Genomic DNA, 57,671 nt, shown 5'->3' with positions numbered 1-57,671 from the left:
TTATCAAGGACGTCGCTTCAAAGTATATCGTGGTATGGGCTCTATGGCTGCGATGAAGCAAGGTAGTAAAGATCGTTATTTCCAAGATGACGACAAGAAATTGGTGCCAGAAGGTATTGAAGGACGCGTTGCTTATAAAGGGCCACTTTCCGACACTGTTCACCAGCTGTTGGGCGGTCTTCGCTCCGGTATGGGATATTGTGGTACTGCTAATATTGAGGAGCTTCGAAACGATACAAGCTTTATCCGTATTACAGGTGCAGGTCTGCGCGAAAGCCATCCGCATGATGTGCAGATTACGAAAGAAGCACCAAACTACTCTCTATAAAGTTCGGCTGTAATAGACTTGACGACAGGCAGAGCGCATTTCGCTCTGCCTGTCTTTTTTTAGAGATACCCCTGTGATAGAATAGACAAGTATCCGCCTTCTCATGAGGTTATTGATGAATTAGGACGCTTAGGTATTTTGGACGATTCCTACCAGTTAGGAAGATTCGGGCACAGAATGCTCATGACAAGCTATATCTTAGGAAACGAAATGACACTAAATTGTATAATACTAAAACATTAATTCTTTGGCCAAGTAAAGGCTGTAACCACCGTCTCGTTATACATAGCATAGCGGTTCGGGTTGAGGTACGAGAGGAGTTTGTATTCATTTGAAAGCGAACAATTTTAAGAAAAATAATAAACGCAGCATGATTAAAAAGAGTGTGACTGCAGTCATGGTGCTTAATATGATGTATATGTCGGCCTTGCCTGTTGTAGGCAATTTCGATTCAAGCGTGGCTACTTTTGCTGCTGGAGCGGCAACAGAAGCAACGAATATCACGGGAACAGGTTCTATTAACCCCCCTAGTCTGGCACTTCGTTCAGCTATTTTGATTGAGCCTTCCACTGGGCAGGTTTTGCTCTCTATGAATCCAGATGAGCCGCTCCCGCCAGCCAGTATGACCAAAATGATGACAGAGTACATCGTAGCGGAGCAGGTTAAGCAAGGCAAACTTAAGTGGACGGATAAGGTTACAGTGAACGAGAATGCTTCTAAGAGTATCGGATCACGTATTTTTTTGGCTCAAGGGGATCAACATACGGTAGAAGAGCTTTATATTGCCATGGCAGTAGGTTCTGCCAATGATGCAACAGTAGCTCTTGCTGAACGCGTATCTGGAACCGAGCAGGATTTTGTGAAACTAATGAATGAAACAGCTCAGAAAATGGGTATGAAAAATACGTATTTTATCAACTCGACTGGCTTGGATCGCAAGGATATGCCTGCAGGGTTTCAACCGGACACAGACCGGGAAACTGTGATGACAGCGAGAGACGCAGCTATTCTAGCAGGTTACATCATTAAGGACCATCCAGATTATACACGGTTTACCACAATTCAATCGTACAAATTCCGTCCAACCGATAAAGCACCGATTATTAACTATAACTGGATGCTGGAAGCGAACAAAAATATTACTAACTTTAGAAAATTCGCTTATCCAGGTTTAGACGGAATGAAAACAGGTCATACGGCTAATGCTGGAAACTGTTTTACAGGTACGGCTGAACGTAATGGAATGCGTCTCATCAGTGTAGTTATGGGCGCTGACTCTGATGCACACCGTTTTACAGAGACGGCTAAAGTGCTGAACTATGGCTTTGATAACTTTGAAGTGAAGCAGGTTGTTGCTCCAAAAACGGTGGTTAAAGGTGTTGAGAATGTGCCTGTGACCAAAGGTACGGAAACAGAAGTGCCGATCGTCACAAAAGATGCAGTAAGTTTTATCGTGGCTAAGGGTGCGAGCAATCCTAAGGTAACCTTTACAACGAATATAACACCAGCAAGCTCTCTCGTGGCACCTTTGAAGCAAGGGGCAAAAGTCGGAACGATTACGTACACATACAAAACGGATGGCGTGGATAAAGGCCAGACGAAAACTGTTGATTTGGTTACAACTACAGCAGTAGAAGAGGGCGGTTGGTTCCGAATGCTTTTCCGGGCAATTGGTGATTTCTTCGGCGATTTGTTCCAGGGAATTAAAAATCTCTTCTAAAGATGAACGCTAACCGGTCTAACCTGTTCTGCATTACTTATTTTGCAACTTGAAATGATTGTGTATTTGGCGTTCGTACGGTAAAATCTTAAGTTAGAAATCTAAACGTAACCCTTACAGGAGGCAACGACATGGAAACGGGAACTTCGCGTGTAAAAAGAGGTATGGCAGAGATGCAAAAAGGCGGCGTAATCATGGATGTCATGAACGCTGAACAGGCTAAAATTGCTGAGGCAGCAGGCGCTACAGCCGTAATGGCTCTTGAACGAGTGCCTTCGGATATCCGTGCAGCGGGTGGGGTTGCTCGCATGGCTGACCCTACGATTGTGGAAGAGGTAATGAAGGTTGTTTCTATTCCTGTTATGGCTAAGGCTCGTATTGGTCACTTTGTTGAGGCAAAGGTACTGGAATCTCTAGGTGTTGACTACCTCGATGAGAGCGAAGTATTGACACCTGCGGATGAGGTATTCCATATCGATAAGCGGGAGTTCACCGTTCCATTTGTTTGTGGAGCCAAGGATCTAGGGGAAGCATTGCGTCGTATCGGTGAAGGCGCATCTATGATCCGTACAAAGGGTGAACCGGGAACTGGAAATATTGTTGAGGCTGTTCGTCACATGCGTTTTATCAATGGTCAAATTCGCAAGGTGCAAAACCTGTCAAAGGACGAGCTGTATGCAGAAGCGAAAAACCTCGGAGTTGCTTATGAGCTGCTGTTGGAAGTGCATGAGCTTGGTAAGCTTCCAGTGGTTAACTTCGCAGCGGGCGGTGTAGCAACACCTGCAGATGCTGCGTTGATGATGCATTTAGGCGCTGATGGTGTATTTGTAGGTTCTGGTATCTTCAAGTCGGATAGTCCTGAGAAATTTGCGCGGGCCATTGTGGAAGCGACCACTCATTATACGGATTACAAGCTGATTGCAGAAGTGTCCAAGAATTTGGGGACTCCTATGAAAGGCATTGAAATTTCCAAACTGGCATCGCATGAGCGCATGCAAGATCGTGGTTGGTAAGAAAGAAGGGACCGGCATGAAAATAGGTGTATTGTCGCTGCAAGGCGCTGTAGCTGAGCATATACGAAGTGTTGAACGTGCGGGTGCTGAAGGTATAGCAGTGAAGAAGATCGAACAGCTCGATGAGCTGTCCGGTCTTATCATTCCCGGTGGTGAAAGCACCACTATCGGTAAGCTAATGCGCAAGTATGATTTTATAGAGGCTATACGCCAATTTTCCAATCAAGGGAAGCCTGTATTTGGCACTTGCGCGGGATTGATTGTACTGGCCAAGACGATTCAAGGTCAGGAAGAAGCACATTTGGGACTCATGGATATTACAGTATCGCGTAATGCCTTTGGTCGCCAACGAGAAAGCTTTGAAACTGACTTGAACATTAAAGGGATTGAGGAGCCGGTTCGTGCGGTGTTTATACGCGCGCCTTTAATACAATCTGTCGGAATGGGAGTAGATGTGCTATCTGAGTATAACGGCGAGATTGTAGCAGCCCGTCAGGGTCATCTGCTGGCTTCATCCTTCCATCCGGAATTAACAGACGATTACCGGTTACATCAGTATTTTGTGGATATGGTCCGCGGATAGCGGAAAGTCAGGTTTGTAGTGTAGGAGGGATCACCTGTGTTAGATATAAAGATTTTGCGTAATGAGCTTGGTCGGGTTGAGAAAGCTTTACAGAACAGAGGTAAATCTCTGGATCTGATTAATGGTTTTACAGATCTGGATGTAAGCCGTCGTGAGTTGCTTCAGGAAAGTGAAGGACTCAAAAATCGTCGGAATGTCGTATCTGGTGAAGTAGCCAAGTTGAAGAAGAATAAGGAAAATGCGGATGATCTTATTGCTGAAATGCGCCAGGTCTCCGATCGTATTAAAGAATTGGATGAGCAAGTGCGGGAACTGGAAGTTCAGATCGACGAACTGGTGATGTCGATTCCTAATATCCCTAATGAGACTGTGCCTGTAGGCGCTTCGGAAGAGGATAATGTGGAAATTCGTCGCTGGTCGGAGCCGCGCGAGTTTTCTTTTACACCCAAAGCGCATTGGGAGTTGGCTCAGGATCTAGATATTCTTGATTTTGAGGCTGCAGCTAAGGTGACGGGTTCTCGTTTTACGTTCTATAAGGGACTGGGAGCGCGATTGGAACGTGCGCTAATTAACTTTATGATGGATCTGCACAGCAGTGAGCATGGTTATGAAGAAATGCTACCTCCATACATTGTAAATCGGGACAGTCTGTACGGAACGGGTCAGCTTCCGAAGTTTGAAGAGGATTTGTTTAAACTGCGTGATACCGAGTATTATCTTATTCCTACGGCCGAAGTTCCGGTAACGAACTACCACCGTGAAGAGATTATGAATGCAGATCAGCTTCCTAAATATTATGTGGCATACAGCTCTTGCTTTCGCTCAGAGGCAGGATCAGCAGGGCGTGATACACGTGGCTTGATTCGTCAGCATCAATTCAATAAGGTGGAAATGCTCAAGCTGGTTCACCCAGATACCTCTTATGAAGAATTAGAGAAAATGACGAATAACGCTGAGCGTGTTTTGCAGCTGCTCGGACTTCCATATCGGGTGCTGGCACTTTGCACAGGAGATATGGGTTTTACGTCTGCCAAAACGTACGATCTGGAAGTATGGTTGCCGGAGAGCGGCATGTACCGTGAGATTTCTTCCTGTTCCAACACTGAAGACTTCCAAGCGCGTCGTGCAAACATCCGGTTTCGTCCAGATGCGAAGGCAAAGCCTGAATTTGTACATACACTGAACGGTTCAGGATTGGCTGTAGGACGGACTGTAGCTGCTATTTTGGAGAACTATCAGCAAGAGGACGGAAGCATTGTGATTCCCGAAGTGCTACGTTCATACATGCGAGGCATTGAGGTTATAACTCATAAACAGTAAGCCTTGCATTCTTAAAAATTCTGTGGTAAAATAATTTTGTTGCGCCTGAGTTGTTTAATAGAGGGAAGCAGCTTTATCCATTTACCACCTGGAGAGGTACCGAAGCGGTCATAACGGGGCGGTCTTGAAAACCGTTAGAGTGCAAGCTCACATGGGTTCGAATCCCATCCTCTCCGCCATATTCTAAATAAAACCAAGCCATTCGAATCTGATAGCTGGTACATTAGGCTCTATATGCTAATGATCAGGAATCGTGAAGAATGGCTTTTTTGTTGTATAAAAAACCTGTTTTTTTCACACGTTATCAGATGTGGAGGTGCTGGCATGAATCGAGAAATGACAGTAGATCAGCAAAAGCTGGTAGAGGCCTGGCAGGAACAACTGCCGATTCTTTTGAATTCAGGGGATAAATCACAGGTACAGGCAGATGAAGCTGATAACCGGGCTATACGAATCCATATCGAGGTAGAAGGCCGACAAATGTACTCCTTTAACTTTGCATGTACGTATGTAGATTCTCGGGAGGTACAGGTTAGCTTAGTCGATGTAGAGCGTGACGGACGGTCTGTGGATGAACGAACAGATATCATTCAGCAGCTGGTGTCCGATTATACGCGGCACATTCACCAATGCGCCCAAACGTTACAGTCATTAACGCACTCGTAGTCATGAAGGAATGAGGAGGAAGGTTACATGACCAAGGCCAAAAACGGATTGGATAAAAACCTGTCCAACATTGTCGATGATTTGGAACAACGTCCAGTCAATAGTCATCAGGCACAGCAAGTGCAGCAGGATCGTAATGATCGTCGTCATCAGGATTCACTGAATCACGATAAAACGGAAGATCTGAACCATCTATAGTCCTATTTTAAATGGTAATAAACGGATTCGTTGATGTGCCAATAATTTAGACTGAGAATGGAGGATGCGTAAATGGGCAAACCTAGAGCTGTTCCTGTTCCCGAGGCTCAGGATTCTGGTGGAAGTAACGAAAAGCGTGAGCGTAGTCATCAACAAGAGCCGTTATCCGGTTCCAAGAAGGTGAAACAGCGCAATCACGTGGATCACCATAACAGACAAGGTTCATAAGCAGTCAGACTTTTCTCCTAAAAATATTAAGAAGTATAGTACACCCTGGTTAGAGAGCCAGGGTGTCTTTGTGCTTATTGCAAGAAAATTTTCCAATAAGTGTTTCGCCGTTTATGAATATGAGTTAAAATAGAGGGTGTGTATTTTTTTGTTAGCATAAAAAAAGGGGTTAATTATGAGAGGAGAGAATCTACACAATGAGTAAAAAATTATCCGTCTTGGTCCTCACTATGGTGTTGCTAATGACGGTAGCGCTGGTAGGTTGTAGCAAGAAGTTAGAACCGAAGGAAGCTGTTACGACTGGTACAGCAAATGCGATGAAGTTGAATTCCTATGAATCCAAAAGTCAATTTACCGTTAAGGAACTGACAATTACCTCCGCTTCTGTGCCAGCTGAGCAAAGTGCAATGGTAACTAGCATGCTGAAAAATGCTGATATTACACTGGATGGCGTATACCAAAAGGAGCCTTTCCAATCTGAAATGACGCTTGGCATTCATTTGAAGGGTGATCTTTCTACTAGCTTTACGATTCCAATGGTAATGACTAAAGATAAATTGTACGTTAAAATTCCTAATATTCCATTTTACCCGCTTCCACAGGATGTTGTAGGTAAATTCCTGCTCATTGATCCACAAGAACTGGCTAAACAAACGGGACAAGAATTTAACCCTGCAACCATGGATCAGGAAAAATCTCAGAAATTTGCGAACGAAGTGATTGCTGCGATCATGGGCGAGTATGATCAAGCTACGTATTTCTTTGATATTGATCCTAAAGATGCTAAATTGCCGCAAGGCGTTGAAGCTAAACAAGTGGTTCAGTTTAAAATCACGAACGATAACGTGAAGCAAGCGACCAATACATTTATCACTAAGGCGCTTCCTAAGGTCTTGGATATAATGTCTAAAGACGAATATGCTGGCATGCTTCAAGTGAAGAAGGAAGAACTGGCTGAAGCGAAAAAAGAACTGCAATCCAACACCAGCGAAGTTAGCAAAAAGCTGGATGAGTTGAAGAACTATTTGACAGTGAAACAGTTTGACATTAACACTGCTTTGAACAAGGATAACGTTCCTGTGTATCAAGATCTGAATGCGAACGTGGAAGTGAATGATCCTTCTACGAAAGATAATGTGAAGTTGTCTGTAACAGGCTACTCGCAATACAGCAAAATCAATGAAAAAGCATCATTTAAAGTGGGGATTCCAACAGCTGACCAAGTCCTCACTATCGAACAACTACAACAAAAAATGCAAACTGTATCTCCTTAAACAGAGGATGACAGGATTACAAACATCATTTCTTCGAATGTGATGTAAGAAAACCGCTCGGCATAGGCCGGGCGGTTTTTTTGTTCATGATTAAGTTGTCCTCCGTGCAGTTGTTCAGATTCGTCACACGTCATCTTCAGCTAGAATCCCGAACATCTGATGATCCTGCCATTCGCCCTGAATCTGTACCAGCTTGCGAGCAATACCTTCCGGTTGAAAGCCACACTTCTGTAATACACGTTGTGAGCGATCATTATGCAGAAGGGTACCTGCTTGGAGACGATGTAGAGATAAGGCACGGAAGGCATACTGTATGATCAACTTTAAAGCGGCCGTCATATGTCCCTTACCCTGCTCATGTTGATCCATCATATAGCCGACGTCGGCGAATTGTCCAACTCCACGCACCAGATTGGAAATGGAGATGTAACCTATCAGCCGTTCTTGTTTTAAGAGAAAGATACCAAACAAGTACCCTCGATCTTCTTCCGCTTGATGCAATCTCTCACGGATGTAATCCTGTTGTTTTTTTAAAGTGAAAAATGAATCCTCATACAGTGGCTCATAGGGCGCATGAGAGTCCCTATTTCGAAGTCTAAGGGCGAGAAGGGCTTCGCCATCCTCCAAGCTTAGGGGACGTAAAAAGATACCTTGAGGCGTATTATACAAGCTCATAGGCATAAGAGATCTCCTTTCACGCGGAATTAGCAGTGAGATGAAGAGCTTTGGACTTTTCCTCCTCAGGATGGAGATGAAGGAGGAGACAATTTGGCAGCCGCTCTTTTTTGCCGGAGCTGCCGAAAAAAGTTTGTTAGCATGGAGGCACATTCCTCCTGAAGTACACCGTGGGTTACTTCTGTACAATGATTGAACCGAGGCTCCTGCAATAAATTCATTAGCGTGCCTGCACAACCCGCCTTGGGATCTGTGGTGCCGTATATTAGATGGGGGACGCGTGATTGCACAATGGCTCCAGCGCACATCGGACACGGCTCCAAAGTGACATACAGCCTGCAATCCAGCAGGCGCCAAGCGCCCAAATGCTCACTGGCCTGCCGGATGGCAACCATCTCTGCATGTGCAGTTGGGTCGGTGTCGGTCTCGCGCAAATTGTAGCCGCGACCGATGATTTCATTATCTTTTACAATGACAGCTCCGATGGGGACTTCACCCAACGCTTCTGCCTTGTACGCTTCCTGAATGGCTTCTCTCATCCAATAGGCGTGATCCATAATGGTCACTGGGAAAATGCTCCTTTCAAACGCGGAATTATCCAACGAACAAGTATTCCGTTGTTAACATGATGTGAATAAAATTGTGGATAACACCATACTTGTCCACAGATTTATCCACAGTTTATAATAACATCTGTGTATTTGTGGACTATATGTGGATGATTATCTTAATACATTGTAGGTAAATGCTCGCCTATTGACAACATTGTTCACAGGATGTGTATTTATGTATATCCGGTAAATGTAAATGCTGGTATCCCAGGCACTATTACGGTATCATTGAGTTAGCAATTGCCAGTAATCGCCAGCATACGGCAAGAGGTGAGAAATCAGTGTGTCGATAAAAATCAGAATAACGATCATTTTGTCGGGGTCGGTCCTGTTTATCCTATTGTTAAACATCGCACTCAATTACTACACGACCCACGAAAATCTAAGAAGTGACAGTGAAACCAAAATGGTTCTGACGGCTAAAATCATCGGAGGAGCTATCGAACAAACCCGACATAGCTGGGAGGCCGTTGACAAGCAGCTCGGATATAATCTGTGGCTTTCTGCTACGTTGGCTGCCAATCAGCTCGATCCCGATATTCGTAATATCCAGCAGGAACAGCTACAACAGATAGCTACACTCCACAGGGATATTAATATCTCGTTGATGATCCGAGATGGACAGGGATATAAGGTTGTCAAATCTTCGAATCCTAAAGAGCTAACGTCATCCGATCCATTAATGGGGTATTGGAAAAATGCAGTTGACCAATTATATAAACATGGACAGGTGGCCATGGCGCATGGTCAGAACCTAGATCATTTTTGGACCAGTTCTTTTGATTACACAGATTCAGGTTCCTCACATATTAATAAATGGGGATTTTATTATGACCAAAAACGTAACTACTTAATTCGAATATCCTTCCAGGATACTTCAGTCCAGGATTTTATACCTATCCTGAGCCCAGCTGAGATTGTGAAGCAGACTCAGCAAGTGGATTATCGCATTTTGGAGATAACAGGAATCAACCCTGCAACCTTTGGTGGCGCTACGATGGACAAGAACGGTAACGATCGAAAGCACTACTACATGTACAACGAACCGATCCAATTCGGCACGTATCAACTAACAAGAGTGCCTGAGGATCGTTTGGCCGTGTCCAGGGCGATCCTTTCGGGAGAGAGTATCGTACAAGATTGTTATATTAAAGGCGAACGGGTGCTTGTCAGCTACATACCTTTTTATCCGACAAACCGTGATTCCTATGTCATTCGTATTGTCATGAATTATGATACAATCGCTTCTGTTATATCCAAGCAATTAATCAGTTTAGTTGCTATTTCCATTGTTCTATTGGAGGTTGTGATCATTGGAAGCTATGTGCTCGCCAGCCTATTTGTCCGTCCGATTCAGTCGATATTGGGAAAAGTGAACGAGATGGCTGACGGCCATTTTGATACACGGCTAGAAATTAAGGGCGGCCATGAGCTTGCACAGCTGGGTGAGCGCATCAATGCGATGGCCTACAACTTGGGGATGTATACGAGAAGACTTGAACAAATGTATGAAGAAAACCGTTCTGTAAAGGAGCATCTAGAATCGGTTATTAATCAGACGGCAGATGCGATTCATGTAACCGATCAGGAGGATCGTGTTGTTCGGGTCAACCATGCCTTCGAAGCTTTGTACGGGTGGACCAAGAAAGAATTGGTTGGCCGTAAGCTGGAGTTTGTGCCTCCGCAGCAACAGGAGGAGTATGAATTTCAGAAGGAGAGCCTGCTTCAGGGAGAAAGCATCGTATCAAGCGAGACCCTACGAATGCGTAAGGATGGAAGTACAGTAGAGATTAGTATGAGTACTTCACCTATTCTGGATGAACAAGGCGAAATCTTAGGCTTTATCTGTGTCTCGCGTGATATCACAGGGCGTAACCGGATGGAGGAACTGCTACGTAGATCAGAGAAGCTGACAACCGTAGGACAACTGGCGGCAGGCGTAGCGCATGAGATTCGTAATCCATTAACCACGCTACGTGGCTTCCTACAACTACAGCAGCAAAATCAAGTGTTGAATATGAAACACAACGATATTATGATGTCTGAGCTGGATCGCATCAATTTGATCGTTAGCGAGTTTTTAATATTGGCAAAGCCACAGGCAGTACATTTTCAGAAAAAAGATGTTCGTTATATTGTGAGTGATGTTATTTCTTTGCTAGATAGCCAGGCGCATCTGTTGGGTATTGTATTCAACCTTCAGGTTACGGACGAGCCTGCCTTGGTATATGCTGAAGAAAATCAGTTAAAACAGGTATTCATTAATTTACTTAAAAATAGCATGGAGGCTATGAGTAAAGGCGGCATCATCACAATTCATTTGTTCTTAGAGGGAGAAAGCGTTAAAATCTTCATACGGGACCAGGGAACGGGTATTCCCGCAGAAATGCTATCCAAGCTGGGAGAACCTTTTTTCACAAATAAAGAAACAGGTACAGGACTAGGGCTTATGGTCAGCCAGCGTATTATACAGAGCCATAAAGGCACACTGGATATTGAAAGCATAGAGGGAGAGGGAACAACCGCCCTCGTGCAGCTTCCGATTGCCAAGCCCGAGTAACGGGCTGGGGGCAGGAGGAAGTGTGTTCGTAGAAATGGAGGGTACACAGGTTGCGCATTAACAAATTTATCAGCGAAACTGGCTTTTGCTCGCGCCGGGAGGCGGACAAGCTGGTAGAGAGCGGCCGCGTGACGATTAACGGCGAAGTGGCCGTGCTGGGCAGTCAAGCGGAAGAAGGCGATGATGTCCGTGTGAACGGCAGGCCACTGCGCGATAAGTCCGATCACGTCTATATTGCATTGAACAAGCCAGTCGGCATTACTAGCACGACAGAGAGTCACATTAGAGGCAATATTGTCGATTTTGTGGGGCACCCGCAACGGATATTTCCAATTGGACGCTTGGATAAGGATTCGGAAGGTCTCATTTTATTGACCAATGATGGGGACATTGTGAATAAGATTTTACGGGCAGAAGGCAAGCATGAGAAAGAATATATCGTAACAGTGGATCGTCCGGTCACGCCATCCTTTGTGCAGGGGATGTCCAGCGGTGTGAAGATACTCGGTCATCGGACGCTGCCCTGTGAGGTAACACGTGTATCTGAGTATGTATTCCGTATTATTCTGACAGAAGGGAAAAATCGTCAGATCCGACGTATGTGTGCTGCCTTCGGTTATGAAGTTAAAAAACTGCAGCGCCTGCGAATCATGAATATTCGATTGGCGTCCCTTCAGAAAGGCGCCTGGCGCGATTTAACAGAGGCTGAAAAGCTGGAACTGGGCCAGATGCTTGATTATACGCTTAACTAAGGCCAGAGGCCTTCTTATAGCCTTCAGCGCTGGGTTCTCCTATATGGCAGGGCTAGACAACAGGAATCACTAAATCAAAAGGCACCAGCTGCATAAAAAATGCGGCGGTGCCTTTGTTCATATAACATATTCATGATCAACCTTCATTCGAGCTTGAGGTGGGACTAATAACTTGTGTACCGTTCTGATATTTGCGAAGAACGGAAATTTCGACACGACGGTTTTTGGCGCGTCCTTCTCCAGTCTGATTGCTTGCCAATGGTCGATACTCGCCATATCCGATGGATACAAACTTGGTAGGATCGAGCTGCGGATTGAGCAGCAAAATACGCAAGAAATTGAGCGAGCGCTTGGCACTCAAATCAAAGTTGGACGGGAACTGACTATTGGAAATAGGTACATTGTCGGTATGACCGGATACGATAACATCATAACCAGGAAACTGCTGGAGCATGCTTGAAATGGATTTGGCTAGCTTTCTCGCTTCTGGCTTTACTTCGGCCTGCCCGGATGAAAACAGGGCATTATCACTAATGGTGATCATCAGCTGGGATTGGTTCAGCTTGGTGTTCAGTAGAGTGGACAGGCCGTTATTTTGAATATACTGATCCATTTGTTTTTTAAGCTTCTTTAAATCTTCTTCTTCCCGCTGGGCGAGTTGCTTCTGCAGATCAGAGGTAGAAGTGGCTTTCGATTTTAAAGGTTGCGATACCTCTTCTTTATTTTTGCCCATATCCATGGATTGTGACGACGGATTCGCGGCCGAGTGATCCAGCACGCCAGTACCGCCACTAAAAGCTGAACTCAAGGATTGAGCCATAGTTTCAAATTTTTTGGCATCGAGCGAGCTCATACCGAATAAGACAATGAAAAGAGCCAACAGAAGGGTCATTAAGTCGGAATATGGCAACAGCCAGCTTTCGTCAGCATGCTCTTCATGCGGTTCATGTCTCTTTTTACTCACTGGAATCGCCATCCTTCTGGGTCATCGAAGCCCGTTCGGTTGGAGTTAGGAAGATTGCTAGCTTTTGGCTGATGGCAATCGTCGAGATACCGGATTGAATCGAAAGCAGACCTTCGACCATCATTAACTTAAGTTCCACTTCTTTTTTGGATAGCCGTTTCAGCTTGTTGGACATTGGATGCCATAGGACATAACCTGTAAAAATACCGAGCAACGTTGCAATAAAGGCGGCCGCAATGGCATGGGACAGTTTTTCCATGTCACTAAGGTCGGCTAGAGCGGCAATCAGACCTACAACCGCACCGAGTACCCCGAGTGTTGGAGCGTACATACCGGCTTGGGAAAAAATTAGTGCGCCTGCGCGGTGTCTATCTTCGGTAGCGTTAATGTCTTCCATCAGAACATCGCGTACGAACTCCTGATCATTACCATCGATAATCATACGCATACCGCCGCGCATAAAGGGATCGTCGATCTCTTCGACCTTGGATTCCAGCGCGAGCAGACCTTCACGACGGGTAATGGATGCCCATTCGGTAAATGTACCGATAAGCTCCTTGCGATCCAGCAATTTCTGCTGGGTGAAAATAATTTTAAACAGCTTTGGCACCCGTTTCATGTCATCCATCGGAAACGCCATGAATATACTTGCTGCTGTTCCGACGAAAATAATCATGTAAGCAGCGGGATTATTGACCAGATTGACGACTGGCGCGCCCTTCAGGATCATCCCGACGACCAGTGACAAAAGCCCGAGCACAAGTCCAATAATGGTTGTAATTTGCATGATACACCTCATCCATGAGAATAGATTTTGAATCCTTTCATGCCGCATGGGTCGTCCTTGCCCCAAGCGCGTCATTATGAGACGGATTATAGTATTTATCGACAAAACTCTCTTTTTTGTTAAGGGCGAATTTCCGGTATAATAAAGTGATTATGTATTGAATCGCTGAACCACTGGAGGAAATAGCATGGGAGTAAAGCATGGGCGAGAGTATGAACAAATTTTGAACGATTTGACAGAGGCTGTGGGACGTATTCCGGATAGCTATGAATTTTTTGAAATGGAAGCAGAAGATTGGGACAGGCTGGACCCAGCAGGGCGCCAGGAAGTCAATGAAGCTTTGGCAGAAGACTTATTTTATGCGCTGGGTACAGAGCCCATAATCACTGTAGGCAGCGGTGTTGTGATTTATGAGCCGGAGCAACACCGGATCTATGTACTCATCGGGGACGAGGAGCTGACGTCGGTCCCATTGATTTGATGGCCGTCTTTATGGATTTATCAACGGGGCCGTGGTAATATGTACACCAATATATCGTAGTTTTGGCCGTATTTAAGCGGCTAAAAGGCTTCCGTATAAACGGGGAGGAGTTCGTAACATGCCTTTTACACAAGAAGAGATTGAAGCACATCTGGAGAAGCTGGAGGGCTGGGAACTGGAGGAAGGACGTTGGATCGTTCGGAAATATAATTTTTCCAGTTTTATGAAAGGAATTGCCTTCGTGGATGAAGTTGCCGCTATATCTGAGGCATTTAATCATCATCCATTTATTACGATTGATTACAAGACCGTGACTCTGCGTTTGACCTCCTGGGACGATGGCGGTATTATGGCCGTAGATATTAAGGAAGCCCAACAATATAATGAAGCTTTCGAAAAAATGCGCAGCAGTCATTGAGTTTGTAATGATCTGTCGTATATATGAAGAGCGCCTTCGTTATACAACATCGCGGTTGTATAGTGAAGGCGCTCTTATTTATAGAACCCGATTCTGTTGTTCAGGACGATATACCATACAATGGAACGGCTTTCTGCCATCTGGAGTCTGGCGTTCATAGGTATCCGTTAGCTCAAATCCAGCTGCCTTGTAGGCTCGGATAGCCCGCTGATTCCAAGTGAGAACCTCTAGGTCAATTTCATTCTGCGGATGCCGCCGTCTGGCTTCCTCGGCAATGGCCCGGACAAAGTCGGAGCCTGTGCCATGTCCGCATCTTTCGGGATGCATTCCAAGACCCAGCCGGGTCACACCGACCATAGGGAAATATTGAGCAAATCCCGTCAGCTCATTCTCTTCGTCCAGGACCGCAACATATTGCTCTTGGCGAAGCGTGGGACTTCCAAATTCGACTTCAAGCGCCTTCATTTGTTCCCAGGGAAGCCAGCCGTATATGTTGTAGGGGGGATCATAGCGCCACTCACAGATTTCAGCCGCTTGATGCTCGTCCATCGGTACGATCCGGTAGTTGGATATTGAGGCCGGCACTTTTCCATTCCTCCTTATGCAGGTACTTCAATCATTAACCACAGATTGTAGACAAGTTGTAGGAGAATGGCAAGCGTGTTTATTTCGTACCTAAGTCGGGTATACATTCAATAAGAAGGATTTACTGCTCATATGCTCCCCCAGCGGTGACGGTAAAACCGACGATGTTCGCTAAAATTGAAACCTTTTGAGGTGTCAGTTCGTCAGTAATGATAATCATTGCTGATGTAGTGGACATAAAAAACCGCAATTCGATTCCGGCCAGAATCAAATTGCGGCTAGGGTTAGCTTGCTGTGCGGTAGTTATTCTACGTTGTCGTCATCAGGAATATCTGAAGCTACAGAATGGTAAGCGTCTGTGCTCATAATTCTTTTTGCACCGACATAACGGTTAGCGTAATAATTTTCGTTCAGTGAGCTAACTACTACACCACGTGAAGTCGAGGAGTGGGCGAATTTACCTTCACCTACGAAGATACCTACATGGGAAACGCCTCTTCCTGTGGTGTTGAAGAACACCAGGTCGCCTGGTCTCATTTCATCGCGGGATACAGAAGAACCCATTTTGAATTGTGATCCAGATTGATGCGGCAGTTTAATTCCCAGTTTGTTGAATACATACATTGTGAAGCCGGAGCAATCGAATCCCTCGAGTGTAGTGCCTCCGCTTCTGTAGTTCGTTCCTTTGGCATCTTGGATGACCTGGTCCATCTTAGAGTCTGCAAATGCACTGCTGCCACCGAATGTAAAAGATGTAAAGGCAATGGCGAGACCCATGGCTGCGATCGTTAGCTTCTTCTTCAAAAAAAATATACCCCTTCCAATGCCTGCGAGGTTAGCTTAAGGATTCGGTAGAAGGTTCCCCTATGACCACTCTGTTGCGAGATCAATTCACCCAAACTGGTTCCCCCGCTTCCTAGGTGCCAGGAATTAGGCTTAACTTAAGATGTGCACCTTGGAGAGCAGTATTCACGACAACGATGTTTTTAAGATAAAGGTTACAATAAAGATTACAAAGTTGTTACTATCAGTTCACTGCGATTATTGTAACAAAGACAGCAGGCTTTGGCAAATGTTTCATCGCAAAAAGTTACAAAAAAAATCTGTTCCTAACGCTCCAGGAACAGATTCTGTTAACAGTATTCAGTTATGTGCCGTTTGCACGGGAAAGAAAAAAGTTTTTTCGACAGCTGAAAATACAGAAGAGAGGATATTGTGAGGGGTTAGCCTCTGCTGGAGATATCGATGTGCCATAGCCGATACTGTGAACTGATATGCCACAGCCTGACCAGACTGGTAACAAAATGATACGATTGTTGGAGAATCAGTGCCAACATACCCGTCCAAATCATCGCCACGGTGCCAAATAGACCGAAAACTAGCAACACACAAGTACCGAGCAACAGGGATACACCAACAGCCGGAAGAAGCTGGCGAAAGAAGGCGAGCAGGGAGGATAGTATGGTGTGACCACTGACAGTGCCCAGCTGCATATACAGGATGCACTGCCGAATGACCCAACCGTAAGCTATCCACCCCATGGCATAGGGCAACAAATGTAGCAGGTAAGAGGAAGATTGCAACGTTCCTACTACAATAGGATAGAGTCTCGGTACCACCCAAAAGGCGGGAAGCAGCAGCAAACCCAACTCGATGATGTAATACAATAGCGATGACATACCGTGGCGTTTCATCCCCTTGAAGAAGGACAGGCTTTGCGGTTCAGACGCATCGGTATGCAGGCTTTGATATATGCCAGCTCTAATGAAGGGAGTGATTAGTATGCGCAATACGGTCGCCCCTAGTAATATCCACAAGTACACATGTACTTCCCGGCTGTCCATCAAGGCGATCTGGCCCTCCATCCAAAACAAGGTCTTTCCCAGTTCGTTTTGGCTCTGATCAGGATAACGTAGCAGCAGCGGGATAACGGCAGACTGTACCAGCCTATAGAGAAATACTCCCCACAGCAAACGATACAGAAATAAAATGATCACGATATAAAAGCGTATGCGTACCAGCGCCCAGCCTTCTTTTATAACAGTCCGCATCTATAGACACCTCACCATGACAGACTTCCAAGCAGTGTCTCCAACAGCTTGGTTACACTTACACTCCAACGGGTTTGTTGTTTTTCATCCAATTCAGCCTTCAGGCTATTATTAATATGCTTGTTCTCCAGTGCAATAGTGTATAGAGGATCTACAGTCACATAGGACAAGGGGGAAGCGCTTTTGAGTCGGAAAGTTGTACTTTTGCCCGCACCATCCCATGCCTTGAATATCGTTGTGCCATCCTTGAAGGTAAATTGAACAGGGATTTTGGGATAATCTGCTCCTTTTTTGCTGAGCGTCACGACTGCTTCGTATCCATTCTCCAGCTTGTGGTTCATGATGCGATCGACTGAAAAGTCCGCCATCTGGCCGTCATATACATATTGTTCAAAATAGTGGCTCCATGATCGTCCGGTCACTCTCTCCACGACATGTTGAAAATCCTGTGAGGTCGGATGCTTGAATCGATAAGTCTGGACATAGGTCCGCATAATCCGGTCCATTTTTTTCATACCCACCTGACGCTCAATACCTCGTAGTACTAATTTACCTCGAGAGTAGGCATTTTGTGCATATTCAGCTGCCGATCCATACTTCCAGGACTCACGGTTTAGCGGCTGTGGGGAAGCTACCTGTCCCGATTGTAATGGCAAGTTGGGGGTAAGCCCATATTCTTGTTCCATGAGCCGTTCCTCTGCATAGGAGGTGAAGCCTTCATCCAGCCAAGGCTCCTCAAATTCATTGTTGGCTACCATTCCGTAGAAATATTGATGCCCAATTTCATGAACCAGCGTCCGTTCCAGATTATAGCCAGGATTCAGTTGGTCCGCAGCTGCGGCCGTGATGAGTGTCGGATATTCCATGCCGCCGGCTCCACTGCCTGTTTTGGGTGGAACGACGATGGATAGAGTGGAATATGGATAAGGCCCGTACCATTTGCTGTAGTACGAAAGGGCAGCCTTGGCTGCGCTCATGTAACGTCCTTTGAGTTCCTTATGGGACGGGTCCAGATAGAGCTTGATTTTGACACCAGGAACCTCAGTAGAAGAGAAGGGTTCTTCTACGGCTACGAAGTTGGGTGAAGCAGACCAGGCAAAATCGTGTACATCATCGGCATAAAATTGATATATTTTCTGGCCGTTCTGTCGTACTGCACCACGGGTGGGAAAACCGGTCGCTGCTACGATGTGTGTTTCAGGCACCCGAATCCGTATACTGTAAATTCCAAAGTCGGCATAGAACTCGGAGTTGCCATGGTACTGATGGAGGTTCCAGCCCTCTTCGGCGCGTCCACGTTGTCCTGCAGTCTCATAGACGCTGAGCTTTGGAAACCACTGTCCAGCCATTACAAAATCATCTGTCGCACCCATACGAGCAAAAATGCCAGGCAGTTTGACTTCAAACTTCATATATAGTGTGATTTCTTCGCCACCTCGTACCGGCTTGGGTAGACGCACCTTTATGAGAGAACGGTCGCTTGCGTTACCGTCATCTGGTTGTACATATTGAGTGCGGTGCATGAGAGATAAACCGTCTTCTGTTTTTAGTTCGGTCAGCGTCATGGAGCCAAAGCCGTCCTTAGGCATGGTGTCTCCGCGCAGCTTTCCGCCGGATTCTTTCATAAAGGTGGTTTCCATGGAAGAGAAGGCATTCGGGTATAGATGAAGATACAGATCATTCACAGTTTTCTTACCCGGATGCTTCCAGGTCAGTGTCTCAGTGCCTCGCAAAACCCGTCCTTTTTCCAGAGATACATCAATGTGATATTCCACCACCCGTTTGCTGAGAATTTCTGAAGCGGGCTGTGGAGGGTTCTTGGGCAGATCGGGCATGATGTTGGCCCCTAGAGGCTTGCCCATATTTGGCGCAAGCGCAGACTCAGACTCGGAGCCGTATAGTGGTTTGCCTGCGGACTGAGAGACGGATTGCGATTGGGGTTGCCAGGCAAACCATAACGTCCCTGCGAGGAGTCCGAGGGCTAGTGTGGACAATAAAACGATTTTGGTGCGTGCTGGGGTCATACAATGGATACCTCCCGTTGACAAGCATCTACAGCATGTATATGTTTGCTTTCGGGAGATTATTAGTTAAAATATTTATAGTGTAGAATGAGTGTGAAGACGGAAATTGGAGGTCTAGTGACGCATGAGTGAAAATCAACCGGACGGCAAAAAGCAGATTGCACTGAATATTGTCAGTGGCAAGAGTAAACATAAGGGCTTCGGCGCAGGCTCAATCGACCTGAACAGCATGTCCCCGGTCATCATTGACCGCGGAGAGGCGAAAATTGATGTCGGTGCCATGCATGCCAAAAGTAAAGTAGAACGTGGAATCAAGTTCTCTACGAATAAAGAGGACGTACCGAACGGACGCCAGGTATGGCTGGTATGGGTAGCTGTGGACCGTACGCCCGAAGGACGTATGTATGGTGGCGCGACGGCCTGCGAGATGCTGATTGACGACGAAGCCAAACGCGGCTGGAAAATTCTTGCCGATCATGTTAATCGTATGGATTATGCACTCAAGCGCCGTTTTATGCTGGATGATCTCGGCAGCGAAGATAAAGCAGCGCTCAGAAGCCTGCTGATTTCGCATAATCAGGAATGGTGGGACGCTTCGCCTGAGGAATTGAAGCAGGCGCTGGAAGGGTAAGCCTAGCGTTAACGAAGTAACAGTATTGTAGAAAAGCAGCCACTGTAGGCTGCTTTTTCCTATAAGAAGAACCGAATTGGAATCTCTATATAAGCTCTATGATGCCTTCAATTGTTAGTTTTCTGACCTCATAAAATATGTACCGGACAATAAAATAGTAGTCTACTTCCTTTTCATGTAAGTAATGAACATCATCGCCTTGACATCATGGAAAGGCATTCACTATAATTCAAATAGAAATCGGTTTCAATCCGGTTTTTATTTAATTCGTGGAACCGGTTCCTAAAAAGGTGAAGTTTTTTCCTATCGCTGTTTATGAATGTAATCTCTAAATAAGGTGGCATCGTTATGTTTAAATGGTTGAAAAAGAAGGCGGCTCCCCGTATTGAACAATTCGACATGGTAGCGCCGGTTAAAGGAAAAGTGGTTTCCCTGGAAGAGGTTCCAGATCCTGCATTCTCGACAAAAGCTATGGGGGATGGCATCGCTATTCATCCGTCTGAGGGTAGGGTCACCGCTCCTTTCGCGGGAAAAGTTGCTCATGTTATGGAGAAAAGCAAACACGCTCTCATTATTGAGCATGAATCCGGAGTACAAGTTTTGATACATGTCGGAATTAATACCGTTTCCCTCAAAGGACAAGGATTTAATCCTAAAGTCCAAGTAGGAGATAGCATTAAAGCAGGGCAATTATTGATGGAATTTGATCTGGATGCAATTCAACAGGGTGGATTACCTGTAATCACTCCAGTAATCGTTCCAGACGGGCAAGATATGATCAGCCATGTCGAAATACTGGATAATCCATCTGCTTCTCCAGATGTACCTGTATTAAGAGTTCACTTGAAAGCATAGTTAGCATTTTTGTTTCCTACTATCATGCTCATAGAAAAAATTCTTTGAATGTAAAGGTAAAATATGTAGAAGAAGACTAACCAGGAGATCTTGGTTGGTCTTTTCTTTTAATAAGTAAGTCCAGTTTAGGATAATGTAGAATGGTTTTGAAAGGGGAAATGTATATTGAATGCAAACCGTATTTTAAAATTAGAAAAGGCGTTGTTTCAGGCTTGGTCTTTGGAGTCTAGCTCAAAATGGACAGCCAAGAATCCTGCCGCCGGACAATGTGGTGTCACAGCGCTTGTCGTTCAGGACAGGCTTGGTGGTGATATTTTGAAGACATGGCTGGACAGCGGCTGGCATTATTACAACCGAATCGGTGAGGATATTATAGATTTTACGGAGTCACAATTTTCAAGCCTTCCACAGTATCAGCATGTACAATCCAACCGGGAAGAAGCATTTTCAGACACCAACGCAGAGCAGTATGCAGCTTTAAGCCGGAGACTAGGGGAATCGTATATGGGTACATAATTAAAGCAACAAATTCGGAGGGCCAAAGCTGGATATTGACTGCATACGAGGGGCCGGGTGGTCCAGCTATAGGGGGAGATACTGAGAAAGACTCTATAGCAGAAGTCGCGCAGGATTTGCTAAATCTTATTGAAGCCACAAAGCCAGCGAATTTCGAAGATATGGGCTATTATGAGGATACTGGATCTACTATTCGTTATGGATGCAAGGATCAAGTCTGTTTTTATCAGGAAAGCACCACAGAGCAATATGCACCGGATGAGTGAAGTTACGGGGTGAACATTAAAATATCAGAAGTAGATCGGTACCTTGTCGAGGGCGGTCTACTTCTTTTTCGTTTAGGTAAGTATTGTTGCTCACGAATAAAACTAATGCAGCCAATGGCTGGGAACGCTTAGAGACGAGGGCAGTCTGGTTTTGCAATTGCCTTTAGCCGAATTTAATTGCGCTTGGGTAAGAAAGATACTTCCCTCCAGATTAGCCCCACTTAAATCAGCATCTCTAAAGTCTGCCCCGATGAGGTCAGTCATGCTCAAATCAGCTTCTCGCAGGTCAGCAGCAATCAGTAGAACGCCTCTCAGGTTGGCACCTCTCAGATTAGCGCCTCTTAAATTGGCACCGATCAGGTCTCTACTTTTGATTTTTTTACTCAGTTTATGGTTCTCCATGTTTTTCTTACATTTTTCTCGCACTAACTCACTTGTTTGTACAAGTAAATCATTGACTAGCGCCCTATGGGTGGGTACATGAAGATCTATGAGGGATTTTGGATCTTGATCCGTAAGCTGCTCGGTTTTCACCATTGCTTCCTGTAACTCGGTATAGATGGAGTGAGTTTCTTGCAAGCTACGGGCTTCATTTAGGTAATAGAGCATTTCATAAAGCTGCTGCATGATGGGAAATAGATTGAACATTTCATCAGCTATTGCCGGGTCGTCTCGCCAGCTTTTTCCGTTGTATGTAACTTGGGAAATTCTTTGACCTGCCCCAAAGCAATCATATACTGTACAGCCTCGCAAGCCTTTATTCCTTAGGTTCTTATGAATGTCACAGCGATAATCCGCATTTAGGTGTTGACAGGGAGTTCCTCCATCCTTGTTAAAGGCAAAATCAGCAGATTTGGCATAAGGCAAGGCGACACAGCATAAACCAAAACATTTTTCACAATCGGCAGTATACAATAAATACACATCCTTTTATTAGCACCTACTACATGTAATAGTACCAAAAAAAGATGCAGGATGGTGTATTGCTAAGTAAAATAGGTCGATTATCCTTTTGCTAAATTCAATTGCCATGAAACACCGTATTTATCTTCGACCCAGCCAAACTGTTGGCTTACGGGCGAGGCTTCAAGGGGCATTAAAACTCGGCCTTCCTGAGATAGCTGACCAAACATACGATGAATTTCTTCTTCCGAATCACAAGTGACGAATAGCGACAGAGCTGGAGTAAAAGAGTGTTTGTCCTGATGGTTATAGTCTATGGCCATAAAGGTTTGCCCTTTGAGGTTGAATACGGCATGTAACACGGTCCCATCTTCCTGATGAAAAATGCTCATGATACCAGACGGCTTAAATACAGAGGTATAATATTGCATAGCTTCCTCTGCTTGACCGGGGAACATGAAAAACGTTGTGATTTTTGGACTAGAATCCTGCATCAGATCAGCTCCCTTGAGTGGATTATAGATGATAACATTTTTTATCTTTTGTAATAGAAATATTCATGATTAGGAAAGTACTTCATAAAGAAAGATAGGCATAACTGGGAAGGGGAAACCAGATGATAGATGCGACAGCAAAGCTTATTGAGATGGTGGGTTCAGGCAGGAAACTGGACGCCAGCATTATTTCGGCCTATACGGATGTAGTTGCCCAATACGGAACCGCGGAGGATGCTTGGGAGTTATATTGGCTTTTTGTAGAAGATCCTGATCACTATGTTAGGGGTTTGTTACTTGGGCCGATCATGAGATGCGGAGATGTTGCTCTGGCGCAGGATATGTACGAGCGTTACGTTCGAAATCAGACATCCCAGGAACATATACCTGATGGTGTGCTGCATGTGTTAGGTTATTTGGGTTATGTGGAAGCTGCGGCTGATCTCGTCGCATGGTTGAACGGGCCCTATGGGGCAGCATCCGTGGATGCTTGTTTGGGGCTCGTACATCTTCCATGCGAATCGTTTCGTGAACGATTGGCAACTGAATTGGAAAAAGCAGTAAATCAAAATCTGTTTAATGAATTCTTACCTCTACTGAGCTTTAAATGTACTACAGAGGATATGGTTCCGCGATTGGTGCATTGGGGAGAGCGGCATGCTTCCGTAGACTGTAATGCGGGAATTATTGCTGGAATTGCATTGTTTGGAGAAAAGCAGAAGGATACGATCCGATCTATTTTGTGGAATCCGCTTTGGGAGGCTCATGGAACGGCTACGGGAAGTTGTGTGTGGTCTTATATTGCTATGCAGCATGTAGGGTTGACCTTTAGAGAGCTTATTCAGGATATAAAAAGCTACGATGTATTCAAAGCAGGTGTACAGGCATTGGAGTACCGCTTGGATGTGTTATATGAAATGTTGGAACTAAAGCTCAGCTATAGAGCTCGGCCAATCCGGTTCGCTCGCTGTAACGAGGAATCATTTGCTCAAATCTATAGCGATTTGTTTAGCTGGTCGACGGAGCATAAGGATGACTCTATGATAGGTTGGATGAACGAACATTTGGGGTATGAGCACCGGTTGCTGGAACAGTATGATGAGATTAGGAAACGAGTCGAGATCAAAATGGTGCATGAAATTGAGCTGGAGCATGTCCAGACGGGGAGTTAATCGGGATGAGATATAAGAAATTTTGGTATAAAAGGACGAAATGACGGAGTTTGGCGGCGATATAGGGATTCGCCCAGTCCACGGGCTGATGTCCCGCATAGGATACATCAGCCTAGAACACAAGGAGTGAAACACATGTCTTTACTGCCACAAGTTCCTTTCGGAACGCAACCGGGTACTCCGGGTCCATTCACACCGTCAGGTCCTTCGATTCCACAATTTCCTGATATACAGGATTCGTTTCCGTCTCCGGTAGGTCCGCCACCAGGGCCAGGCCCCTTTTCGCCACAGCCTTTCTCACCGCCGCCGCAAGGGCCGTTCGGTCCGCAAGGTGGGCAACAAGCTCAAGCACCAACTTCCCCACCACCACCATTTACGCCACCAAAGCCGCTAGTTTCAACATTTGCGGTTGACCCTGGAGCCATTTTCGGTTGTTTGTTCCGCAATACGTTTGTATGGCTGACAAACGGAGAGCGTTTCTGGATGTACCCTGTCTTTGTAGGGAGAACATCGGTAGCGGGTTTTCGGTGGAGTGGACGTTTCTGGTTTTACTATGGTGTAGACACCAACCGTATTGAGTCGTTTAGTTGTTTTTGGTAATAGCGCAGCTTTAGGGAAGAGCGGGGCTTAACTGGGGAATGGCTGATGGCACTGGCAAGAGAGCTATAATGGGCGAATGAAATAAGTAAAGTAAAGATAAAAAAGACTGGGAGAGCGCATCATGGCGTTTTCCAGTCTTTTTTTGCTATTACTCCATCCACCATCGCTTAAAATTGCCCCACCAGGATTTTTTTTCGGCCTGCCGTTCCGCTTGGTCAGCAGGTGCCGATGCCTGTGGGTTATTCTGCCCCGATAGGGTCTCTTTTGGCTCGGTACCGCTAATGAATACCTCCAGCCGCTTGTCGGGACTGTCCGGCGCAGCCAGCTTGCCGCTGGCCGGATCAATATAGGCGCTGACTACGCCGTCAGGGATCGGAAAGATTTTGGGCGGCACATTCTCCAGCGCTTTTTCTGTATATTGTGCGAAAATCGGTGCCGCCCGCCGGGCATCCTGCGTGCTGATGGCCTTGCCTTTGTCATATCCAACCCAAACAGCGGTGGATAGCTCGGGGGTGAAGCCGACCATCCATGCGTCCGTGTTGGTCGTGCCGCTCTTGCCGGCAACCGGGCGTTTGATCAGCTTCGCGACCCGGTTGCCGGTGCCGCCTTCTTCAAACACGCCTTCCATGAGGCGTGTGAGGACATAGGCGGAGGCGGGCTTCACGATCTGCACAGGTGCGGCCTGCGGTGCTTCGTACAGCGATCGTCCGGCCGCATCGGTGATGCGCAGCACCGCTACCGGAGCCACCTTTTGCCCGCCGCTGCTGATGACCGAGAAGGCTGAGGCCATCTCGAACGGGCTGACGGGGGACACGCCCAATGCCAGCGAAGGCACGGGCTTGAGCTCGCTCGTAATGCCCATTTTGCTGGCGAGGTCCATGACCTTATCCGCTCCCACCTGCAAAATGGTGCTTACGGCATAAATATTATCAGACGCCGCAATGGCGCGCCGCAGATCTATTTCGCCCCAATATTTGTCTCCAAAATTCTTGGGCTTATAAGTTTTACGGTTGTTGTCGTAGTGGAACAACGTTGGTCGGCTTTCGAACTTAGACGTACTTGTCAATTCACCGGAATCGAGCGCGCTGAGATACATGATCGGCTTGAAAGAGGAGCCTGGCTGCCGGGTTGTGGCTAGCGCATGGTTATATTGATTCCCTACATAGTTCGTTCCGCCGACCATAGCCTTGACATGTCCGTTACGCGGGTCCATAGAGATTAATGCAGTTTCCAGTCCGTTGCTGTTCTTCATGCCCTCATTGACAGCCGCCTCGGCTGCCTGTTGCATGTGCATGTCCAGCGTCGTATAAATGCTTAGCCCGCCATGCTCAAGCACCGCTTCGCTAATCCCAAGTTGATGAGTCGCTAGTTGGCGAACGTAATCGCGAAACCAGGGAGCGGCTTCCACTGTCCGACGCTGGCTCTCGGGCCGCAAGGGCAGTATTTCCTCATAGGCCTTGCTGGCTTCAGCTGGTGTAATTTTACCGATGAGTGCCATAGAGTCCAGTACAATTTTCTGCCGATCCTTTGCGTTTTTCATATGATTATAGGGTGAATAGTAGGTCGGTCCTTTCGGAATACCTGCCAATAGGGCGCTTTCGGCCAAGTCCAGATCCTTTGCAGATTTACCGAAATACATCTGCGAGGCCGCCTCAATGCCATAGGCCCCATGACCATAGTAAATTTCATTCAAATACATTTGCAGCAGCTCATCCTTGGAATACTTCATTTCCAGCTGTGCAGTATAGATGGCCTCTTTGGCCTTGCGCGTCCAGGTTTTCTCGTGAGATAAGTACAGATTGCGCGCAAGCTGCTGAGTCAGCGTGCTGGCCCCCTGTGACATATCCCAGCGGGTCAAATTAACGATTACTGCCCGGCCCAGGCCTTTGAAATCAAAGCCAAAATGATCGTAAAACTTCCGGTCTTCCACAGCCAGTGTAGCTGCTATTAAATCGGGCGAAATATGATCAAGCTGGACAGGAATAGATTCCTTGCCTCCGGCAGAGAAGGTAGCAATGACTTGCCCCTGACTATCGAGCAGACGTGAATTCCGATCTGTATCGGCGAGTGGAAGACTGGTTGTGTACAAATAAGCGAGCAGAATGCAGGCGGCGATGACCGTCAGAATCGTGAGAGACATTAGCCCTTGAAAGCATCGAAGCCAAAGCGGTTTACGCTTGGAGGATCGCCCGGTAGTATCGGTCATCATGGCCACCTCCTTCCATAGTTGATGTTCTCAGTATAGTCAATCCGAAAGCGTCTATTCATCAGATGCGCATACGTATCTATTTTAAACAAGATTAAGCCCTAAAAATGCTTTTGCAGTCCATTCAGGTATCGCTTATAATGCAAAAAGTGTGAAATTCAAGTGTGTTTGGTACAATAAATATAGCAAACTCGGCGTTTGCGTGTTGCAGTTATAAGGGAAAGTCCATGTTTATGCTACCGGATTGCCGGACACATACTTTGATCAGAAAGAAGGTTGGAATGATGGACTTGTGGTTTACGGAGAAGCAGACTCCCTCTTTCGGCATTACAGCAAAAATCAAACAAACCTACGTCTCTGAGAAAACAGATTTTCAGGATCTGGCAATGATCGAGACGGAGGAATTCGGCAATATGCTTGTTCTGGACGGCATGGTGATGACAACGGTTAAGGATGAGTTTGTATATCACGAAATGGTAGCGCATCCGGCCTTAAATACACATCCGAATCCGAAAAAGGTTTTGGTTGTGGGTGGCGGCGATGGCGGCGTTATCCGTGAGGTCATCAAGCATCCTGAAGTGGAAAAGGCTGTATTGGTTGAGATCGACGGTAAAGTCATTGAATATTCTAAAAAATATTTACCTGAAATTGCCGGGAAGTTGGACGAGCCTAATGTGGAAGTGCTGGTCAATGACGGTTACATGCATATTATCGAACACAAAAATGAATACGATGTGATTATGGTCGATTCGACGGAGCCAGTGGGTCCGGCAGCGCCGCTGTTCGAACGTGGGTTTTACCAAGGTATTTTTGAGGCGCTGAAGGAAGACGGCATTTTCGTGGCGCAGACGGATAATCCTTGGTTCAAGGCTGACCTGATTCAGAAGGTCAACAAAGATGTAAAAGAGATTTTCCCGATTGTGCGTGTGTATGGTGCAAACATTCCAACCTATCCAAGCGGTCTATGGACATTTACATTGGGCAGCAAGAAATATGATCCGCTCGAAGTGGACGAGAACCAAATTCCAGAGATGGACACTCGATATTACAGTCCGCGTCTGCACAAAGCAGCGTTTGTACTGCCTAAATTTGTGGAAGATTTAACAAAGTAAACATTTTAAGAAGCGTCGTAGTGATCTTTATCGCCAGTATAGAGCGAAAAGAGCGCTATAGACGCTTTTTTTGTGTTAAATCAGAACGTAGTAGGGATGAGAATATAGTGGACACTGAATTTCCTTTTAAGATAAAAGAAGGAAATTTAAGGGTACGTGTAGAACATACAAAAAACCAGACATTTAACAGATTTGTAATCGACAGGGGAGGTTTGGTTATGGAAATACATAAATTGGCGATGTACCAAAGAGGGGGAAACTTTTTTGATCAGACGCTCTTTTTATTACCTGTTGGGGTCTCAGACGATCTCCAACGCAGCAGATATCATCTACATGTTGAGTGTGGTGGTGTTGGTATTCAGTTCAAGTAATTCCTTAATGACGACTATTTTAATCCCGTTGTTCCGGTTGTCAGCTCAAGTGCTTAGTGGGCTTGTTGCACCGATCGTGCTCGGTCGATTTCGGCTGACGCAGGTTCTTCTATTTTCCCAGTTTGGGCAGTTCGTCATTTTTACGCTGCTGCTGCTTTATTTGTGGATCGTACCTGAGCAGAGGTCGTTTCTGTTTATTTTTGTAATGGTGTTCGGTATGTCTTTCCTAGATGGCTGGACCAATCCTGCGCGTAATGCGCTTGTACCCCGTTTGGCTACGGGTGAAGGACTGATGCGTGCCAACGGCATGGTAGCGGTCAGTGATCAGGTGGTAAGGTGTGCAGGCTGGGCATTAAGCGGAATTATTGTGGCTTGGCTGGGTTCCCTGAATACGCTTGCAATTGCCTCCTGTTGTTATCTCGTGGCTGTAACTGTCACGTCCTTCATTCGTGATCCGCTGGATCAGAAGCACCTAGGTCTTGAAGCTTCGAATTCCCCAACAAATGCGGAAGAACCCGCAAAGGAAAAGGAAAAAGGCTCCCATTGGAAAGAGCTTGGGGAAGGCTGGAAAATCATTTGGCACAACCGCCGTATTCGTTCTCTGATGATCGTCGATAGCGTGGACAGTATTGGGGGAGTCTCCTGGCTCGGTGTATTTATTTTGGCGTACGTCAGCCAAGTGTTGCATCGTGATGAGAGCTGGTGGGGCTTTATGAATGCGTCCTTTTTCTCCGGCACGATTTTGGGTGGGTTAATTGTTGTTGGCTTGGTTAAGCGATTGCAAAAGAACAGCTTTTTGTACATGCTCGGAGCTTTGCTGGTGTATGTACTGATTACCATTGTATTTGCGCTAAATACCATTCCCGTGGCTGCGCTTGTTCTTTTTGCTGTATCAGGCTTACCTGTTCAAATGGCGGGCATTATTCGCCGCACCTTGCTACAAAGCAGTGCACCGGCAGCCCAACTACCCAAAGTGATGGCAGGGATTGATGTGATTACCAATCTCGCTTTTGGCCTGGCTTTATTATTCATGGGCTGGTATGCTGACCGATTCGGCATGGTGCAGGTGTATTTGCTGGCTGCGGCTATGACTACCATTGCTGTTCTGATCGGCTGGTGGTATCGGCGTGATTTTCAGGAAGACGAACCGATTGATCATCCGACCGCTACGGGAGCAGGGATATGAATTACATAAGCAATAGCTCCTTTCTGTGCCACAACAAAAAAGTCGGTTGCATAAGAGCAACCGACTTTTAAGGAGAACGTTTTTTACGAACGTAACGTCCTGTTACCATAACTGCGATGTTAGGCCGTAGTGAACTGGCTGTTATAAAGCGAGGCGTAATGGCCGCCGCTTGCTAGTAGTCCTTCATGGGTACCGCTTTCGACGACATCGCCGTTTTTCATATATAAGATCAGATCCGCTTCGCGGATGGTCGATAGCCTGTGGGCGATGACGAAGCTGGTGCGTCCATCGATCATTTTCATAAAAGCCTTTTGGATACGGGCTTCTGTAAGGGTGTCTATGCTGCTGGTTGCTTCATCCAGAATGAGCATAGGTGGATCGACGAGAATCACCCTCGCGATGGTGAGCAGCTGCTTTTGCCCTTGCGATAGGCTGTCGCCTGACCCGCTGATGACCGTATCGTAACCATGAGGCAGGCGCTTGATAAAGCTATGCGCATTGGCAGCTGTCGCAGCCGCGATAACTTCTTCGTCTGTGGCCTCTGGCTTCCCGTAAGCGATATTGTCCCGAATCGTTCCGCTGAACAGCCATGTATCCTGAAGCACCATACCAAAGTTAGTCCGCAGGCTGTCCCGGCTCATATCGTTGATATTCACCCCATCGATGGAGATCGAACCGCTGTCCACATCGTAAAAGCGCATGAGCAGGTTAACGAGTGTGGTTTTGCCTGCTCCAGTCTGCCCGACAATAGCTACGCGGGTGCCTGGCTTGACCTCCAAACTAAAGTTCGTGATGAGCGTCCGTTCCGGATTATAGGAAAATTTCACATGATCAAACAGAATCGTGCCTTTGCTACGCTCCAGCTGTACGGCGTTCGATTTTTCCGGTTGCTCCGGCGGCGAATCCAAAATAGCAAATATGCGCTGAGCAGAAGCCGTAGCAGCCTGAAACTGGGTCAGCACTCCTGTAATTTCATTAAAGGGCTTGGCGAACAAATTGGTGTAAATGAGAAAGCTCGACAAACCGCCTACCGATATCCCACCCAAAATGATCGAAATACAACCAATCATAGCGGTGACTGAAAAAGTCATGTTGTTGACCAATCGGGTGGAAGGGTTGGACAAAGATCCGTAAAACTGTGATTTAACTCCCGCTTGATACAACTGCTCGTTTCGGGCGGAAAATTCCTCAAGCGAGCGATTTTCATAATGAAAGGCAGTAACTACCCGCTGTCCGCCAATCATTTCTTCCACATAACCGTTCAGACTTCCTAAAATTTTGGCCTGTTCGCGGAACATACGTTGCGATCTTGTAGTAATGAACCGTGCAACGCCATATGTGATGGGGGCAGACACTAATACCACCAGCGTCATCACTGGACTGATATACAGCATGAGTACAATCGAACCAACAATAGTAATCAATCCGGTGATCAAGGTGGAAAAGCCCTGTAATAAGCCATCCGAGACGGCATCCATATCGTTCACAAAACGGCTAATGCTATCTCCTTGCGGATGATTGTCATGAAAGCTTAACGGAAGGATATTAAAATGATCGAATAACTCCCGTCGCATATCATTTACAGTCTGAAAAGCAATGCGGTTCGTCAAATATGTGAGCAGCCAACTAAATAGACTGCCTACAACATATACAACGCCTAGTCCAGCTAAAATCTGTGCAATAGCTCTAAAGTCTACCGTTCCCTTATTCACCATATGGTCGATAGCCCGACCAATCATATAGGGTCCGACCAGACTGGCGAGCACGCTGAGAATCGCACTGACGATGACCCAAAACGTTGTTGATTTATATTGTCCCACATAGGTTAACAATCTTCTCCAGGTTTCCTTGCCACTCATTGGTCTACCTCCTGCGTTGAGAGCTGGGAGCGATTAATTTCCTGATATACCTCCGAGCTGCTCATCAACTGATCATGTGTGCCGATCCCGACAATCCGGCCTTCATCAAATACAATGATTTTATCGGCATGCTGTACACTGCTTACTCGTTGTGAGACCAGCAGGACAGTCATGCGGGTGCTATTTTCCCGAAGCGATTTCCGAAGGGCGGCATCAGTTGCAAAATCAAGTGCGCTTGAGGAATCATCCAAAATCAGTATTTCCGGATTGCCTACAATAGCTCTGGCAATGGTAAGTCGCTGCTTTTGGCCGCCTGACAGATTAAGTCCACCACGCGTGATCGGGGCGTCGAATTTTTCCGGTAAGTTAGAAATAAATTCATCCGCTTGCGCGATAGCTGCGGCCCGGGCGACTTCCTCATCGGTGGCATGTTCATGTCCCCAACGGATATTATCCGCTATAGACCCTGTGAACAGCAGTGCCTTTTGTGGAACAATCCCGATTTTCTGCCGCAATTGCTCCAGCTTGTAATGCCGTACGTCGATGCCATCGACACGTACACAACCTTCTACTGCATCATAGAAGCGGGGAATCAGATTCACGAAGGTGGATTTTCCCGAGCCTGTTCCTCCTATGATTCCAACCGTTTCACCGGGATAGATGTCTACGACTACATCGCTAAGTGCCAGTTGTCCTGTCTTATTGTAGCCAAAGGAGACATGATCAAAAGAGATGGCTGGTATTGGGCTGATTTTACCCGTTCTTCCCTGATCGAATGATGCAGAATTGGCAGTATCGGAAATCGAAGCTTCCGTGTCTAGGACCTCCTGAATTCTCGCTGCTGAAGTGGCAGCCTTGGTGAACAGAATAATGAGATTCGTCACCACAATCAGGGCCAGTAAAATCTGCGTAATGTAATTAATAAACGCAATAATCTCTCCTTGTGTAAGAGATCCATATTGGATATGAATACCGCCGATCCACAGAATGGCAATAATAGCTCCGTTGACCACCAGTAAGGTGGCTGGGCTAAGTAGAGCAGAAATACGGCCGACACGAATAGCGGTCTGGGTCAGGTCATCTGAGGCGGTATTGAACTTTACTCGTTCAGCTCCTCTTTTGGCAAATGCACGGATAACCCTTACACCTGTGAGATTTTCGCTTAGTACCAGAGCGATTTTATCGAGCTTTTTCTGGTATAGCTGGTACAGCGGAGAAGCCTTCGTGATGACTACATACAGAATCAAAGCCAAAACGGGTGTAGCCGCCAACAGCACCAAAGCAAGGCGGAAGTCCAGTATCATGGACATGATGATCGCCCCGATACAAATAAAAGGAGCACGAATAACCAGACGAATCAACATCGCTACAGCTGTTTGCAGCTGATTGACATCATTCGTAATTCGGTTGATGAGAGAGGGCGTACCAAATTTATCGAGATCTGCATAAGAAAACGATGAAATATGCTTAAACATCGTATTGCGCAGTGTGGTTCCGAATCCTTGGGAAGCACGGGCTGCGTAAAACTGGCACACTAGAGAACTGCCAAAGCCCAGTATAGTCATGAGCAACATTAAAAGACCCATTTGCCAAACATAATGGGTGTCTCCCTTACCAACGCCATGATTAATCATTAAAGCCACCATAGTAGGCAGCAACAATTCCAGAATAGCCTCAATTAGTTTAAACAGAGGCCCAAGAATCGTTTCCTTTTTATAGGGTTTCAAAAAAACAGCAAATTTCAACAAATCAACCATCACCTAACCTGAATATTGTATAAAGTTTTCTATTGTAATTGCATATCTGAATATGATTATGGCATATCCCCAACCATATGAATAATATTTAATATATATTAGAGATATAGGTTTTACATATATCAGGACCGGAGGTTCATGATGGAATTGAGACATCTCAAATATTTTTTAGCGATTGCAGACGCTGGACAGATTACAGCGGCAGCCAAAAAACTGCAAATCGCACAGCCTCCCTTAAGTCAGCAGCTTATGCAGCTGGAGGAAGAGCTGGGTGTAAAGCTTGTGCATCGAGGCTCACGAAGCATTCAATTGACAGAGGCCGGAATCATTTTACGGAACAGGGCCAAGCAGATTTTGGAGCTGACGGATGCTACGACAAGGGAAATAAACGATTTCGCCATGGGGATGAAGGGGACGCTCACCATTGGAACGGTTTCTTCCTCTGGGGCAACCCTGATGAAAGACAGGCTTTCCGAATTTCATAAAACCTATGCGGGTGTAAAATTTGAAATACATGAGGGAAATACCTTCCGGATTCTCGATCTTTTGAACAAAGGAATTGTAGAAGTCGGTATCGTCAGAACCCCTTTTAATACCACTGATTTAGGGTGTAGATATGCGTCCACTGAGCCGATGGTAGCAGTGATGACGGAAGAACATGATTGGAGTCCCGAACAGAAGAGCATATCATTGGCTGAGCTGAAGAACAGACCACTCATCGTATATCGTCGTTTTGAGCAATTGATCCACGACACCTGTATGAAGCATGGCTTTGAGCCAAACTACTTTTGCAAAAATGACGATGCCCGCACCACGCTTCTTTGGGCCAACGAAGGGCTGGGTATTGGCATGATTTCGCGCTCCGCATTGTCTTTGGGCAGCAATAATCATTTAATTGTTAAGGAAATTATGTGTGAAGATTTGCACACTCGTGTGGCTGCCGTCTGGTTGAAGGATAAATACATGTCTTCTTTGGCTTCCCGGTTCATTGAAAGTTTTAGCCAGGCATCCAGTGTAGCTGACCTACAGTAGTTGAATTTTTTAAGGGCGAAAGCATCTTTTTGTAAAAACTCATTTGAATTGCAATCGGGAACTGGATATAGTAGTACAGTAGGATAGCGATAGAATGGAGTTTGAACACATGCCACACAATGCAAAGGTTCGAATCCGTCTTCATAGTCATCATGACGGAGAAGATGTGGTACAGGAGCTTCCTGGAGAAGCAATCGTTCGCGGGAAGCATCTATATATAAGGTACGAGGAGCCGCAAGAGAGTCCTGAGGGCGGTACGACACGGAACACAGTCAAGATCGGACCAGATGAGCTAAAGCTGATTCGTCACGGTGAGGTACAATCAGAGCAGTCGTTCGCGCTGGGACGCAGGTTGCCTGGATTTTACCGCTCGCCTTATTTAAACCTGAACATGTCTGCGCATACGCAGAAGCTCGATATTCGGATGGATGGATTCACTGGACAAGTGAGCTGGACTTATGATCTATACGTATTTGAGGATTTCTCGGGGCATTTTGCCATCAGTTTGCATATACAGGAGGAGCAACAATCATGACAAGCAATCCACTGGAACTTATTAATCAAAAGGTGACCTCAGCAATCGAGGCAGCGGTGCTGGCTGCTGGAATCGTGGGTCGCGAAGAGCTGCCGACCATTACGCTGGAGGTACCTAAGGACAAGTCACACGGTGACTTAGCTACCAACGTAGCCATGCAGCTCACTCGCATTGCGAAGAAGAATCCGCGTCAAATCGCTGAAGATCTGATTGCGAATATGGACTTAGCTTCCGCTTCTATTGAAAGTGCGGAAATCGCGGGACCAGGCTTTATTAACTTTCGTTTGAACAAGAGCTACCTCTATGCAGTGATCGGACAAGTACAGGAGCAAGGAGCAGATTACGGTCGTGTACAGGTAGGTGAGGGCAAAAAGGTACAGATCGAATTTGTCAGCGCCAATCCGACTGGGAGTCTTCACTTGGGCCATGCACGTGGTGCAGCCGTAGGGGATGCGCTCTGTAATGTGCTTGATTTTGCCGGATATCAAGTCACTCGTGAATATTACATTAATGATGCGGGGAACCAGATTTACAATATGAGCCGTTCCATCGAAGCGCGTTATTTGCAGGAGCTAGGACAGCCTGCGGAGATGCCGGAGGACGGATACCATGGTGAGGATATCATCGGGTTTGCGAAGGAACTGGTGGCTGAGAAGGGCGATTCTCTGTTGTCTATGGAACCAGGAGATCGTGCCGCTTATTTCCGTGAATACGGTCTGGAAAAGGAACTGAATAAGATCAAGCGTGATCTGGAGCGGTTCCGTGTACCTTTTGATTCCTGGTTTAGTGAAACATCACTGTATGATAACGGTGAAGTGCTTAAAGCACTGAATGAGCTGCGTGACCGTGAGGAAATTTATGATAAGGACGGAGCTACTTGGCTGAACACGACTAAGTATGGTGACGATAAAGACCGCGTATTGATCAAAAATGACGGTACTTATACGTATCTGACTCCGGATATCGCCTATCACCGTGACAAATATGCTCGTGGGTATGACACGATCATCAACATCTGGGGAGCGGATCACCACGGCTATATTCCACGGATGAAGGCCGCAATGGAAGCACTGGGCAATGACCCGGATAAGCTTAAAGTGCTGATTGCCCAAATGGTCAGCTTATTCCAAAACGGGGAAAAAGTAAAAATGTCCAAACGTACTGGCAAGGCAGTAACGATGGAGGATCTGATGGAAGAAGTGGGCGTAGACGCGATTCGTTACTTCTTCACCATGCGTAGTATGGATTCGCATCTGGATTTTGATATGGATTTGGCGATTTCTACCTCCAATGAGAATCCGGTATTCTACGTGCAATATGCACATGCACGTGCATGCAGCGTATATCGTCAAGCCGAAGAGCAGGGTATTGCTGTACTGCCATTGGCAGAAGTTGACTTGTCGAAGCTGACGGCTGAGCATGAATACGATTTGTTGCGCAAAATTGGCGAGTTGCCAGAGGAAGTATCGGTGGCAGCTGCAAACTTTGCGCCGCATCGTATGATTCGCTATGTCTACGAGCTGGCATCCATGTTCCACAGCTACTATAAAGCAGAGCGTGTCATCACGGAGGATGCCGCTCAAACGCAAGCTCGCTTGGCGTTGTTTGGCGCGGTCCGCACGACCATTGCCAACGTACTGAAGCTGGTGGGCGTGTCTGCACCGGAACGTATGTAAGTAAACAACTGCAACATAATGATTTTGTAGTCATATGTATAATGGTTAAAGGAACCGTTCGTGCTGCCCTCTAGGGAGGCTCGTTCGGTTCCTTTTTTTGGTTTGAATACAATAAGTTTGAGTAGCTTAATAGCGTTCCAGTACCAGATTCGTTTTCAGGGAATCGGCAGGAATCAGCCATCCTTTGGATTGTAGCAGATTCATCAGCTTGGTGCGGTTGCTTGCGGCAGTATTGTAATCCGAAGTTTTGAAGGAGATTTCGATGATATTGTCGGTACCCGATCCGTTGGCGCTGCGAATAGGCCATACTTCAACGTCAGTATCCAAGCCCTGAAAGCTGCCCTTATATTTGCTGACCTGTACAGGACCGCGTACTCTGGAGTTTGCCAAGGTATGTTTGCCCCAGTTGCTGCTTTTCCAGTTTTGCAGCTTGCCCGGAAGATTGTCCTGCAATTGTTTTAATGCCTGATCCGGGGAAGGCAGAGCTAATCCTTTGGAGGCGTTCGTTTTCTTGTCATTGGAAAAGCTTAATGTCTGCTTGCTGTATCCCCAATCCACCTCAGCCTCATAATTATCATCAGAGGCACTGAAACCTTCTTTATTCGCTTGGGTAAGTGCTGCGTCGATATTCCCGTTTGTGATCGTATATCGCTTTTTGTAGGTTAACTCATAATTTTTTTTGTCGTCTTTTTTACGAAATCTAACGTTCCAGCCCTCGTCATTCAATTGCAAGGAGTCTGTATCAAAAAACTCGACGCTTAATCGTTGCGCATCTTCACTGACTCCGAACTCATTTACGATGCCGCTTTTTAAAGAGCCATCCGCATTGAGGACCTGAGCTGTATCCAGCAGCAGCTTTACCTCATAGCTTGGTGTGGCATTGGCAGCGGCTTGTACGGGCTCTGCACCTTTCCATCCTGTTGCGAGCAGCACTGCACTCAGAGTTACTACTGACATGAATTTAGTGATACGCAGGCTTGTTTTCATTTCATCCTCTCCTGTTCGTCCGAATAGGTTACACGCTTCACTTTACGGGTGATTTGTCAGTCGTATGTCAAGCTAAGGTGGTATTCTGGTTAAAAAATACCATAATTTTTATATGACAGCTAAGATTTAATCTTGGTTCCATCATAAATATTTAGTGAATCTGTGAATCAGCGCGGAGCGATGACGATCTTTGTTGCTGACCATATAAATATGCCGCTCAACAGGCTGTCCCGGAATAGGTCTTATGATCAGTAAACCCTGCTCAACCTCTGATTGAACAGCAAGGCGAGAGACAAAGGAGATGTGTTCTCCCAGCATAACCGCCTGTTTGATAGCTTCCAGTGAATCCAATTCCAGATAGGATGGAAGTCGGCGCCTCCCGCGCTCCAGCCATTTGTCAGTCACGTGGCGTGTGCTGGAATCCTTCCCATGCAACACAAAAGAGGAAGAAGCGATGCGCTCGGGTGTTACATCGGTTTCGCTAGCGAGCGGATGAGTGGGTGAGCAGATGAGCACCAGTTCATCTTCTCCCAAGGATTCTGAGAGCAGCGTTGGGGATTGAAACGGCTCTGCCGAAATAATGCCGAGGTCAATTTCGTGGCGAGCGAGCATGTCCTTAATCACGGGCGCTGTTTTCACGGACAAGGCAATGTGAATGCCCGGATGCTCGCGGGCAAACCGATGCAGCACGGCAGGAAGCAGATAGGTGGCAGGTACATAGCTTGCGCCAATCCGTATACTCCCTCGTTGGAGCGTATCGAACTCACGGACAACTCGCTCAGCCTCAACCGCAAGTGCATTAATCTTGGTGGCATAGTGCAGCAGCGCATCTCCGGCATCCGTCAGGATGATTTTGCCCATACGTGTATCAAACAGCTTTACCCCAAATTCACGCTCCAGATTTTTCATATGAAAAGTAACAGTGGGTTGCTTTAGGCCGAGAACCTCGGCTACGGTGGTAATTTTATGGTGCTTGTTCAGCAGCTCTACAATATGTAACTTTAGAAGACTTAAGTTCACTTAGAATGCCTCGCTTTCAGTTAAGTCAAACAATCATGCTTATTCTCTAGGCAACAGCATCAACCGCCTCTATATAGATTAAATCTATGAGTGTTAACACAATTCATTGAAATAATTAATTTTGTTTTAACTTCCCAATAACACAGGTTGCGAATTCAAGTTTTACACTGGGGTCAGTCACAAGAACAGGCAGGTAATGCGATGAATCAGGATCTATATATTCGCGGATTAAGTAAAACCTTCGGCCATACCACCGCGTTGCATGAGACGAATCTGGTCGTACGACAGGGCAAGTTCACCACACTGCTCGGACCGTCCGGTTGTGGGAAGACGACGCTCTTGCGCTTGATTGCTGGTCTGGAGACACCAGATACCGGCACAATCACGATGGGAGAGGAAATTCTCTTTTCAGCTGAACGCAAAAAGGATGTTCCCGCACATCTCCGCCACTTTGGTATGGTCTTTCAGGATTTTGCGTTGTGGCCGCATATGACGGTGTTTGAAAATGTGGCCTTCGGCTTGCGAGCGAGCAAGCGGGGAAAAGGGGCTGTTAGCGCTCAAGGCAAGGAACTGCGGGCAGTGGTGCTAGAGGCGCTCGATAAGGTGAGGTTGTTAGGGATGGAGGATCGCTATCCCCATCAGCTGTCCGGTGGTCAGCAGCAGCGGGTTGCTTTTGCAAGAGCAGTTGCTATCCGGCCTCGACTGGTTTTGTTCGACGAGCCGCTCAGTGCACTGGATGCCGTGCTACGGGAGGAGATGCGCATTGAGATGATATCGCTTGTGCGCGATCTGGGGCTGACCGCCTTATATGTCACTCATGATCAGATCGAGGCCATGTCCATGTCTGATGAAGTAGTGGTTATGAAAAGTGGACATATTTTGCAGACCGGAACACCAGAGGTGATCTATGGTTGTCCGTCTCATCCAGAGGTGGCAAGCTTTATCGGCAAATCCAACTGGATCGAGTTGGAACGGACACTATTTCGACCTGAACATGTCCGTTGGGAACAGGAACAAGCGGATCAGCACACTTTTACAGTAGAGATCCTGCATGTCAGCTATGTTGGCGATCGCTATGAAATCCGTCTAGTAGCCGAAAACGGCGAGCAATGGACTGCGTATCACTCCACCCGCTTGCCCATAGGCGAACAAATGCATATTTGGGTATCACCGCAATACATCCACCAACTTGAAACATAGGGAAAAGGGGTTATATAAGATGATGAATAGGCGTGTTTTTCGTACAGGATGGAAAAAAGGGGCTATGCTTGCTTTAACATTGACTTTTGGACTGGCTGTGGCAGGCTGCGGAACGGCTACGACATCGAAGGATGGGGCACAAGCCGATGGATCAGCAAAACCAGCGGGCGCAGCGGCGTCCACCGATCAGAAGCTGGTTGTTTACAGCGCAGGCCCGGATGGACTGGCGAAAAAGCTGGTAGCGGGGTATGAGGCGCAGAGTGGAGTTAAGGTAGAGTTATTCCAGGGAACGACAGGTAAGATTTTAGCCCGCATGGAAGCGGAGAAAACGAATCCGGTAGCAGACGTGGTTGTGCTGGCATCGCTTCCGTCTGTACAAGGCTTGAAAAAGGAAGGACTCACACTCCCCTATCCGGACGCTAAAAATGCGGACAAGCTAAACCCCGACTGGTCTGATAAGGAGGGTCACTATTTCAGCACAAGTGCTTCTGCTTTGGGTATTGCATATAACACGAAGTTAGTGAAAACGCCACCTACTTCATGGGCCGATTTGGCGAAGCCTGAGTACAAGGATCAGGTTAACATTCCCGATCCATCGCTGTCTGGCTCAGCGTTGGATTTTATGACAGGCTATCTGAGCGCCAAGGGCGATGGAGGCTGGACGTTGTTTGAGCGGTACAAGGCTAACGGTGTGGCCATGGCCGGTGCGAATCAGGAAGCGTTAGATCCAGTGATTACGGGGGCTAAAGGTGTAGTCGTCGCTGCGGTTGATTACATGACCTACAAGGCTAAAGCCAAAGGCGAGCCGATTGACATCGTCTATCCGACAGAGGGAACGGTCATTAGCCCGCGTCCTGCCGCAATCCTCAAGTCCACACAGCATGAGCAAAATGCCAAAGCGTTCATTGACTATCTGTTGTCAGACGAAGCACAGAAACTAGTAGCAGATGCTTCCCTACTCCCTGGACGCACGGATATCAAAGCTGACAAGCGTGCAAACCTCGACGAAATCCCATTGCTGAAAACCAACTGGGAATGGATGGGTGAACACGGATCAGACGTGACGGAAAAGTTCACGCAAATGTTCAAATAAGCCGATGGGAGGTTTGTCTGTTAAACACATCAGAGGATGGTCCCTGACACTTGCTCTGATCGCGCTTTTTATCCTAATTGTACTGCCGTTGCTGCAAATCTTCATCCAAAGTGTGTATGTTGATGGGACATTTCAATGGGCTGCGCCTTTTCGAACGTTAGCTGCTTCTCAATTTGCAGGAGTGCTATTCAACTCGATCTGGCTAGGCATCTGTGTGATCGCAGGAACGACCGTCCTTGCACTTCCGCTAGCCTGGATCATGTCCAACACCCGACTCGCACACTGGCGCTGGTTGGATGTCGTGCTGCTGATTCCGTTTATGACTCCGCCCTATATTGGTTCCATGGGATGGATCCTGTTTATGCAAAAAAACGGGTATATGGAGCAGTTGCTCCCGGATCTGCATTTCTTAACGGCTTCCTTCTTCAGCCTTGGCGGCATGGTGATGATCATGAGCCTGCATCTGTTTCCATTCCTGTACCTGCTGTTACGCGGGGCGCTGGTGAGGATTGGCGGCAGTCTGGAAGAGGCGGGTGCTGTCATGGGCGGAGGCTTTCTGTACAGGTTCCGTCGAATCATTTTACCGCTGCTACTATCGGCATACGGAATGGGTGCGCTGCTCATTTTCGTTAAAACGATTGCCGAGTTTGGCACACCCGCTACCTTTGGGCGACGTATCGGGTATGAGGTTATGACTTCTGAAATTCACAAATATATTTCCAGTTGGCCCATCGATTTTGGCAAAGCGACGTCCATGGCCTCGGTGCTGTTAACGGCCTGCCTGCTTATGTGGTATGTACAATCGGTGATCAACCGAAAGTTCACATACAGACTGGTAGGGGGTAAAGGTTCCCGTCCTTCCCGTCTTCGTGTATCCAGCTGGACTACAGCACTGAGTGTCATGTTCATCCTATTGCTGCTCATCGCAGCTATTGGCATCCCTTACTTTTCAATTATTGCGGCCTCCTCCATGAAGCTGCGGGGAATCGGATTGGCATGGAACAACCTTACACTCGACTATTACAAGGAACTGCTGTCGTGGGGTTCTGAAAGCATGGAAGCGCTACTGAACAGTGTATTTCTCTCTTTGGGTGCATCGACGCTTGCTGTGGTGCTGGGCACCTGGTTTGCGCTTGTTATCGGTGGATCACGCACGAAAATCCAACGGACAGTTGATGCATTCAGTTTACTTCCGAATACAGTGCCGGGAATTGTTATGGTGGTGGGTCTGATTTTGTGGTGGAATTCGCCGTGGATGCCCATTCCGTTGTATAACACATATGGCATGGTCATTCTGACGTATGTTATTTTGTTTGTTCCTTATACGGTGCAGTATGTCAAAAGCGCCTTTACACAGGTGGACACTGGTCTTTTTCAGGCGGGACAGGTATTCGGCGGGCGTCCGTCTTACATATTCCGCCGGATTGTACTGCCGCTGATTGGACCGGGGATGCTCGCTGGTTGGATGATGACCTTTACCATTGCTTCACGGGAGCTGGTAGGATCGTTGCTGATTTTACCGCCATCCGTCCAGACGTCTGCAACCTATATATTTGCCCAGTTTGAGCAGGGACAGGTGTCGCTTGGCATGGCGATGGCTGTTATATCGGTTGGTTTGACCACACTGCTACTGATCTTAATGGAAAGCTTAAACTCGGGGAGAAAGTGGAAATGATGATGACCAAGCTTAGGATTTGGGGTGGAGCGGGCGAACATGGCCGCTCCTGTTATGTTTTTGAAGGAAAGCAGCATCGTATCATGCTGGATTGTGGCGTAAAAAAGGAAGGAACCGGGCAATATCCGGTTTTTCCGCCACAGAAGGTGAAGGAGCTAACTACTGTTTTGCTGTCTCATGCACATGAGGATCATTCCATGGCGCTCCCCTTACTGTACAAGTACGGATATCGGGGAGAGGTCTGGACGACCAAGGCTACCGCTGAGCAGCTGGGATCCTATTTTCGCTCCTGGCAAACTTTTGTTGAATCGAGAGGCGGCGAATTGCCCTACAGTGAACAAGATATCCAATCTATTACCTATCGCTATCTAGAAGACGAGGGGCCTTCAGGAGTATGGCGTGAAGCTTGTCCGGGTGTGAAAATGATGTGGGGACGCAGTGGGCATTTGGCTGGTGCAGTGTGGTATATCGTAGAATTGGAAGGGAAGCGGCTGTTCTTTTCCGGAGACTATAGCCGTGAATCTGAGCTTCTTGCTGCCGATGCACCGGACTTGTGTATGGGAGAGGGGGGAGATGACCTTCCTGGATGCAAGCCAAAGTCCAATCTAGTGGACATATCTATCATGGACAATGCTTATGGTATGGATATAGACCCGCAGCCTGTTAAGCTGGAGCGGCTGAGGGTCGAGATGGAGCAGGTATTATTGTCTGGCGGCCATGTGTTGTTGCCAGTGCCTGCCTTTGGCAGAGGACAGGAATTGATCGTATGGGCCAGCGAGCAATTTCCTGAACAAGCAATAATTATAGAGCCTGACCTGTGGCACGGATTGAAACAGTTAAATCGATGGAAAGAGTGGCTACGTCCGGGAGCTTCCACGCGAATAAAACATGTGTTGAACAGTGACAGGGTGTTTGTGCCTCGTGATACTGCGGAACGGATAAGTCTGCTGGAACGGAACACGGCCACTATTATCGTAACAAGAGACGGCATGATGGACTCCCCGCAGGCGCGTTGGTATTATCAATATCTGTCGGATCACCGCAGTATGCTGATCGATGTGGATAGCGGGGAGGATATTAGGAACAGTGTGATATTGACCGGGCATGCTTCCAATGGTTCTTTTGGTAAACATCTGTTGGAACGTGCAGACGCCAATGACATCTGTATAGCTCGGCATTTGATTTACAAGGTGCACCAGGGATTATCGGATGTACGGCAAATGCTGAAGGAGATGCCTAGCAAACAGATTGTACTCGTTCATGCACCCAAATTGCAGACCGACCTTGTACGAGATGAGTTAATAAGAGAAGGAAATAATGAACATGGAGGTCCTGCCAGAGAAGTTCACTCTTTGGAGCCAGGTGCAACGATAGAGGTTTAGTATTCATCAGATCGTGGTTCACTTTGTGCCCTCTTGCATCAATCGGAAGGCATCCACTTCTCCAAGCTTGGTGGAGATGGAAGTGCGTCCAGCACTTTTACGAAGGCGTAGCGGTGTGGCAGTGCGCTTAAGCAGCGCTTTAATTTCTCCGGGCTCCAGTTCCGGTCTCAGTGAAAGGAGAAGTGCGATGCTCCCGGTCACATGGGAAGTAGCCATAGAAGTGCCGCTCATTTCATGATGCTTTCCATGAATCCAGGAGGATCTGATCTTCTCACCGGGTGCATACACGTCTACGAATTGCCCCCGATTGCTAAAAGGAGCGATACGTCTGTATTTGTCGGTAGCTCCGACTGAAATCGTCTGGGAATAGCGGGCTGGGTAGTCAATACTTCGACGCTTACCCTCATTTCCCGAGGAAGCTACGATTACAATGCCGTTATGATATGCTTTATTCACCATATCAAGCAGTGCCTTGCTACGCGACTTCATCCCAAAGCTCATATTAATAATATCGACACGATTTAATACACACCAATCGATACCAAGAATGATGTCAGAGACATAGGCGGCTCCATTATGATCGAATGCTTTTACAGGATGAATTAAAGCCCGTGGTGCTACGCCAACCATACCTTCGTCATAGTTGGATGCCGCGATGGTTCCTGCAATATGAGTGCCATGGCCGTTGTCGTCATAGGGTAGCATGGTCCGGTTCAACAAATTGATACCTCTGGCAAGGGAATGGCGAAGATCAGGATGATGAAAATCCGCTCCTGTGTCGATCACACCGATTCTGACCCGATTCCCTGTCGAGGAAGGCCAAGCCTTGTATGCACGTACCTGTTTGACTCCCCATGGCATAGAAATGCTTTTCTCTGCTTTCGGTATATAAGCCGTTTCTGCGTGAACCTTTATGCGGGTATCTTCTTCAACGGTAACACCGTGGTGATATTTGCCCAGCCTGTCTCCCCCTGAAAGCGGAGCGATGAGAGCACGGATTAGCCTAGCCGGTTGTACTTGCCGTAATCCCGCAAGCTCAGGTTTCAGCTTCCTGAGATAGGACAGGCATTCCCGGTATTGGTGAGGCTTATCGAACGTGATAATCTGTTTGTTCCGTCCACTGCCGGACGGCTCCGAAATACCCTCATGCAAACGCTGCAAAAAATCCGGATAGTCCATTTGAGACGGTCCCCCTCCGATGAGCCATGCTGAGGTATTGTATGAGCAAGCGTCAGCTACGGCATGGGAAACTTGCCCCTTTTTTATGGAAATAGGCCTGCTTGTCGTGTCAAAGTAGCTATGGACACATACGATACATGGAGGGCATAAGCTCTTGTGCAACAACTTTGGGAGGCCTCTCCCGGAGCGGGTACAGTCGGAGGCGGGGGGAACCCCGTCTTTTTACGTGTGCCGTCTTGTGCAGAGGGATATTCTTGGAAATTATGACGATACCCATGTTTAACTTGCAATTTGCTTCCAAATAGGTTTTACTTAGTTTTGATAATGGATATGTTAGTATTGCATGTATCGTGTATGCTCTGAAACATGTTCTTGTGAATTACGTGTGAGAGGAAGTGTCCCTAGGTGAGTACACCACTCAACTTGAAGATTGACCCGGAGAAAGTCCACGAGACTCCAATGGTGGATTTGGCATTTATGGTATTGAAAGCAGCCAATACTCCATATTATTACCGTGACCTGATGAATGAAGTCGCCAAATTGCGCGGCTTGTCCGACGAAGAAATTAATGACGTTATTGCTCAGCTATATACTGAAATCAACATTGACGGGCGTTTTGCCTGTGTCGGTACGAATCTGTGGGGCTTGAAACGTTGGTATCCGGTAGATAAATCCGAAGATGCCCTGACAGGCGCCAAGCGTCCTCGTATCATTAACGATGAAGACGATGACGACGAAGATGACTATCATGAGGAAGAAGAAACATACAACTCCGATGACGACTTCGATGCAGATAGCGAAGACGAGGATGGCGAAGACGAGCTGTTCGACGGAGAAGATGACGATGATAGTGACGATGACGTAGTTATTGACGATGAAGACCTCAGTGATGAGGAAGATACAGATGATGAAAATGACGATGAGTCGATCGAAGACGACGACGATTCACTTCGTTAGGAACAGGTTGCAAGGGGAGATACGCTCTCCCCTTTTTCATGACCGTTTTCTTGAAACCCCTGCTGATTTATAGCTTTCAGATAGATTTATTCCAATCAGGTTCAAAGGACAAATTAACACAGATAACTTCCTTGACAGCGGATTGGACACGGGGTAAACTATTGCTTGGGCTTATGATTGATTCACTTATATGTTTGCTTTTTGTATAAAAGTGCCCCGTACTACGGGAGTGCTTTTTTGTTTTTTATAGGGGTGTTTTCACTCATGAAAGAGGGCTAAGGGCGGCGGATTGGAAAATATAACCGCTGCCTTCTTCATGGATGATAATCCGTGCAAACGGGTTACGATAACATCATAATGTCGCCTGAATTTTTGCATCTTATCTAGGAGGGTTTTGAACAGTGACGAAGTATATTTTTGTGACAGGCGGGGTTGTGTCTTCCTTGGGCAAAGGGATTACGGCAGCTTCACTGGGGAGGCTTTTGAAGAACAGGGGACTGAAGGTAACGATTCAAAAATTTGATCCTTACCTGAATGTCGATCCAGGTACCATGAGCCCTTACCAGCACGGTGAAGTGTTTGTAACGGATGATGGTGCGGAAACGGATCTCGACTTGGGACACTATGAGCGCTTTATTGATATTAATCTGTCCAAGAACAGCAATGTCACAACAGGCAAGGTATATTCCAGCGTGATCAGCAAAGAGCGTCGCGGAGAATATTTGGGCGGTACCGTACAGGTTATCCCTCATATTACGAACGAAATCAAGGAGCGCGTGTACCGTGCAGGCCGTGAAGCGGGTTCGGATGTCATTATTACGGAAATCGGCGGTACTGTAGGCGATATTGAAAGCTTGCCATTTTTGGAAGCCATTCGTCAGCTTAAAAGTGAAGTTGGGCGCGAAAATGTGATGTACATTCACGTAACGCTCATTCCTTATATTAAAGCTGCTGGTGAGGTTAAAACCAAACCAACTCAGCACAGTGTGAAAGAACTGCGCAGCATCGGCATTCAACCGAATGTCATTGTTTGCCGTACAGAGCATGAATTGTCCTCCGATATGAAGGCTAAAATTGCATTGTTCTGCGATATTGATGCGAATGCAGTGGTAGAATGCCGCGATGCTTCGACTCTCTACGAGGTTCCGTTGAACCTACGTGAAGAAGGTTTGGACGAAATTGTAGTTAACCACCTGAAGTTGACAACACCTGCACCGGATATGACCGAATGGGAAGGGTTAGTTGATCGAATCAGCAAGTTGGACAAAACGGTTGAAATTGCTATTGTTGGTAAATATGTTGCGCTACATGATGCATACTTAAGTGTTGTCGAGTCGCTTTCCCACGCTGGATTTGATGCAAATGCAGACGTAAAAATCCGCTGGGTGAACGCCGAAGAAGTAACGGACGAGAACGTAGCTGACATGCTGGGCGGCATTGGCGGTATTCTCGTACCAGGTGGCTTCGGCGATCGCGGAATTGAAGGCAAAATCAGCACCATTCGTTATGCACGGGAGCAAAAAATTCCGTTCTTCGGTATTTGCCTGGGTATGCAGGTGTCTGTTATTGAGGTTGCTCGTTCCCTGGCTGGTCTCGAAGGTGCCAACAGCTCGGAAATTAACCCGGCTACCGATTATCCTGTCATTGACTTGCTTCCTGACCAAAAAGACATCGAAGATTTGGGCGGTACCATGCGTCTTGGCCTGTATCCATGTAAACTGGTGGAAGGTTCCCTGGCAGAGGCTTGCTACAACGACGAGCTGGTGTACGAAAGACATCGTCATCGGTACGAATTCAATAACGAATATCGTGAAGTTATTGAAAAAGCAGGTCTTCGTATTTCTGGTACTTCACCGGATGGACGTTTGGTGGAAATTGTCGAGCTTCCTGAGCATCCATGGTTCCTGGCGGTACAATTCCATCCAGAATTTACTTCCCGTCCGAATCGTCCACAGCCTTTGTTCCGTGAATTTGTAAAAGCGGCATTGCAGCTTCAAGGTTAATGCTACAGCTTGAAAGACCTCCTTTGGGAGGTCTTTTTTTATCCCATGCTTCCTGATTATGAAAGAATATTCCACAATTATGTATAAGAGCAGGATTTTCTTTTTGCAGGAGCGAATATAGTTTTAGGTATGGGACGGATATTGTACGTCATCGGACGCTGTTATGGCAATAGCTGCATGATCCTCGTTTTAAGATCTTAGGAGGTTAAAACATTGGAAAAGAAAAAAGTATTAATCGTCGATGACCAGAATGGAATACGGATTTTACTGATGGAAGTGTTCGGAAGTGAGGGTTATGAGACCTTTCAGGCAGCGAACGGGAAAATTGCTCTTGAGATTGTTGAGAAGGAACCACCTGATCTGGTTCTGCTCGATATGAAAATTCCAGGTATGGACGGACTTGAAATTCTGAAGCACCTAAAAAGCATGAATCCCGACATCAAGGTTATTATGATGACAGCGTATGGAGAACTGGACATGATTAAAGAGGCGACGGAGCTAGGTGCACTTATGCATTTTACCAAGCCCTTTGATATTGATGAAATGCGGATCGCCGTGAACAAACAACTCAGAGGTGACTAGGGAAGTCATTTTGGTTGAGAACTCTGTTAACAAAACAGGGTTTTTTGTTTGTGATTATGGGAAATACTGAAAGTAAATCCTCTCCTTATACAATTCTATGGAAAAACGGCGTCCTGAGCGTGATTTTTGTATGTGTTGATATGCAAAAGCTTGTTTAGTATTTAACATGGGTTGTGGTATAATAAGCCCGTATGTGATGTCGGCTAAAAATATAGACAAACCCAAACACCTTTAGGAGGACTGTAACCATGCCATTGGTATCTATGAAAGACATGTTGAACAAAGCACTCGAAGGAAAATATGCAGTAGGTCAATTCAATATTAATAACCTGGAGTGGACTCAAGCTATCTTGGGCGCTGCTGAAGAAGAAAAATCCCCAGTAATCTTGGGTGTTTCTGAAGGCGCAGCACGTCACATGGGCGGATTCTACACTGTTGTTAAAATGGTAGAAGGTCTTATTCATGACATGAAAATTACGGTTCCAGTTGCAATTCACTTGGACCACGGTTCTAGCTTTGACAAATGTAAAGAAGCAATCGACGCTGGTTTCACATCTGTTATGATTGACGATTCCCACAGCCCAATCGAGAAAAATATCGAAACAACGAAGAAAGTTGTTGAATATGCACATTCCAAAGGCGTTTCCGTTGAAGCTGAAGTTGGAATGGTTGGCGGTCAAGAAGATGATGTTGTAGGTGACGTAATGTACGCTAAGCTGGACGATTGTGTACGTATCGTTAAAGAAACAGGCATCGATACACTGGCTCCTGCACTGGGTTCTGTTCATGGACCATACAAAGGTGAACCAAACCTGGGCTTTAAAGAAATGGAAGAAATTCGCGATGCTGTGAAAATGCCACTCGTTCTTCATGGCGGAACAGGTATCCCTACACATGACATCCAAAAATCCATTTCCCTGGGTACTTCCAAAATCAACGTAAACACTGAAAACCAAATCGCATTTGCGAAAGTGGTTCGTGAAGTGCTTGCTGCAAAACCAGATGCTTACGATCCACGTACATTCATCCAACCAGGTCGTGAAGCAATCAAACAAACAGTTATCGGTAAAATCCGTGAGTTCGGTTCCAACAACAAAGCGTAATAAGTTCCAACTAGTCATGCCTCTGCATAGACTGGATGCATTTCTTCGTTGTAGCTGTAATTATGCTGCACAAAATATTTAAATCTGTACAGTTGAATAGTGTGGTATGGAAAGCACACCGCTTAGCCGGTGTCTTTCCATTTTAACCACTTAAAAAGTTGAAAGTTTATGGTTTCAGTTCATTGTTTGACCGACTGCAAAACACGTAGGGGGACCCTCAAGCTTATGGAAAAATTGATGATCACCGGTGGACGGCCGCTTCAGGGTACAGTTTCCATCAGCGGTGCCAAAAACAGTGCCATCGCCTTGATTCCCGCAGCCATTCTGGCAGAGTCGGAAGTCATTTTGGATAATTTGCCGCTGCTCAGTGATGTGGCGGTGTATTCCGAAATATTGGAGGAGCTTGGCGCAAAGGTTACCTGGGAAGGTAGCCAGATGAAGATAGACCCTTCCTCCATTAAATCCATTCCCATGCCGAATGGACCTGTTAAGAAATTACGAGCCTCTTATTATATGATGGGGGCCATGCTGGGCAGATTCAAGGAAGCGATCATCGGTTTGCCAGGAGGATGTAATTTTGAACCCCGGCCCATTGATCAGCATATCAAAGGTTTTGAAGCGCTGGGTGCCACGGTTACGAACGAGCACGGCGCTATTCATTTGCACGCCAAAGAACTGCGCGGCACCAAGATTTATTTGGATGTCAGCAGCGTAGGAGCAACCATTAATATTATGCTGGCGGCCGCACGTGCCAAAGGCGCCACAACTATCGAAAATGCGGCTAAAGAGCCTGAGATTATAGATGTAGCAACTCTGTTAAACTCCATGGGGGCGATTATTAAAGGCGCTGGTACGGAGACAATTCGTATTGAAGGTGTGTCGGAGCTGCATGGTTGCCGTCATTCCATCATACCTGACCGTATACAAGCAGGCACTTATATGATTGCTGCTGCGGCAACCCGTGGAAATGTATTGATTGACAATGTAATCCCCAAACATATGGAGGCTCTCACTGCCAAAATGCAGGAAATGGGCGTCGGCATCGAGGAATATGATGAAAGTATTCGCGTACTGGGTGCACCTTCCTATGGGCATGTCGACGTTAAAGCCTTGGTATACCCCGGCTTCCCCACAGATTTACAATCTCCCATGACCAGCTTGCTAACCCAAGCTCAGGGTGTCAGTGTGTTGAGCGATTTTGTGTACAGCAATCGTTTTAAGCACGTCCCTGAACTGGTGCGAATGGGGGCTAAAATTCGCGTAGAGGGTCGGTCTGCCATTATTGAAGGTGGTCAACTGAATGCGGCTAAAGTGAAGGCTGCAGATCTGCGCGCCGGAGCGGCCCTTGTCATTGCTGGACTTACAGTAAGCGAAGGGGTAACCGAGGTAGCAGGTGTCGAGTATATTGACCGTGGTTATGATCATCTCGTTTCGAACCTGCGTCTTTTAGGCGCAGATGTGTGGCGGCAGACTGAGTAATTAAACCATGTACTTTGTTTGAATTTACTGTAACCAAAGCGGAATAACGGGTAACACCTATGCAGCCGCTGCTTGGTATAAGATTTGGTCCATACCTAACAATCTTTTATCAAAAAACCGGAATAATTCGGTATAATCCAGGCAGCTGGCTGCATAACTTTATTTGTTTTGGTTAAAATTATGTTGATGGTGTTTATGATATCATTGTCTATCATTTAATTGTATGAATGGACTTAATAATTGAATAGGTGGTTATTATATGGATCTGCAAATTTCCGATCTGGAAGAAATGAAGCTGACCGACCTGTACAAGCTGGCCAAGCAATACCAGATCCCGTACTACGGAACGCTCAAGAAGAAAGAATTAATTTTCGCCATCCTGCGCGCACAAGCTGAGAAGAGTGGATTAATGTTTATGCAGGGTGTTCTGGAAATACTTCCTGAAGGTTACGGCTTTCTGAGGCCGATCAACTATCTCCCGAGTACCGAAGATATTTACATCTCTGCTTCACAAATCCGCAAGTTTGACCTGAGAACGGGCGATCTCGTTTCCGGTAAATGCCGAACGCCGAAAGAAAATGAACGGTATTTTGGATTGCTTCAAGTTAACGCCGTCAATGGAAGAAGTCCTGAGCAAGCTGCTGAGCGGCTACATTTTCCTGCACTGACTCCACTGTATCCGCAAACCAAATTAGTCCTTGAAACTTCCCCCAACCATTTGTCTACGAGAATTATGGATGTACTGGCCCCTGTCGGACTCGGACAGCGCGGACTTATTGTGGCACCTCCCAAAGCTGGGAAGACGCTTCTCCTCAAAGAAATTGCCAATAGCATTTCTACCAACAATCCCGAGATTGAGCTATTTGTCTTGTTGATTGATGAACGCCCTGAAGAAGTGACTGACATGCAGCGTTCTGTCAAAGGTGAAGTTGTGGCCTCTACATTTGATGAACTTCCTGAAAATCACATCAAAGTGGCAGAACTGGTGTTGGAGCGTGCACTGCGTCTCGTAGAACATAAAAAGGATGTTGTCATCCTGTTGGATAGCATTACACGGTTGGCTCGTGCGTACAATCTCGTCATCCCTCCTTCTGGTCGTACTTTGAGTGGGGGTATTGATCCGGCAGCATTTCACCGTCCAAAACGCTTTTTTGGCGCAGCTCGGAATGTGGAGGAAGGCGGTAGCTTGACGATTCTTGCCACAGCGCTGATTGATACAGGATCTCGTATGGACGATATTATTTACGAAGAGTTCAAAGGCACAGGCAACATGGAGCTGCATTTGGACCGCAAACTGGCAGAACGTCGTATCTTTCCTGCGATTGATATTCGTCGTTCCGGTACACGTCGTGAGGAAGTGCTGTTGAACAAGGAAGAATTAGATACGATCTGGGCTATTCGTAAAAATATGACGGAAAGCCATGACTTTGTGGAAGGCTTCCTCAAAAAACTGCGTAACAGCAAAACTAACGCTGAGTTTTTAGCCTCGTTTGATTTGACAGCACCTTCTTCCAGCGGCTCGCAAGGTAGCTCTGGTGGCCAACAACGAAGAACTACGCGTTCTACCACAGCGTCGGTTCCCGCCACAACCAATTAAACCCAAACCATGTATTTTATCTGTTCCGTAAGTAGACAGCCATTACTATTCATTTGTTAATGGCGCGTTTAATGGAACGAAAGGAGCTCCATAATGTATTTGGTGTATGCCGACGAAAAAGGCAATGTATATGATCATGCTTCTTTGTATGGGCTTGCCCGTAGTGCAGACATGATTGTTGAAATCATGGAGGATGAGCTTATTCCGTTGCCGGAAGGAGCCACACTGGTAAGCCTGCCCAGCACCCGCCCGGTCGGTATGAACCCTGAAACAGGGGAAATGGTCTCTCTTCCGGGAAATATGAAGGCAGTAGGGGCTTTGTTACCGCAAGGCTTTACACGCCTGTGTCTGCCGGGATATGTGAAGACGGATAAGGAGTATAAACTCCCCTTGTTCGGTTATTCAGCCGTTGTCTGGAAAGATGGGGCGTTTTATGTAACAGCAGAGCAGAGTGACAGTCCTTCCAAATGGAATCCCGAAAACTGTGACCGCAATCAAGTTAAATTGGGAGTTCAGCGGATGACAGAGCAGTATCCCAAAAATAGGCTGTACCAGCATTTGTCTAACTGTGCGCTGGGGTACGAATGCCTTACTTCCTCGAATACGTTCCTGAATCGCTGGGAGGGGGGAGTTCCGGTATCTTATTCTTGTAATGCGGGCTGCTTTGGTTGTATATCTGAACAGCCGGATGACAGTGGTTTTGTATCTCCTCAGACAAGAATGAACTTCCGTCCCCGCGTGGAAGAGATTGTAGAAGTTATGTTGGAACATTTGAAGACACCTGAGTCTATCATCAGTTTTGGGCAAGGTTGTGAAGGTGAGCCCTCCACTCAAGCCAAACTGATTATTGATGCGATCAAAGAAGTACGTTCCGTTACAGATATGGGATATATTAATATCAACACCAATGCGGGATTGAATGATCATATCCGGGGAATTGTGGATGCGGGTCTTGATCTCATGCGAGTAAGCACAATTAGTGCATTGGACGACCATTACAATGCGTATTACAAGCCGCGCGGATACACGCTGGCTAATGTGGAAAAGTCACTCCGTTATGCGTCCGATCAGGGAGTGTATACGTCCATCAACTATTTGATTTTCCCGGGTGTAACAGACCGGGAGGAAGAAATTGAGGCAATGATTGAATTTGCCAAACGCACTAAGCTCAAGCTGATTCAAATGCGTAATCTGAATATTGATCCTGAAAGCTATCTGGAGTTGATTCCACCGGCTCAAGGGGAGATACTTGGTATGAAGCAAATGCTTGAGATTTATCGTGAGGAACTGCCGGATGTGGTTATCGGTTCTTACACTCATGTGCCGCCGCAAGGGCTGGCACGTCCCAAATTTGCCAGAACCTAAACGGTCGGGAGTTATTTGAAACACACCGATCTTACACTGTTTTGTGTGCTAAAAAGATGTTGAAACACTTATATTCAAGTGCTATAATTTGAACATGTGTTCATACAACTCTGGGCTGATAGGACGTTCAGGGCGGAAAGAGGTGAAAGTTAATGCAACAGGCTATTCAACCGAAGTATAACGTAACTAATGTTACTTGCGCTTGCGGGAATACGTTTGAAACTGGTTCTGTAAAGGAATCTCTGCGTGTGGAGATTTGCTCCGCTTGCCATCCGTTCTTCACAGGTAAGCAGAAGTTTATTGATGCTGGTGGACGTGTGGATCGTTTCAAAAAGAAATACGGTATGTAATAAGTTGCCGCAAGAGATAAAGTTATTAGAGCCTTCTGCAATTGCAGGAGGCTCTTTTTGTCGTTATTTGCTATTTGCATTTTGTGCAACCATGAGATATACTTATTTTCACCGTGCTAGATGGGGAGGTAGCGGTGCCCTGTAACTCGCAATCCGCTATAGCGAGGTTGAATTCCTGTTAGAGGTGTTGTTGATGTGAGGCTGGTCCCTGCGCACAATGTTGACGGTTGGGTCCTCCGCAATGAGTACTTGTGAACCTGGTCAGGTCCGGAAGGAAGCAGCCATAAGCAAGTCCACTCTTGTGCCGGAGGGTTGCCTAGCCCGAGTTGTTGCTCAGGGTTGCCGCTCGGATCACAACGATCAATAACAGGTGCACGGTATATACTTAGGGATTGAAACATCTTGGCGATTATGCGAAGGTGTTTTTTTGTGCTTATAATTTGAAATGTGTCTGGTTTAGATTCGGACGGGAGTATAGTATAATGAAGTGACCATAAATGGTCATGAAAGTGAATGGGAAAGAGGGAACGCGCATTGGAACATATAGCGTTGTACCGTGCTTGGCGGCCGCAGGCTTTCAAGGACATGGTAGGACAACAGCATATTATCCAGACATTGCAGAATGCCATCCGCGAAAATCGCACGTCCCATGCCTACCTGTTCAGTGGTCCGCGAGGAACGGGTAAGACCAGTGCGGCCAAAATTTTGGCCAAGGCAATCAACTGTGAGCATGGACCTGCGCCGGAACCTTGCAACGAATGCGAAGCCTGTAAACGGATCACGGCCGGAGCGGTCATGGATGTGCAGGAGATTGACGCAGCCTCTAACCGGGGTGTTGAAGAGATTCGTGATTTGCGCGATAAAGTCAAATATGCGCCCACAGAAGTGCGGCACAAGGTTTATATCATTGATGAAGTGCACATGCTGACGACGGAAGCGTTCAATGCGCTGCTCAAGACGCTGGAAGAGCCGCCGCCACACGTAATGTTTATATTGGCTACGACAGAGCCGCATCGGATTCCCGCGACAATTATTTCACGTTGCCAGCGTTTTGACTTTCGGCGAGTATCGCTGGAGGAGCAGACAGAGCGGCTTGACCTGATATGTCAACAGGAGAACATCCTGGCTGATTTGGATGCACTGCAATATATTGCACGTCTTTCAGATGGCGGGATGCGAGATGCGGTTAGCGTTTTGGATCAGATATCCTCGTTTACTGATGGCCGGGTTACGTATCAGCAGGTGCTAGATATGACGGGCGGGATCGCATCCGAGCAATTCGGTAAATTGGCCTTGGCATTACTGAAAGAAGATGTGGGCACAGTGCTCCAATTGATCGAGAACTTTATGCAGGAAGGTAAAAGTGCGGATAAGTGTATGGAGAATCTTCTGTACTATTTCCGAGATCTGCTAATGATCAAGATGGTGCCGCAGGCGACCAAAATGACGGAGCGAGTGCTGAATCCGGAGCAGTTTAAGGAAGTGGCAGATGCTTTTACCAAGGAGCAGCTCTTTGCAATGATCGACACCCTTAATCGTTATCAAGGTGAGATGAAATATGCCGTTCAGCCCCAAACTTTATTTGAGGTAGCTCTATTGAAGTTATGCAGCATTCCGGGGGAAGCGGGAACTGCTGCTCAGCCGACTGTACAGCGCTCTGGTGCTGCTGGTCAGGAAGAAGTGGCCATGTTAAAGCGCCAGCTTGCTGAGCTGGAAAAGAAGTTGGAACGTGCAATGCAAGGTGGCTTGGCCGCTGGAGCGGGTCAGGAGGCATCTTCAGGCGGTCGTCAGGCTTCTGGTGGTCGTGCCCCTGCTCCACGTCTTTCAGCGCCAGCTAAACTTCCTTCTCAGTTGGATCGCTATATCGCTGAGAAGTCAAGCGAAGCATTCGCAGCGGTGGGGCGCAAGTGGAGCCAGATTTTGCAAGGGGTAAAAGAGGCGAAAGTTACGGTTCATGCTTGGTTTATGGATGGTGAGCCGGTTTCTGTGTTAGAGGACAGTGTGCTGGTCGCGTTTAAAAACAACATTCATCGTGAAACTACCGAAAAGCCTGCCAATAAGCAGGTCATCGAGAAGGTTTTGCATGAGCAGTTGGGTCATCCTTATCGTTTGGTAACGATGATGCAAAAGGATTGGAATGCTGCGATTGAAGGAGTTTCTGACCAGCCTGCCGAAGAATTGCAACTGGAGCCGGAGCATGATGCGCCGGGAAAGTCCAAGGAGCCCTGGATTGATGAAGCGATTCAGCTGTTCGGGGAAGACCTGGTAGTCATTAAAGAATAATGAAATGTAGATGTATACTTCATTAAAGGAGATGATTGAAATGAACAATATGAACCAAATGATGAAGCAAGTGAAAAAAATGCAGGAACAAATGCTGAAAGCCCAAGAGGAGCTTGGTGGGAAAGTAATCGAAGGTTCTTCTGGTGGCGGTGTGGTAACTGTAGAGGTAAGTGGACATAAAAAAGTGTTGTCCATCACAATCAAACCGGAAGCTGTAGATCCTGATGATGTAGAAATGCTGCAAGACCTCGTACTCACTGCAGTCAATGATGCTTTGTCCAAAGCGGATGAACTGGCTAATGATGATATGGGTAAATTTACAGGTGGTATGAAAATTCCGGGCTTGTTCTAGTCTACTCATAAAGGAGAAACACGCTATTGCATTATCCCGAGCCGATTGCAAAGCTGATTGATGCTTTTACGCGCCTGCCGGGAGTAGGCCCAAAAACAGCTGCCCGGTTGGCTTTTCACGTACTGAAAATGAAGGAAGATGATGTGATTGATTTCGCCAAAGCGCTGGTCAATGTAAAACGCAATCTTCACTTTTGTTCAGTCTGCGGCAATATTACGGACACGGACCCTTGTCGGATCTGTCAGGATAAGACGAGGGATGCTTCCGTCATTTGTGTTGTTCAGGATGCCAAGGATTTGGTGGCTATGGAGCGTACCAAGGAGTTTGATGGTTTGTACCATGTGCTTCACGGGGCAATCTCTCCGATGGAGGGGATTGGTCCTGAGGATATCAAACTCAAGGAGTTGCTGACCAGGCTCAGTGATGAACGCGTCAAGGAGTTGATTCTGGCTACGAATCCGAACATTGAAGGAGAGGCCACGGCTATGTACATTTCACGGCTAGTGCGTCCTTTTGAAATCAAGGTTACTCGTATTGCTCACGGTTTGCCTGTGGGCGGGGATTTGGAGTATGCTGACGAGGTCACCCTGTCCAAAGCACTAGAAGGCCGCAGAGAGCTCAATTAGTAGGTGTAGTTATACGTTATAAGTTCTGA

General features: G+C 46.7%; 55 protein-coding genes, 1 tRNA gene, 1 other RNA gene and 1 riboswitch (1 of these 58 only partly in view). Of the genes, 41 read left to right on the top strand and 16 right to left on the bottom strand.

The window, feature by feature from the left end; translation table 11 throughout:
- The 10 genes from guaB to ACXHJ1_RS06265 form a co-directional block, all read left to right on the top strand.
- On the top strand, positions 1-328 hold the end of the coding sequence (gene guaB / locus ACXHJ1_RS06310) for an IMP dehydrogenase (RefSeq protein WP_017427215.1). Its footprint begins 1,130 nt before the window's first position; the window shows 328 of its 1,458 coding nt (coding positions 1,131-1,458); its start codon lies beyond the left edge, outside the window; it ends in the stop codon at positions 326-328.
- A gap of 331 nt (positions 329-659) precedes the next feature.
- On the top strand, positions 660-2,048 hold the full coding sequence (locus ACXHJ1_RS06305; RefSeq protein ID WP_457905803.1) for a D-alanyl-D-alanine carboxypeptidase family protein: 1,389 nt from the start codon (positions 660-662) through the stop codon (positions 2,046-2,048).
- 131 nt (positions 2,049-2,179) lie between these two features.
- Positions 2,180-3,061, top strand: coding sequence for a pyridoxal 5'-phosphate synthase lyase subunit PdxS (gene pdxS, locus ACXHJ1_RS06300; RefSeq protein ID WP_013368723.1), 882 nt, complete (start codon positions 2,180-2,182; stop codon positions 3,059-3,061).
- A 16-nt stretch (positions 3,062-3,077) separates the two neighbouring features.
- Positions 3,078-3,644, top strand: a complete 567-nt coding sequence (gene pdxT / locus ACXHJ1_RS06295) for a pyridoxal 5'-phosphate synthase glutaminase subunit PdxT (RefSeq protein ID WP_017427217.1) — start codon at positions 3,078-3,080, stop codon at positions 3,642-3,644.
- Between the two features lie 36 nt (positions 3,645-3,680).
- Entirely contained in the window at positions 3,681-4,964 is a 1,284-nt protein-coding gene (gene serS, locus ACXHJ1_RS06290) for a serine--tRNA ligase (RefSeq protein ID WP_457905802.1), read from the top strand.
- A gap of 90 nt (positions 4,965-5,054) precedes the next feature.
- Positions 5,055-5,143 (top strand) — tRNA-Ser (locus ACXHJ1_RS06285).
- 145 nt (positions 5,144-5,288) lie between these two features.
- On the top strand, positions 5,289-5,630 hold the full coding sequence (locus ACXHJ1_RS06280; RefSeq protein WP_017427219.1) for a hypothetical protein: 342 nt from the start codon (positions 5,289-5,291) through the stop codon (positions 5,628-5,630).
- 27 nt (positions 5,631-5,657) lie between these two features.
- Positions 5,658-5,828 (top strand): hypothetical protein, encoded by a 171-nt coding sequence (locus tag ACXHJ1_RS06275; RefSeq protein WP_017427220.1) that lies wholly within the window; start codon positions 5,658-5,660, stop codon positions 5,826-5,828.
- A gap of 72 nt (positions 5,829-5,900) precedes the next feature.
- Complete coding sequence (locus ACXHJ1_RS06270) at positions 5,901-6,056, top strand: small acid-soluble spore protein P (protein ID WP_014599349.1); 156 nt, start codon at positions 5,901-5,903, stop codon at positions 6,054-6,056.
- A 197-nt stretch (positions 6,057-6,253) separates the two neighbouring features.
- Positions 6,254-7,330, top strand: a complete 1,077-nt coding sequence (locus ACXHJ1_RS06265; protein WP_031462570.1) for a hypothetical protein — start codon at positions 6,254-6,256, stop codon at positions 7,328-7,330.
- 123 nt (positions 7,331-7,453) lie between these two features.
- Here the strand turns inward: ACXHJ1_RS06265 and ACXHJ1_RS06260 are convergent, their stop codons facing one another.
- Positions 7,454-8,011, bottom strand: coding sequence for a GNAT family N-acetyltransferase (locus ACXHJ1_RS06260; protein ID WP_290410618.1), 558 nt, complete (start codon positions 8,009-8,011; stop codon positions 7,454-7,456).
- A gap of 59 nt (positions 8,012-8,070) precedes the next feature.
- Entirely contained in the window at positions 8,071-8,571 is a 501-nt protein-coding gene (gene tadA / locus ACXHJ1_RS06255; protein WP_049828232.1) for a tRNA adenosine(34) deaminase TadA, read from the bottom strand.
- 328 nt (positions 8,572-8,899) lie between these two features.
- Here tadA and ACXHJ1_RS06250 point away from each other — a divergent pair, with 328 nt between their 5' ends.
- Together ACXHJ1_RS06250 and rluF are read left to right on the top strand one after the other, a co-directional pair.
- Positions 8,900-11,176, top strand: a complete 2,277-nt coding sequence (locus ACXHJ1_RS06250; RefSeq protein ID WP_019685757.1) for a PAS domain S-box protein — start codon at positions 8,900-8,902, stop codon at positions 11,174-11,176.
- Positions 11,177-11,226: 50 nt separating this feature from the next.
- On the top strand, positions 11,227-11,928 hold the full coding sequence (gene rluF, locus ACXHJ1_RS06245) for a 23S rRNA pseudouridine(2604) synthase RluF (RefSeq protein ID WP_457905801.1): 702 nt from the start codon (positions 11,227-11,229) through the stop codon (positions 11,926-11,928).
- A 136-nt stretch (positions 11,929-12,064) separates the two neighbouring features.
- On the opposite strand, the gene motB is transcribed toward rluF, so the two are convergent.
- Both motB and motA read right to left on the bottom strand, forming a co-directional pair.
- Positions 12,065-12,892: a flagellar motor protein MotB gene (gene motB, locus ACXHJ1_RS06240; protein ID WP_016818543.1), complete on the bottom strand. Its 828-nt coding sequence runs from the start codon at positions 12,890-12,892 to the stop codon at positions 12,065-12,067.
- Positions 12,885-13,679, bottom strand: coding sequence for a flagellar motor stator protein MotA (motA, locus tag ACXHJ1_RS06235; protein ID WP_013368736.1), 795 nt, complete (start codon positions 13,677-13,679; stop codon positions 12,885-12,887). The genes motB and motA overlap by 8 nt, the downstream gene beginning before the upstream one ends.
- Before the next feature lie 187 nt (positions 13,680-13,866).
- Between motA and ACXHJ1_RS06230 the strand changes: the two genes are divergently transcribed.
- Entirely contained in the window at positions 13,867-14,160 is a 294-nt protein-coding gene (locus ACXHJ1_RS06230) for a hypothetical protein (RefSeq protein ID WP_028542600.1), read from the top strand.
- Positions 14,161-14,278: 118 nt separating this feature from the next.
- Entirely contained in the window at positions 14,279-14,578 is a 300-nt protein-coding gene (locus tag ACXHJ1_RS06225; RefSeq protein WP_007428083.1) for a 4a-hydroxytetrahydrobiopterin dehydratase, read from the top strand.
- Positions 14,579-14,656: 78 nt separating this feature from the next.
- Here ACXHJ1_RS06225 and ACXHJ1_RS06220 read toward each other — a convergent pair whose 3' ends face one another.
- The 4 genes from ACXHJ1_RS06220 to ACXHJ1_RS06205 all read right to left on the bottom strand — a co-directional run bounded on the left by ACXHJ1_RS06220 (position 14,657) and on the right by ACXHJ1_RS06205 (position 19,238).
- On the bottom strand, positions 14,657-15,163 hold the full coding sequence (locus ACXHJ1_RS06220; RefSeq protein ID WP_016818545.1) for a GNAT family N-acetyltransferase: 507 nt from the start codon (positions 15,161-15,163) through the stop codon (positions 14,657-14,659).
- Between the two features lie 303 nt (positions 15,164-15,466).
- Positions 15,467-15,967, bottom strand: coding sequence for a C40 family peptidase (locus tag ACXHJ1_RS06215; protein ID WP_016818546.1), 501 nt, complete (start codon positions 15,965-15,967; stop codon positions 15,467-15,469).
- A gap of 5 nt (positions 15,968-15,972) precedes the next feature.
- Positions 15,973-16,110, bottom strand: a riboswitch (cyclic di-AMP (ydaO/yuaA leader).
- Positions 16,111-16,386: 276 nt separating this feature from the next.
- Entirely contained in the window at positions 16,387-17,214 is an 828-nt protein-coding gene (locus ACXHJ1_RS06210) for a hypothetical protein (protein ID WP_017427227.1), read from the bottom strand.
- 11 nt (positions 17,215-17,225) lie between these two features.
- Positions 17,226-19,238, bottom strand: a complete 2,013-nt coding sequence (locus tag ACXHJ1_RS06205; RefSeq protein ID WP_107735250.1) for a M1 family metallopeptidase — start codon at positions 19,236-19,238, stop codon at positions 17,226-17,228.
- Positions 19,239-19,362: 124 nt separating this feature from the next.
- Between ACXHJ1_RS06205 and ACXHJ1_RS06200 the strand changes: the two genes are divergently transcribed.
- From ACXHJ1_RS06200 to ACXHJ1_RS06185, 4 genes are all read left to right on the top strand, one after another.
- Positions 19,363-19,869, top strand: a complete 507-nt coding sequence (locus tag ACXHJ1_RS06200; RefSeq protein WP_016818549.1) for a YwhD family protein — start codon at positions 19,363-19,365, stop codon at positions 19,867-19,869.
- Between the two features lie 348 nt (positions 19,870-20,217).
- Entirely contained in the window at positions 20,218-20,724 is a 507-nt protein-coding gene (locus ACXHJ1_RS06195) for a PTS sugar transporter subunit IIA (RefSeq protein WP_016818550.1), read from the top strand.
- 165 nt (positions 20,725-20,889) lie between these two features.
- The gene (locus ACXHJ1_RS06190) at positions 20,890-21,240 is read left to right on the top strand and encodes a YunG family protein (protein WP_016818551.1); all 351 of its coding nucleotides are present in this window, start codon (positions 20,890-20,892) and stop codon (positions 21,238-21,240) included.
- 35 nt (positions 21,241-21,275) lie between these two features.
- Positions 21,276-21,506 carry a hypothetical protein gene (locus ACXHJ1_RS06185; RefSeq protein ID WP_254628630.1) on the top strand — a complete coding sequence of 77 codons (231 nt, stop codon included), beginning with the start codon at positions 21,276-21,278 and terminating at the stop codon, positions 21,504-21,506.
- A gap of 102 nt (positions 21,507-21,608) precedes the next feature.
- Here ACXHJ1_RS06185 and ACXHJ1_RS06180 read toward each other — a convergent pair whose 3' ends face one another.
- Complete coding sequence (locus tag ACXHJ1_RS06180) at positions 21,609-22,421, bottom strand: pentapeptide repeat-containing protein (protein ID WP_107735249.1); 813 nt, start codon at positions 22,419-22,421, stop codon at positions 21,609-21,611.
- A gap of 89 nt (positions 22,422-22,510) precedes the next feature.
- Positions 22,511-22,903, bottom strand: a complete 393-nt coding sequence (locus ACXHJ1_RS06175) for a VOC family protein (RefSeq protein ID WP_107735248.1) — start codon at positions 22,901-22,903, stop codon at positions 22,511-22,513.
- Between the two features lie 122 nt (positions 22,904-23,025).
- Here ACXHJ1_RS06175 and ACXHJ1_RS06170 point away from each other — a divergent pair, with 122 nt between their 5' ends.
- Complete coding sequence (locus tag ACXHJ1_RS06170; protein WP_113050833.1) at positions 23,026-24,075, top strand: hypothetical protein; 1,050 nt, start codon at positions 23,026-23,028, stop codon at positions 24,073-24,075.
- Positions 24,076-24,210: 135 nt separating this feature from the next.
- Positions 24,211-24,675: a transporter gene (locus tag ACXHJ1_RS06165; RefSeq protein ID WP_162835286.1), complete on the top strand. Its 465-nt coding sequence runs from the start codon at positions 24,211-24,213 to the stop codon at positions 24,673-24,675.
- A 148-nt stretch (positions 24,676-24,823) separates the two neighbouring features.
- On the opposite strand, the gene ACXHJ1_RS06160 is transcribed toward ACXHJ1_RS06165, so the two are convergent.
- The gene (locus ACXHJ1_RS06160; RefSeq protein ID WP_025363674.1) at positions 24,824-26,881 is read right to left on the bottom strand and encodes a transglycosylase domain-containing protein; all 2,058 of its coding nucleotides are present in this window, start codon (positions 26,879-26,881) and stop codon (positions 24,824-24,826) included.
- Positions 26,882-27,165: 284 nt separating this feature from the next.
- On the opposite strand from ACXHJ1_RS06160, the gene speE reads away from it, so the two are divergent.
- Complete coding sequence (gene speE / locus ACXHJ1_RS06155; protein ID WP_017427232.1) at positions 27,166-27,993, top strand: polyamine aminopropyltransferase; 828 nt, start codon at positions 27,166-27,168, stop codon at positions 27,991-27,993.
- 264 nt (positions 27,994-28,257) lie between these two features.
- The gene (locus ACXHJ1_RS06150) at positions 28,258-29,550 is read left to right on the top strand and encodes an MFS transporter (protein ID WP_107735245.1); all 1,293 of its coding nucleotides are present in this window, start codon (positions 28,258-28,260) and stop codon (positions 29,548-29,550) included.
- A gap of 119 nt (positions 29,551-29,669) precedes the next feature.
- Here the strand turns inward: ACXHJ1_RS06150 and ACXHJ1_RS06145 are convergent, their stop codons facing one another.
- Both ACXHJ1_RS06145 and ACXHJ1_RS06140 read right to left on the bottom strand, forming a co-directional pair.
- The gene (locus ACXHJ1_RS06145; RefSeq protein ID WP_107735244.1) at positions 29,670-31,409 is read right to left on the bottom strand and encodes an ABC transporter ATP-binding protein; all 1,740 of its coding nucleotides are present in this window, start codon (positions 31,407-31,409) and stop codon (positions 29,670-29,672) included.
- On the bottom strand, positions 31,406-33,157 hold the full coding sequence (locus ACXHJ1_RS06140; RefSeq protein ID WP_318300831.1) for an ABC transporter ATP-binding protein: 1,752 nt from the start codon (positions 33,155-33,157) through the stop codon (positions 31,406-31,408). The genes ACXHJ1_RS06145 and ACXHJ1_RS06140 overlap by 4 nt, the downstream gene beginning before the upstream one ends.
- Positions 33,158-33,307: 150 nt before the next feature.
- Here ACXHJ1_RS06140 and ACXHJ1_RS06135 point away from each other — a divergent pair, with 150 nt between their 5' ends.
- The 3 genes from ACXHJ1_RS06135 (at position 33,308) to argS (ending at position 36,409) form a co-directional block, all read left to right on the top strand.
- Positions 33,308-34,198, top strand: a complete 891-nt coding sequence (locus ACXHJ1_RS06135) for a LysR family transcriptional regulator (protein WP_457906166.1) — start codon at positions 33,308-33,310, stop codon at positions 34,196-34,198.
- A gap of 94 nt (positions 34,199-34,292) precedes the next feature.
- The gene (locus tag ACXHJ1_RS06130; RefSeq protein ID WP_016818562.1) at positions 34,293-34,733 is read left to right on the top strand and encodes a YwiB family protein; all 441 of its coding nucleotides are present in this window, start codon (positions 34,293-34,295) and stop codon (positions 34,731-34,733) included.
- Positions 34,730-36,409, top strand: coding sequence for an arginine--tRNA ligase (gene argS, locus ACXHJ1_RS06125; protein ID WP_016818563.1), 1,680 nt, complete (start codon positions 34,730-34,732; stop codon positions 36,407-36,409). Before ACXHJ1_RS06130 ends, argS begins: the two co-directional genes overlap by 4 nt.
- Before the next feature lie 126 nt (positions 36,410-36,535).
- Here argS and ACXHJ1_RS06120 read toward each other — a convergent pair whose 3' ends face one another.
- Entirely contained in the window at positions 36,536-37,396 is an 861-nt protein-coding gene (locus ACXHJ1_RS06120; protein WP_457905800.1) for a hypothetical protein, read from the bottom strand.
- 141 nt (positions 37,397-37,537) lie between these two features.
- The gene (locus ACXHJ1_RS06115; protein WP_457905799.1) at positions 37,538-38,416 is read right to left on the bottom strand and encodes a LysR substrate-binding domain-containing protein; all 879 of its coding nucleotides are present in this window, start codon (positions 38,414-38,416) and stop codon (positions 37,538-37,540) included.
- 201 nt (positions 38,417-38,617) lie between these two features.
- Here ACXHJ1_RS06115 and ACXHJ1_RS06110 point away from each other — a divergent pair, with 201 nt between their 5' ends.
- The 4 genes from ACXHJ1_RS06110 to ACXHJ1_RS06095 are packed head-to-tail and all read left to right on the top strand — an operon-like array spanning position 38,618 to position 43,766.
- Positions 38,618-39,616: an ABC transporter ATP-binding protein gene (locus tag ACXHJ1_RS06110; protein WP_457905798.1), complete on the top strand. Its 999-nt coding sequence runs from the start codon at positions 38,618-38,620 to the stop codon at positions 39,614-39,616.
- Positions 39,617-39,635: 19 nt separating this feature from the next.
- Positions 39,636-40,709, top strand: a complete 1,074-nt coding sequence (locus tag ACXHJ1_RS06105) for an ABC transporter substrate-binding protein (protein WP_107735239.1) — start codon at positions 39,636-39,638, stop codon at positions 40,707-40,709.
- Positions 40,710-40,713: 4 nt separating this feature from the next.
- Positions 40,714-42,384, top strand: a complete 1,671-nt coding sequence (locus ACXHJ1_RS06100) for an ABC transporter permease (protein WP_457905797.1) — start codon at positions 40,714-40,716, stop codon at positions 42,382-42,384.
- A complete protein-coding gene (locus tag ACXHJ1_RS06095) occupies positions 42,381-43,766 on the top strand; it encodes an MBL fold metallo-hydrolase (RefSeq protein ID WP_457905796.1) in 1,386 nt (461 codons plus the stop codon). Before ACXHJ1_RS06100 ends, ACXHJ1_RS06095 begins: the two co-directional genes overlap by 4 nt.
- Positions 43,767-43,784: 18 nt before the next feature.
- Here ACXHJ1_RS06095 and ACXHJ1_RS06090 read toward each other — a convergent pair whose 3' ends face one another.
- The gene (locus ACXHJ1_RS06090; RefSeq protein ID WP_019685778.1) at positions 43,785-44,945 is read right to left on the bottom strand and encodes a S8 family peptidase; all 1,161 of its coding nucleotides are present in this window, start codon (positions 44,943-44,945) and stop codon (positions 43,785-43,787) included.
- A gap of 405 nt (positions 44,946-45,350) precedes the next feature.
- On the opposite strand from ACXHJ1_RS06090, the gene rpoE reads away from it, so the two are divergent.
- From rpoE to recR, 12 genes are all read left to right on the top strand, one after another.
- Complete coding sequence (gene rpoE / locus ACXHJ1_RS06085) at positions 45,351-45,902, top strand: DNA-directed RNA polymerase subunit delta (RefSeq protein ID WP_013368770.1); 552 nt, start codon at positions 45,351-45,353, stop codon at positions 45,900-45,902.
- 401 nt (positions 45,903-46,303) lie between these two features.
- On the top strand, positions 46,304-47,905 hold the full coding sequence (locus ACXHJ1_RS06080; RefSeq protein ID WP_016818572.1) for a CTP synthase: 1,602 nt from the start codon (positions 46,304-46,306) through the stop codon (positions 47,903-47,905).
- A 213-nt stretch (positions 47,906-48,118) separates the two neighbouring features.
- The gene (locus ACXHJ1_RS06075) at positions 48,119-48,487 is read left to right on the top strand and encodes a response regulator (protein WP_014599366.1); all 369 of its coding nucleotides are present in this window, start codon (positions 48,119-48,121) and stop codon (positions 48,485-48,487) included.
- 248 nt (positions 48,488-48,735) lie between these two features.
- Positions 48,736-49,590, top strand: coding sequence for a class II fructose-1,6-bisphosphate aldolase (gene fba, locus ACXHJ1_RS06070; protein WP_016818574.1), 855 nt, complete (start codon positions 48,736-48,738; stop codon positions 49,588-49,590).
- 225 nt (positions 49,591-49,815) lie between these two features.
- Entirely contained in the window at positions 49,816-51,069 is a 1,254-nt protein-coding gene (locus ACXHJ1_RS06065; protein WP_107735235.1) for a UDP-N-acetylglucosamine 1-carboxyvinyltransferase, read from the top strand.
- A 259-nt stretch (positions 51,070-51,328) separates the two neighbouring features.
- Positions 51,329-52,666, top strand: a complete 1,338-nt coding sequence (rho, locus tag ACXHJ1_RS06060) for a transcription termination factor Rho (RefSeq protein ID WP_019685779.1) — start codon at positions 51,329-51,331, stop codon at positions 52,664-52,666.
- A gap of 93 nt (positions 52,667-52,759) precedes the next feature.
- Positions 52,760-54,031, top strand: a complete 1,272-nt coding sequence (locus ACXHJ1_RS06055; protein ID WP_457905795.1) for a radical SAM protein — start codon at positions 52,760-52,762, stop codon at positions 54,029-54,031.
- Between the two features lie 152 nt (positions 54,032-54,183).
- Positions 54,184-54,381 (top strand): 50S ribosomal protein L31, encoded by a 198-nt coding sequence (gene rpmE / locus ACXHJ1_RS06050; protein WP_016818578.1) that lies wholly within the window; start codon positions 54,184-54,186, stop codon positions 54,379-54,381.
- 111 nt (positions 54,382-54,492) lie between these two features.
- Positions 54,493-54,759: signal recognition particle sRNA large type (ffs, locus tag ACXHJ1_RS06045), an RNA gene on the top strand.
- Between the two features lie 156 nt (positions 54,760-54,915).
- Complete coding sequence (gene dnaX, locus ACXHJ1_RS06040) at positions 54,916-56,664, top strand: DNA polymerase III subunit gamma/tau (RefSeq protein WP_107735233.1); 1,749 nt, start codon at positions 54,916-54,918, stop codon at positions 56,662-56,664.
- A gap of 40 nt (positions 56,665-56,704) precedes the next feature.
- A complete protein-coding gene (locus tag ACXHJ1_RS06035) occupies positions 56,705-57,016 on the top strand; it encodes a YbaB/EbfC family nucleoid-associated protein (protein ID WP_013368784.1) in 312 nt (103 codons plus the stop codon).
- A gap of 26 nt (positions 57,017-57,042) precedes the next feature.
- Positions 57,043-57,642 (top strand): recombination mediator RecR, encoded by a 600-nt coding sequence (recR, locus tag ACXHJ1_RS06030; RefSeq protein WP_016818580.1) that lies wholly within the window; start codon positions 57,043-57,045, stop codon positions 57,640-57,642.
- Positions 57,643-57,671: the final 29 nt, after the last annotated feature.

Source organism: Paenibacillus sp. ALE2, from assembly GCF_054113385.1.
The sequence above is the reverse complement of the archived record's forward strand: the minus strand, read 5'-3'. Positions and strand labels throughout refer to the sequence as shown.

What these genes read in the sequence shown, in the direction of transcription:
- ACXHJ1_RS06135 (WP_457906166.1), top strand. Translation starts at nt 33,308, where the DNA reads ATGGAATTGAGACATCTCAAATATTTTTTAGCGATTGCAGACGCTGGA.
- ACXHJ1_RS06065 (WP_107735235.1), top strand. Translation starts at nt 49,816, where the DNA reads ATGGAAAAATTGATGATCACCGGTGGACGGCCGCTTCAGGGTACAGTT.
- argS (WP_016818563.1), top strand. Translation starts at nt 34,730, where the DNA reads ATGACAAGCAATCCACTGGAACTTATTAATCAAAAGGTGACCTCAGCA.
- ACXHJ1_RS06275 (WP_017427220.1), top strand. Translation starts at nt 5,658, where the DNA reads ATGACCAAGGCCAAAAACGGATTGGATAAAAACCTGTCCAACATTGTC.
- ACXHJ1_RS06160 (WP_025363674.1), bottom strand. Translation starts at nt 26,881, where the DNA reads ATGACCGATACTACCGGGCGATCCTCCAAGCGTAAACCGCTTTGGCTT.
- pdxS (WP_013368723.1), top strand. Translation starts at nt 2,180, where the DNA reads ATGGAAACGGGAACTTCGCGTGTAAAAAGAGGTATGGCAGAGATGCAA.
- motA (WP_013368736.1), bottom strand. Translation starts at nt 13,679, where the DNA reads ATGCAAATTACAACCATTATTGGACTTGTGCTCGGGCTTTTGTCACTG.
- ACXHJ1_RS06035 (WP_013368784.1), top strand. Translation starts at nt 56,705, where the DNA reads ATGAACAATATGAACCAAATGATGAAGCAAGTGAAAAAAATGCAGGAA.
- rpmE (WP_016818578.1), top strand. Translation starts at nt 54,184, where the DNA reads ATGCAACAGGCTATTCAACCGAAGTATAACGTAACTAATGTTACTTGC.
- ACXHJ1_RS06230 (WP_028542600.1), top strand. Translation starts at nt 13,867, where the DNA reads ATGGGAGTAAAGCATGGGCGAGAGTATGAACAAATTTTGAACGATTTG.
- ACXHJ1_RS06205 (WP_107735250.1), bottom strand. Translation starts at nt 19,238, where the DNA reads ATGACCCCAGCACGCACCAAAATCGTTTTATTGTCCACACTAGCCCTC.
- pdxT (WP_017427217.1), top strand. Translation starts at nt 3,078, where the DNA reads ATGAAAATAGGTGTATTGTCGCTGCAAGGCGCTGTAGCTGAGCATATA.
- ACXHJ1_RS06095 (WP_457905796.1), top strand. Translation starts at nt 42,381, where the DNA reads ATGATGATGACCAAGCTTAGGATTTGGGGTGGAGCGGGCGAACATGGC.
- rho (WP_019685779.1), top strand. Translation starts at nt 51,329, where the DNA reads ATGGATCTGCAAATTTCCGATCTGGAAGAAATGAAGCTGACCGACCTG.
- speE (WP_017427232.1), top strand. Translation starts at nt 27,166, where the DNA reads ATGGACTTGTGGTTTACGGAGAAGCAGACTCCCTCTTTCGGCATTACA.
- ACXHJ1_RS06200 (WP_016818549.1), top strand. Translation starts at nt 19,363, where the DNA reads ATGAGTGAAAATCAACCGGACGGCAAAAAGCAGATTGCACTGAATATT.
- ACXHJ1_RS06055 (WP_457905795.1), top strand. Translation starts at nt 52,760, where the DNA reads ATGTATTTGGTGTATGCCGACGAAAAAGGCAATGTATATGATCATGCT.
- ACXHJ1_RS06090 (WP_019685778.1), bottom strand. Translation starts at nt 44,945, where the DNA reads ATGGACTATCCGGATTTTTTGCAGCGTTTGCATGAGGGTATTTCGGAG.
- ACXHJ1_RS06105 (WP_107735239.1), top strand. Translation starts at nt 39,636, where the DNA reads ATGATGAATAGGCGTGTTTTTCGTACAGGATGGAAAAAAGGGGCTATG.
- ACXHJ1_RS06175 (WP_107735248.1), bottom strand. Translation starts at nt 22,903, where the DNA reads ATGCAGGATTCTAGTCCAAAAATCACAACGTTTTTCATGTTCCCCGGT.
- ACXHJ1_RS06280 (WP_017427219.1), top strand. Translation starts at nt 5,289, where the DNA reads ATGAATCGAGAAATGACAGTAGATCAGCAAAAGCTGGTAGAGGCCTGG.
- ACXHJ1_RS06210 (WP_017427227.1), bottom strand. Translation starts at nt 17,214, where the DNA reads ATGCGGACTGTTATAAAAGAAGGCTGGGCGCTGGTACGCATACGCTTT.
- fba (WP_016818574.1), top strand. Translation starts at nt 48,736, where the DNA reads ATGCCATTGGTATCTATGAAAGACATGTTGAACAAAGCACTCGAAGGA.
- ACXHJ1_RS06130 (WP_016818562.1), top strand. Translation starts at nt 34,293, where the DNA reads ATGGAGTTTGAACACATGCCACACAATGCAAAGGTTCGAATCCGTCTT.
- ACXHJ1_RS06225 (WP_007428083.1), top strand. Translation starts at nt 14,279, where the DNA reads ATGCCTTTTACACAAGAAGAGATTGAAGCACATCTGGAGAAGCTGGAG.
- ACXHJ1_RS06165 (WP_162835286.1), top strand. Translation starts at nt 24,211, where the DNA reads ATGTCTTTACTGCCACAAGTTCCTTTCGGAACGCAACCGGGTACTCCG.
- ACXHJ1_RS06260 (WP_290410618.1), bottom strand. Translation starts at nt 8,011, where the DNA reads ATGCCTATGAGCTTGTATAATACGCCTCAAGGTATCTTTTTACGTCCC.
- ACXHJ1_RS06100 (WP_457905797.1), top strand. Translation starts at nt 40,714, where the DNA reads ATGGGAGGTTTGTCTGTTAAACACATCAGAGGATGGTCCCTGACACTT.
- ACXHJ1_RS06145 (WP_107735244.1), bottom strand. Translation starts at nt 31,409, where the DNA reads ATGAGTGGCAAGGAAACCTGGAGAAGATTGTTAACCTATGTGGGACAA.
- ACXHJ1_RS06110 (WP_457905798.1), top strand. Translation starts at nt 38,618, where the DNA reads ATGAATCAGGATCTATATATTCGCGGATTAAGTAAAACCTTCGGCCAT.
- ACXHJ1_RS06265 (WP_031462570.1), top strand. Translation starts at nt 6,254, where the DNA reads ATGAGTAAAAAATTATCCGTCTTGGTCCTCACTATGGTGTTGCTAATG.
- ACXHJ1_RS06270 (WP_014599349.1), top strand. Translation starts at nt 5,901, where the DNA reads ATGGGCAAACCTAGAGCTGTTCCTGTTCCCGAGGCTCAGGATTCTGGT.
- ACXHJ1_RS06195 (WP_016818550.1), top strand. Translation starts at nt 20,218, where the DNA reads ATGTTTAAATGGTTGAAAAAGAAGGCGGCTCCCCGTATTGAACAATTC.
- ACXHJ1_RS06120 (WP_457905800.1), bottom strand. Translation starts at nt 37,396, where the DNA reads ATGAAAACAAGCCTGCGTATCACTAAATTCATGTCAGTAGTAACTCTG.
- ACXHJ1_RS06170 (WP_113050833.1), top strand. Translation starts at nt 23,026, where the DNA reads ATGATAGATGCGACAGCAAAGCTTATTGAGATGGTGGGTTCAGGCAGG.